This window comes from Enterobacter cloacae complex sp. EB5 (genome assembly GCF_031432835.1).
Classification (GTDB): Bacteria; Pseudomonadota; Gammaproteobacteria; order Enterobacterales; family Enterobacteriaceae; genus Enterobacter; species Enterobacter hormaechei_C.
In genome coordinates, this window is sequence record NZ_CP133860.1 from 4,580,481 (window position 1) to 4,637,277 (window position 56,797).

55 protein-coding genes and 4 pseudogenes (2 of these 59 only partly in view) are annotated in these 56,797 nt (G+C 55.3%); 32 read left to right on the forward strand and 27 right to left on the reverse strand.

All coding sequences use genetic code 11. From position 1 onward, the window contains the following. The 6 genes in view from paaF to paaA are tightly spaced (at most 12 nt apart) and all read right to left on the reverse strand, a layout consistent with a single transcriptional unit that may run on beyond the window. On the reverse strand, positions 1-428 hold the 5' portion of the coding sequence (gene paaF / locus RHN82_RS21945; protein WP_047050842.1) for a 2,3-dehydroadipyl-CoA hydratase PaaF. Its footprint begins 340 nt before the window's first position; only the first 428 of its 768 coding nucleotides appear in the window; it begins with the start codon at positions 426-428; the stop codon falls past the left edge of the window. After that, positions 425-1,495, reverse strand: coding sequence for a 1,2-phenylacetyl-CoA epoxidase subunit PaaE (paaE, locus tag RHN82_RS21950; protein ID WP_047050841.1), 1,071 nt, complete (start codon positions 1,493-1,495; stop codon positions 425-427). Before paaE ends, paaF begins: the two co-directional genes overlap by 4 nt. Before the next feature lie 7 nt (positions 1,496-1,502). After that, entirely contained in the window at positions 1,503-2,000 is a 498-nt protein-coding gene (paaD, locus tag RHN82_RS21955) for a 1,2-phenylacetyl-CoA epoxidase subunit PaaD (protein ID WP_047050839.1), read from the reverse strand. Positions 2,001-2,011: 11 nt separating this feature from the next. After that, a complete protein-coding gene (gene paaC / locus RHN82_RS21960) occupies positions 2,012-2,758 on the reverse strand; it encodes a 1,2-phenylacetyl-CoA epoxidase subunit PaaC (protein ID WP_047050838.1) in 747 nt (248 codons plus the stop codon). An 8-nt stretch (positions 2,759-2,766) separates the two neighbouring features. Continuing rightward, positions 2,767-3,054, reverse strand: coding sequence for a 1,2-phenylacetyl-CoA epoxidase subunit PaaB (gene paaB / locus RHN82_RS21965; protein WP_003857353.1), 288 nt, complete (start codon positions 3,052-3,054; stop codon positions 2,767-2,769). Positions 3,055-3,066: 12 nt separating this feature from the next. After that, positions 3,067-3,996 carry a 1,2-phenylacetyl-CoA epoxidase subunit PaaA gene (gene paaA / locus RHN82_RS21970; RefSeq protein WP_003857355.1) on the reverse strand — a complete coding sequence of 310 codons (930 nt, stop codon included), beginning with the start codon at positions 3,994-3,996 and terminating at the stop codon, positions 3,067-3,069. A gap of 285 nt (positions 3,997-4,281) precedes the next feature. Here paaA and paaZ point away from each other — a divergent pair, with 285 nt between their 5' ends. The 7 genes from paaZ to RHN82_RS22005 all read left to right on the forward strand — a co-directional run bounded on the left by paaZ (position 4,282) and on the right by RHN82_RS22005 (position 13,543). Beyond that, the gene (gene paaZ / locus RHN82_RS21975) at positions 4,282-6,333 is read left to right on the forward strand and encodes a phenylacetic acid degradation bifunctional protein PaaZ (RefSeq protein ID WP_047050836.1); all 2,052 of its coding nucleotides are present in this window, start codon (positions 4,282-4,284) and stop codon (positions 6,331-6,333) included. 213 nt (positions 6,334-6,546) lie between these two features. Next, positions 6,547-7,029, forward strand: a complete 483-nt coding sequence (locus RHN82_RS21980; protein WP_047050834.1) for an Hcp family type VI secretion system effector — start codon at positions 6,547-6,549, stop codon at positions 7,027-7,029. Positions 7,030-7,031: 2 nt separating this feature from the next. Continuing rightward, positions 7,032-7,436: a polymorphic toxin type 44 domain-containing protein gene (locus RHN82_RS21985; protein ID WP_071962304.1), complete on the forward strand. Its 405-nt coding sequence runs from the start codon at positions 7,032-7,034 to the stop codon at positions 7,434-7,436. Continuing rightward, on the forward strand, positions 7,414-7,809 hold the full coding sequence (locus RHN82_RS21990) for a hypothetical protein (protein ID WP_047050831.1): 396 nt from the start codon (positions 7,414-7,416) through the stop codon (positions 7,807-7,809). Before RHN82_RS21985 ends, RHN82_RS21990 begins: the two co-directional genes overlap by 23 nt. A 160-nt stretch (positions 7,810-7,969) precedes the next feature. After that, the gene (gene tynA / locus RHN82_RS21995) at positions 7,970-10,243 is read left to right on the forward strand and encodes a primary-amine oxidase (protein ID WP_032609121.1); all 2,274 of its coding nucleotides are present in this window, start codon (positions 7,970-7,972) and stop codon (positions 10,241-10,243) included. Between the two features lie 168 nt (positions 10,244-10,411). Continuing rightward, on the forward strand, positions 10,412-12,385 hold the full coding sequence (locus RHN82_RS22000) for an alkyl/aryl-sulfatase (protein WP_047050828.1): 1,974 nt from the start codon (positions 10,412-10,414) through the stop codon (positions 12,383-12,385). 51 nt (positions 12,386-12,436) lie between these two features. Then, positions 12,437-13,543 (forward strand): GGDEF domain-containing protein, encoded by a 1,107-nt coding sequence (locus tag RHN82_RS22005; protein ID WP_047050827.1) that lies wholly within the window; start codon positions 12,437-12,439, stop codon positions 13,541-13,543. Between the two features lie 24 nt (positions 13,544-13,567). Here RHN82_RS22005 and RHN82_RS22010 read toward each other — a convergent pair whose 3' ends face one another. After that, positions 13,568-15,067, reverse strand: a complete 1,500-nt coding sequence (locus tag RHN82_RS22010) for an aldehyde dehydrogenase family protein (RefSeq protein ID WP_047050825.1) — start codon at positions 15,065-15,067, stop codon at positions 13,568-13,570. Between the two features lie 241 nt (positions 15,068-15,308). Here RHN82_RS22010 and feaR point away from each other — a divergent pair, with 241 nt between their 5' ends. Continuing rightward, on the forward strand, positions 15,309-16,217 hold the full coding sequence (gene feaR, locus RHN82_RS22015; RefSeq protein WP_047050824.1) for a transcriptional regulator FeaR: 909 nt from the start codon (positions 15,309-15,311) through the stop codon (positions 16,215-16,217). Here the strand turns inward: feaR and RHN82_RS22020 are convergent, their stop codons facing one another. From RHN82_RS22020 to RHN82_RS22030, 3 genes and pseudogenes are all read right to left on the reverse strand, one after another. Then, positions 16,218-16,535, reverse strand: coding sequence for a YdbL family protein (locus RHN82_RS22020; RefSeq protein WP_047050823.1), 318 nt, complete (start codon positions 16,533-16,535; stop codon positions 16,218-16,220). A gap of 7 nt (positions 16,536-16,542) precedes the next feature. Beyond that, positions 16,543-16,734: a YnbE family lipoprotein gene (locus tag RHN82_RS22025; protein WP_003857369.1), complete on the reverse strand. Its 192-nt coding sequence runs from the start codon at positions 16,732-16,734 to the stop codon at positions 16,543-16,545. Next, positions 16,731-19,370, reverse strand: a pseudogene (locus tag RHN82_RS22030) (YdbH family protein). The gene RHN82_RS22025 and the pseudogene RHN82_RS22030 overlap by 4 nt, the downstream one beginning before the upstream one ends. Positions 19,371-19,580: 210 nt before the next feature. Here RHN82_RS22030 and RHN82_RS22035 point away from each other — a divergent pair. Together RHN82_RS22035 and RHN82_RS22040 are read left to right on the forward strand one after the other, a co-directional pair. Next, positions 19,581-20,570 carry a 2-hydroxyacid dehydrogenase gene (locus RHN82_RS22035; RefSeq protein ID WP_047050821.1) on the forward strand — a complete coding sequence of 330 codons (990 nt, stop codon included), beginning with the start codon at positions 19,581-19,583 and terminating at the stop codon, positions 20,568-20,570. A 270-nt stretch (positions 20,571-20,840) separates the two neighbouring features. After that, positions 20,841-21,677: an alpha/beta fold hydrolase gene (locus RHN82_RS22040; RefSeq protein WP_047050820.1), complete on the forward strand. Its 837-nt coding sequence runs from the start codon at positions 20,841-20,843 to the stop codon at positions 21,675-21,677. A gap of 96 nt (positions 21,678-21,773) precedes the next feature. On the opposite strand, the gene RHN82_RS22045 is transcribed toward RHN82_RS22040, so the two are convergent. After that, positions 21,774-21,947 carry a GnsA/GnsB family addiction module toxin gene (locus tag RHN82_RS22045; RefSeq protein ID WP_064718041.1) on the reverse strand — a complete coding sequence of 58 codons (174 nt, stop codon included), beginning with the start codon at positions 21,945-21,947 and terminating at the stop codon, positions 21,774-21,776. 295 nt (positions 21,948-22,242) lie between these two features. Beyond that, positions 22,243-22,521: a DUF1471 domain-containing protein gene (locus RHN82_RS22050; protein WP_003857380.1), complete on the reverse strand. Its 279-nt coding sequence runs from the start codon at positions 22,519-22,521 to the stop codon at positions 22,243-22,245. 228 nt (positions 22,522-22,749) lie between these two features. Between RHN82_RS22050 and RHN82_RS22055 the strand changes: the two genes are divergently transcribed. Next, positions 22,750-23,340 carry a DUF4142 domain-containing protein gene (locus RHN82_RS22055; protein WP_047050817.1) on the forward strand — a complete coding sequence of 197 codons (591 nt, stop codon included), beginning with the start codon at positions 22,750-22,752 and terminating at the stop codon, positions 23,338-23,340. Positions 23,341-23,413: 73 nt separating this feature from the next. Here RHN82_RS22055 and RHN82_RS22060 read toward each other — a convergent pair whose 3' ends face one another. Next, complete coding sequence (locus RHN82_RS22060; protein ID WP_047050816.1) at positions 23,414-25,510, reverse strand: pyrroloquinoline quinone-dependent dehydrogenase; 2,097 nt, start codon at positions 25,508-25,510, stop codon at positions 23,414-23,416. Between the two features lie 10 nt (positions 25,511-25,520). Next, positions 25,521-25,886, reverse strand: a complete 366-nt coding sequence (locus RHN82_RS22065; RefSeq protein ID WP_032653447.1) for a hypothetical protein — start codon at positions 25,884-25,886, stop codon at positions 25,521-25,523. 633 nt (positions 25,887-26,519) lie between these two features. Between RHN82_RS22065 and RHN82_RS22070 the strand changes: the two genes are divergently transcribed. From RHN82_RS22070 to RHN82_RS22080, 3 genes and pseudogenes are all read left to right on the forward strand, one after another. Further along, the gene (locus RHN82_RS22070) at positions 26,520-27,782 is read left to right on the forward strand and encodes an amino acid permease (protein WP_080344063.1); all 1,263 of its coding nucleotides are present in this window, start codon (positions 26,520-26,522) and stop codon (positions 27,780-27,782) included. A gap of 87 nt (positions 27,783-27,869) precedes the next feature. Then, positions 27,870-28,109: a DinI family protein gene (locus RHN82_RS22075; RefSeq protein ID WP_003857390.1), complete on the forward strand. Its 240-nt coding sequence runs from the start codon at positions 27,870-27,872 to the stop codon at positions 28,107-28,109. Between the two features lie 149 nt (positions 28,110-28,258). Next, a pseudogene (locus tag RHN82_RS22080) lies at positions 28,259-28,618 on the forward strand (SOS response-associated peptidase family protein); the annotation flags it as partial. A 28-nt stretch (positions 28,619-28,646) separates the two neighbouring features. On the opposite strand, the gene RHN82_RS22085 reads toward RHN82_RS22080, so the two are convergent. Next, a protein-coding gene (locus tag RHN82_RS22085; protein WP_085950818.1) for an IS3-like element ISSen4 family transposase occupies positions 28,647-29,767 on the reverse strand; the annotation gives its coding sequence in 2 pieces (ribosomal slippage) (positions 28,647-29,509 and positions 29,509-29,767; 1,122 coding nt in all). A gap of 67 nt (positions 29,768-29,834) precedes the next feature. Here RHN82_RS22085 and RHN82_RS22090 point away from each other — a divergent pair. Next, a pseudogene (locus RHN82_RS22090) lies at positions 29,835-30,167 on the forward strand (SOS response-associated peptidase family protein); the annotation flags it as partial. Between the two features lie 60 nt (positions 30,168-30,227). Here the strand turns inward: RHN82_RS22090 and RHN82_RS22095 are convergent. Together RHN82_RS22095 and dcp are read right to left on the reverse strand one after the other, a co-directional pair. After that, positions 30,228-30,719 (reverse strand): DUF523 domain-containing protein, encoded by a 492-nt coding sequence (locus tag RHN82_RS22095; RefSeq protein ID WP_047052654.1) that lies wholly within the window; start codon positions 30,717-30,719, stop codon positions 30,228-30,230. Positions 30,720-31,011: 292 nt separating this feature from the next. Further along, positions 31,012-33,045: a peptidyl-dipeptidase Dcp gene (gene dcp / locus RHN82_RS22100; protein WP_047052655.1), complete on the reverse strand. Its 2,034-nt coding sequence runs from the start codon at positions 33,043-33,045 to the stop codon at positions 31,012-31,014. A 143-nt stretch (positions 33,046-33,188) separates the two neighbouring features. On the opposite strand from dcp, the gene ydfG reads away from it, so the two are divergent. Continuing rightward, positions 33,189-33,935 carry a bifunctional NADP-dependent 3-hydroxy acid dehydrogenase/3-hydroxypropionate dehydrogenase YdfG gene (ydfG, locus tag RHN82_RS22105; RefSeq protein ID WP_310398571.1) on the forward strand — a complete coding sequence of 249 codons (747 nt, stop codon included), beginning with the start codon at positions 33,189-33,191 and terminating at the stop codon, positions 33,933-33,935. 90 nt (positions 33,936-34,025) lie between these two features. After that, positions 34,026-34,712, forward strand: coding sequence for a GntR family transcriptional regulator (locus tag RHN82_RS22110; RefSeq protein WP_047052657.1), 687 nt, complete (start codon positions 34,026-34,028; stop codon positions 34,710-34,712). Between the two features lie 35 nt (positions 34,713-34,747). On the opposite strand, the gene RHN82_RS22115 is transcribed toward RHN82_RS22110, so the two are convergent. Continuing rightward, entirely contained in the window at positions 34,748-35,179 is a 432-nt protein-coding gene (locus RHN82_RS22115) for a universal stress protein (RefSeq protein WP_047052658.1), read from the reverse strand. Positions 35,180-35,466: 287 nt separating this feature from the next. Between RHN82_RS22115 and ydfZ the strand changes: the two genes are divergently transcribed. Next, positions 35,467-35,670, forward strand: a complete 204-nt coding sequence (gene ydfZ, locus RHN82_RS22120; protein WP_003857405.1) for a putative selenium delivery protein YdfZ — start codon at positions 35,467-35,469, stop codon at positions 35,668-35,670. Between the two features lie 44 nt (positions 35,671-35,714). Here the strand turns inward: ydfZ and RHN82_RS22125 are convergent, their stop codons facing one another. From RHN82_RS22125 to RHN82_RS22145, 5 genes are all read right to left on the reverse strand, one after another. Beyond that, the gene (locus RHN82_RS22125; protein ID WP_047052659.1) at positions 35,715-37,178 is read right to left on the reverse strand and encodes a mannitol dehydrogenase family protein; all 1,464 of its coding nucleotides are present in this window, start codon (positions 37,176-37,178) and stop codon (positions 35,715-35,717) included. A 223-nt stretch (positions 37,179-37,401) separates the two neighbouring features. Continuing rightward, positions 37,402-38,781, reverse strand: a complete 1,380-nt coding sequence (locus RHN82_RS22130) for an MFS transporter (protein WP_047052660.1) — start codon at positions 38,779-38,781, stop codon at positions 37,402-37,404. 73 nt (positions 38,782-38,854) lie between these two features. Beyond that, positions 38,855-39,874, reverse strand: coding sequence for a Zn-dependent oxidoreductase (locus tag RHN82_RS22135; protein WP_047052661.1), 1,020 nt, complete (start codon positions 39,872-39,874; stop codon positions 38,855-38,857). Positions 39,875-39,888: 14 nt separating this feature from the next. Next, complete coding sequence (manD, locus tag RHN82_RS22140) at positions 39,889-41,103, reverse strand: D-mannonate dehydratase ManD (RefSeq protein WP_047052662.1); 1,215 nt, start codon at positions 41,101-41,103, stop codon at positions 39,889-39,891. A gap of 111 nt (positions 41,104-41,214) precedes the next feature. Continuing rightward, positions 41,215-41,541 (reverse strand): YnfA family protein, encoded by a 327-nt coding sequence (locus RHN82_RS22145; RefSeq protein WP_047052663.1) that lies wholly within the window; start codon positions 41,539-41,541, stop codon positions 41,215-41,217. A 150-nt stretch (positions 41,542-41,691) separates the two neighbouring features. On the opposite strand from RHN82_RS22145, the gene RHN82_RS22150 reads away from it, so the two are divergent. Together RHN82_RS22150 and speG are read left to right on the forward strand one after the other, a co-directional pair. After that, on the forward strand, positions 41,692-42,030 hold the full coding sequence (locus RHN82_RS22150; RefSeq protein ID WP_006808856.1) for a DUF1283 family protein: 339 nt from the start codon (positions 41,692-41,694) through the stop codon (positions 42,028-42,030). Next, positions 42,030-42,590: a spermidine N1-acetyltransferase gene (gene speG, locus RHN82_RS22155; RefSeq protein ID WP_003857416.1), complete on the forward strand. Its 561-nt coding sequence runs from the start codon at positions 42,030-42,032 to the stop codon at positions 42,588-42,590. Before RHN82_RS22150 ends, speG begins: the two co-directional genes overlap by 1 nt. 17 nt (positions 42,591-42,607) lie before the next feature. Here speG and RHN82_RS22160 read toward each other — a convergent pair whose 3' ends face one another. Further along, complete coding sequence (locus RHN82_RS22160; protein ID WP_047052664.1) at positions 42,608-43,318, reverse strand: YnfC family lipoprotein; 711 nt, start codon at positions 43,316-43,318, stop codon at positions 42,608-42,610. A 191-nt stretch (positions 43,319-43,509) separates the two neighbouring features. On the opposite strand from RHN82_RS22160, the gene RHN82_RS22165 reads away from it, so the two are divergent. From RHN82_RS22165 to RHN82_RS22195, 7 genes and pseudogenes are all read left to right on the forward strand, one after another. After that, complete coding sequence (locus RHN82_RS22165; RefSeq protein WP_023296534.1) at positions 43,510-44,364, forward strand: beta-1,4-mannosyl-glycoprotein beta-1,4-N-acetylglucosaminyltransferase; 855 nt, start codon at positions 43,510-43,512, stop codon at positions 44,362-44,364. Positions 44,365-44,466: 102 nt separating this feature from the next. After that, positions 44,467-44,772: a DUF1161 domain-containing protein gene (locus RHN82_RS22170; RefSeq protein ID WP_003857424.1), complete on the forward strand. Its 306-nt coding sequence runs from the start codon at positions 44,467-44,469 to the stop codon at positions 44,770-44,772. A 130-nt stretch (positions 44,773-44,902) separates the two neighbouring features. Next, a pseudogene (ynfE, locus tag RHN82_RS22175) lies at positions 44,903-47,342 on the forward strand (selenate/tellurate reductase subunit YnfE). A 10-nt stretch (positions 47,343-47,352) separates the two neighbouring features. Further along, positions 47,353-47,970: a DMSO/selenate family reductase complex B subunit gene (locus tag RHN82_RS22180; RefSeq protein WP_017384545.1), complete on the forward strand. Its 618-nt coding sequence runs from the start codon at positions 47,353-47,355 to the stop codon at positions 47,968-47,970. A gap of 1 nt (position 47,971) precedes the next feature. After that, positions 47,972-48,826, forward strand: a complete 855-nt coding sequence (locus RHN82_RS22185; protein ID WP_063160433.1) for a dimethyl sulfoxide reductase anchor subunit family protein — start codon at positions 47,972-47,974, stop codon at positions 48,824-48,826. A 44-nt stretch (positions 48,827-48,870) separates the two neighbouring features. Further along, positions 48,871-49,485 carry a Tat proofreading chaperone DmsD gene (dmsD, locus tag RHN82_RS22190; protein ID WP_048982784.1) on the forward strand — a complete coding sequence of 205 codons (615 nt, stop codon included), beginning with the start codon at positions 48,871-48,873 and terminating at the stop codon, positions 49,483-49,485. A 109-nt stretch (positions 49,486-49,594) separates the two neighbouring features. Continuing rightward, entirely contained in the window at positions 49,595-49,906 is a 312-nt protein-coding gene (locus tag RHN82_RS22195; protein ID WP_003857437.1) for a YebG family protein, read from the forward strand. A 114-nt stretch (positions 49,907-50,020) separates the two neighbouring features. Here the strand turns inward: RHN82_RS22195 and RHN82_RS22200 are convergent, their stop codons facing one another. The 3 genes from RHN82_RS22200 to RHN82_RS22210 form a co-directional block, all read right to left on the reverse strand. Continuing rightward, entirely contained in the window at positions 50,021-50,335 is a 315-nt protein-coding gene (locus tag RHN82_RS22200) for a hypothetical protein (protein ID WP_047051842.1), read from the reverse strand. 38 nt (positions 50,336-50,373) lie between these two features. After that, positions 50,374-51,051: a type A chloramphenicol O-acetyltransferase gene (gene catA / locus RHN82_RS22205; RefSeq protein ID WP_047051843.1), complete on the reverse strand. Its 678-nt coding sequence runs from the start codon at positions 51,049-51,051 to the stop codon at positions 50,374-50,376. 85 nt (positions 51,052-51,136) lie between these two features. After that, the gene (locus RHN82_RS22210; RefSeq protein WP_047051844.1) at positions 51,137-52,021 is read right to left on the reverse strand and encodes a LysR family transcriptional regulator; all 885 of its coding nucleotides are present in this window, start codon (positions 52,019-52,021) and stop codon (positions 51,137-51,139) included. Positions 52,022-52,135: 114 nt separating this feature from the next. Between RHN82_RS22210 and RHN82_RS22215 the strand changes: the two genes are divergently transcribed. The 5 genes from RHN82_RS22215 to osmX form a co-directional block, all read left to right on the forward strand. Beyond that, the gene (locus RHN82_RS22215) at positions 52,136-53,263 is read left to right on the forward strand and encodes an alpha/beta hydrolase (protein WP_071886830.1); all 1,128 of its coding nucleotides are present in this window, start codon (positions 52,136-52,138) and stop codon (positions 53,261-53,263) included. A 57-nt stretch (positions 53,264-53,320) separates the two neighbouring features. Further along, entirely contained in the window at positions 53,321-54,505 is a 1,185-nt protein-coding gene (locus RHN82_RS22220; RefSeq protein ID WP_047051846.1) for an MFS transporter, read from the forward strand. A 146-nt stretch (positions 54,506-54,651) separates the two neighbouring features. Continuing rightward, positions 54,652-55,401 carry a YoaK family protein gene (locus tag RHN82_RS22225; RefSeq protein WP_047051847.1) on the forward strand — a complete coding sequence of 250 codons (750 nt, stop codon included), beginning with the start codon at positions 54,652-54,654 and terminating at the stop codon, positions 55,399-55,401. Positions 55,402-55,651: 250 nt separating this feature from the next. Then, positions 55,652-56,362: an osmoprotectant ABC transporter permease OsmY gene (gene osmY, locus RHN82_RS22230; RefSeq protein WP_003857442.1), complete on the forward strand. Its 711-nt coding sequence runs from the start codon at positions 55,652-55,654 to the stop codon at positions 56,360-56,362. An 18-nt stretch (positions 56,363-56,380) separates the two neighbouring features. Continuing rightward, positions 56,381-56,797, forward strand: partial view of an osmoprotectant ABC transporter substrate-binding protein OsmX gene (osmX, locus tag RHN82_RS22235; RefSeq protein WP_017694085.1) — the 5' portion only. 483 nt of this gene lie beyond the right edge of the window; 417 of the gene's 900 nt are visible here — the first part of the coding sequence; its start codon is at positions 56,381-56,383; the stop codon falls past the right edge of the window.

The following is a 56,797-nucleotide window of genomic DNA, read 5'->3' on the forward strand; positions in this document are numbered from 1 at the left end:
CGCTGGGTGCCGCCTGCGCCCGGCATGATCCCGAGGGTGATTTCCGGCAGGCCAAAACGGGCGTTATCACCGGCAATCACGACATCGCAGAGCAGCGCCAGCTCACAGCCTGCCCCCAGCGCGAAGCCGTTCACGGCGGCAATCAGCGGTTTGGTGAAGGCGTTGATCCGCGCCCACAGCTGCGGGCGGATATCGTTCAGGGTGGCGGGCAGGTCTTTCTCCGCCATTTCGTTGAGATCGGCCCCGGCGGCAAAGCAGCGTTCGTTGCCGTAAATCACGCAGACGGCGATCTCAGCATCCGCGGCGGCGGCCTCAAGCTGCTCCGCGATTTGCAGGAGCAGCGCATTGTTGAGCGCGTTGCGCGCCGCTGGACGGTTAAGCGTCAGCTGCAACACGCGGCCATGACGGGTGACAATCAGTTCGCTCATGCCATCCCCTTCGCATCAAAATCGACGATAACGTCGGCGGTTAACGGCAGCGCCTGACAGCTCAGCACATAGCCTGCGGCCAGCTCGTCCGGCTCCAGGCTGTAGTTGGTCGCCATGTCCACCTTGCCGCGCAGCACTTTGCATTTGCAGGTGGCGCATACGCCGCCCTTGCAGGCGTAAGGCAGATCCGCCCCCTGACGCATGGCCGCGTCAAGAATGCTTTCGTCGTCCGCCGTCAGGGTGATTTCACGGTCGCGCCCGTCCTGGCGGACGGTGACCTTCTGCCCGTCAGCCTGCACGCTGGCTGTCCGTTTAACGGGGGTACCCGGCGTGTTAAAGCGCTCAAGATGGATCGCTTTTTCCGGCATACCCAGCGCTTTTAGTGCCGCCTCAGCCTCGTCCATCATCGCCGACGGGCCGCAGATGAAGGCTTCATCGTACTGGCGGAAGTTCACCAGCGTTTTTGCCAGCGCCTGGAGCTTTTCCCCGTCAATGCGGCCATGGAGCAGATCGCTGTCGAGCGTCTCCTGGCTGAAGATGGCGATCAGCTGCAAACGCTGCGGGTATTTATCTTTCAGGTCCGCCAGCGCCCGGCGGAACATCATGCTCTGGCTGCTGCGGTTGCCGTAAATCAGGGTGAAGTGGCTGTGGGCTTCAGTGGCCAGCGTAGCGGACATAATGGCCAGCATCGGGGTGATCCCGGACCCGGCGGCAATCGCCAGATAATGGCCTTCGCGTTCGGCCTGCGGCTGGTAGCCAAAATGCCCCTGCGGCACCATCACCTCCAGCGTCATGCCCGGTTTGATCTCGTCCCGGGCATAGCGGGAAAAACGTCCGCCCTCGATGGCTTTGACCGCCACGCTGATCTCACCGCACGCGGTGCTCCGGCAGATGGAGTAGCAGCGGCGCAGTTCCTCCCCGCCAGGACTGGCTTTCAGGGTCAGATGCTGACCGGGACGGAAGCGGTACGCCTCCTGTAACGCCTGCGGCACCGCGAAGGTAATGGTCACCGCGTCGCGGGTTTCGGGTTCCACTTTTGCCACTGTTAATGAATGAAACGTTGTCATGGCAGCCTCAAATACATTTGAAATAGTCGAAGGGCTCACGGCAGGTATTGCAGCGGTAGAGCGCTTTGCAGGCCGTGGAACCAAATTCACTGATAAGCGAGGTATCGGTGCTCGCACAGCGCGGGCAGCTCACCTCCGCGGGAACGTGGGCATGGCAGCTATGGCCGACAGGCGGGCTGATGCCATATTCACGCAGGCGCCTGCGGGCATCGTCGGTCATCCAGTCGGTGGTCCACGCGGGCTCCAGTTGCAGCACAATATGTACCGGGCTAAAGCCGTTTCCGGTCAGGGTTTCGCGGATCGCCCCCAGCAGATGCTCCGTTGCCGGACAGCCCGAATAGGTTGGCGTGAAGCCGATGACCCAGCCTTCCCCCTGCGCCTTCACGCTGCGCACCATGCCTAAGTCGGTGATGGTCAGCACCGGCACTTCCGGGTCGGGGATCTGGCTTAACAGCGCCCAAATCTGCGGGATTTGTGCAGGCGCGATGTCGGCGAGGCGTTGCATGGCGTCCTCCTTTACCACTGCTGGCCGGGGTAAACGCGCTGGAGATACTGCATCTCTGCCAGCATCGGTCCGAGGTGTTCGGTATGTAGCCCCTTCTTGCCGCCCGTGCGATACGCCACCTCTTCGGGCACGCGGAGGGTGGCTTCCGCCAGGCCAGCAAACACTTCGCGCTCCCACGGGTCCCGCAGGTCGCGCGGATCAACCGCCACGCCGTCATCAATTAGCGCCAGCTCGACGTCGTCGGCGTCGAACAGTTCAGCCGTAAAGCGCCACAGGCTATCCACCGCCTGCTGCATTTTTTGTGCGGAGGTTGCTGTTCCGTCCCCCAGCCGCACCAGCCAGCCGCGGCTAAAGCGCAGGTGATAGCGTGCCTCCTTAATGGCTTTTGCCGCGATGGTGGCAAGCTGACTGTCGCTGCTGTGGATCAGCCGCTCGTAGAGCGCCACGTTCCACGCATCCATCAGATACTGACGGGCAATGGTGTCAGCGAAGCTGCCGTTTGGTTGTTCCACCAGCAGCAGATTGCGGAACTGACGCTCATCGCGGCCATAGGCCAGGGTGTCTTCATCGCCCTTACCCTCCCGTTCAGCGGCGTAGCTCAGGAAATTGCGCGCCTGCCCGAGCAGATCAAGGCCGATATTGGCGAGCGCCAGGTCAATTTCCAGCTCCGGCGCGTGGCCGCACCAGGCGCCCAGACGCTGTGAGAGCACCAGACCGTTGTCGCCCAGACGCAGGGCATAAGCAGATACGTTGTTCATCCCCAACCTCACATATGCTCGATGCCATCAGGGATGGTGTAAAACGTCGGATGGCGGTAGACCTTGCTTTCCGCCGGATCGAAAAACTCCCCGCTCTCTTCCGGCTGGGAAGCGACGATTTCACTCGCCTTCACCACCCAGATGGAACAGCCTTCGCTGCGGCGGGTATAGGCATCGCGCGCGTTTTCCAGCGCCATGCGGTCGTCGGCAGCGTGAAGGCTGCCCACATGCCGGTGCGACAGCCCCTGCTTCGAACGGACAAAAACTTCGTATAACGGCCAGTAAACATTGCTCATGGTTGATTCCTCTTATGCGGCCTGGCGGGCGCGTTGTTTTTCCGCGTGGGCCAGAGCGGCTTCACGCACCCATGCGCCGTCGTCCCAGGCTTTACGTTTTGCGGCCAGACGTTCGTGGTTGCAGATCCCGCGCCCGTTGATCACCTCGTCAAATTCCTGCCAGTCGATTTCGCCGAAGCGATAGTGGCCGCTCTCTTCATCGAAACGCAGGTCGGGGTCCGGCACGGTCATACCGAGCATCTCCACCTGAGGCACCGTGTTGTCCACGAAGCGCTGGCGAAGCTCATCGTTGCCAAAGCGTTTGATCTTCCAGGCCAGACTGCGGGCGCTGTTTGGGGAGTTGTCGTCGTTGGGTCCGAACATCATCAGCGCGGGCCACCAGAAACGGTTGATGGCATCCTGCAACATCTGCCGCTGGGCTTCGCTGCCCTGCGCCAGCGCCATGCAGGCCTCAAAACCCTGACGCTGGTGGAAGCTCTCTTCTTTACAGATTTTCACCATCGCCCGGGCATACGGGCCGTAAGAGGTACGGCACAGCGCCACCTGATTCACAATGGCCGCCCCGTCCACCAGCCAGCCAATGACCCCGATATCGGCCCAGCTCAGGGTCGGATAGTTGAAGATGGAGGAGTATTTCATCTTGCCGTCGAGCATCTTTTGATAGATGTCCTCCCGGGCGCAGCCCAGCGTTTCCGCCGCGCTGTAGAGGTACAGGCCGTGTCCGGCTTCGTCCTGCACCTTCGCCAGCAGAATGGCTTTCCGGCGCAGCGTCGGCGCGCGGGTGATCCAGTTCCCTTCCGGCAGCATGCCGACAATCTCAGAGTGGGCGTGCTGTCCAATCTGGCGGATCAGCGTCTTGCGGTAGGCATCCGGCATCCAGTCCTGCGGCTCGATGGCCGTCTCCTGTGCGATGCGTTGCTCAAAGCGTTGTTCTTGCGTCACATAACCACCTTTGTGATTCGTTAAATCACCACAAACAGCAAAATGGTGAATCATTTGGTTTCTTAAAAGTTACACAAAGGTTAAATATAACCCCAAGAAGCGTTTGTTTATTTTGTGACGACGCTCGCAAGCCTTTTCATGAAAGGCCGATGACACAAGGCTTTCGGGTTGTCAGGCTAAGCAATACAGATCACAACGTTAACAATTCATTAAAACTCAGCTTGATTTTTATGATTCACGATCAAACTATTGATAGTGAAATTACGAAACATCTGGAGAGAAGAAATGCAGCAGTTAGCCAGCTTCTTGTCCGGCACCTGGCAATCGGGCCGGGGCCGCGAGCGCACCATCACCCACGCCATCAGCGGGGGAACGCTATATGAAGTGACCAGCGAAGGGCTGGATATGGCGGCCGCGCGCCGTTACGCCATTGAACACGGCGGAGAAGCGCTCCGCGCAATGAGCTTTATCGAGCGCGCCGCCATGCTGAAGGCGGTGGCCAAACATCTGCTGAGCCAGAAGGATCGGTTTTATGCCCTGTCAGCCCAGACCGGCGCGACGAAGGCCGACAGCTGGGTGGATATTGAAGGCGGTATCGGCACCCTCTTCACCTACGCAAGCCTCGGCAGCCGTGAGCTGCCGGACGATACCCTGTGGCCGGAGGATGAACTGATCCCGCTGTCGAAGGAAGGCGGCTTTGCGGCACGTCACGTGTTAACGTCGAAATCCGGCGTGGCGGTGCATATCAACGCGTTCAACTTCCCGTGCTGGGGGATGCTGGAAAAGCTCGCGCCCACCTGGCTTGCCGGGATGCCCGCCATCATCAAGCCCGCCACCGCCACCGCGCAGGTGACTCAGGCGATGGTGAAAGCGATCGTCGAGAGCGGACTGGTGCCGGACGGCGCCATCAGCCTGATCTGCGGTGGCGCGGGCGATCTGCTGAACCACCTCGACAGCCAGGACGTGGTGACGTTTACCGGGTCGGCCAGCACCGGGCAGAGCCTGCGCGTCCACCCAAATATCGTCGCGCATTCCATTCCGTTTACCATGGAAGCGGATTCCCTTAACTGCTGCGTGCTGGGTGAGGACGTGACGCCGGAACACCCGGAGTTTGCGCTGTTTATCCGCGAAGTGGTGCGCGAGATGACCGCCAAAGCCGGGCAAAAATGTACCGCCATCCGCCGCATCATCGTGCCGGAAGCGCAGGTTGACGCCGTCAGCCAGGCGCTGATTGCGCGGCTGGAGAAAGTGGTCGTCGGCGATCCGGCCCAGGACGGGGTGAAGATGGGGGCCCTCGTCAACGGTGAGCAACGTGCTGACGTGCAGGAAAAAGTCGATCATCTGCTTGCCGCGGGCTGCCAGATCCGTCTGGGTGGTAAAGCTGATTTGCAGGCGGCTGGCGCATTCTTCCCGCCCACCCTGCTGTTCTGCCCGCAGCCGGACGAAACCCCGGCCGTTCACGCCACCGAAGCCTTTGGCCCCGTCGCAACCCTGATGCCGTACCGTAACACCGAACACGCCATGCAGCTGGCGCGGGCGGGCGGCGGCAGCCTGGCGGGAACGCTGGTTACGGCAGATCCCCGCGTGGCGCGGCAGTTTATTGCCGGAGCAGCGCGCGCTCACGGACGTATTCAGATCCTCAACCAGGAATCCTCGAAAGAATCTACCGGCCACGGTTCACCGCTGCCGCAGCTGGTGCACGGTGGTCCGGGACGTGCGGGCGGCGGCGAAGAGCTGGGCGGCCTGCGCGCGGTGAAGCACTATCTTCAGCGCACGGCCATTCAGGGCAGCCCGTCCATGCTCGCCGCGATCGGTAAACAGTGGGTCCGTGGCGCGGAGGTGCAGGAAGATCGCGTTCATCCGTTCCGTAAATACTTCGAGGAGTTACAGCCGGGCGACAGCCTGCTGACCCCGCGTCGTACCCTGACGGAAGCGGATATCGTGAATTTTGCCTGCCTGAGCGGGGATCATTTCTACGCCCATATGGACAAAATTGGCGCGGCGGAGTCGATTTTTGGCGAGCGCGTGGTACACGGTTATTTCCTGATTTCCGCCGCGGCGGGGCTGTTTGTCGATGCCGGGGTTGGGCCGGTTATTGCCAACTACGGCATGGAAAACCTGCGCTTTATCGAGCCGGTCAAGCCGGGTGATACCATTCAGGTGCGCCTGACCTGTAAACGTAAAACGCTCAAGAAACAGCGCACTGCCGAGGAAAAACCCACCGGCGTGGTGGAATGGGCGGTGGAGATCTTCAACCAGCACCAGCAGGCCGTGGCGCTCTACTCCATCCTGACGCTGGTGGCGCGCCAGCAGGGTGACTTTGAATCAAAGCAATAGCATTAACCTTGCTGCCTCAAGTGTTTGAGCGCATCAAAATCAGCGGAAGGTAAAGCAGGGACTGGTTGGCTTTGATTAATCAAACCATCCAGTCTGCCTGGTTTGGATAAGTAACAACCGGAAACACTATGCAAATTGACCATGTAGTTAGCATGGTTATTATTTAGCACCGGGAATATTCCCGCGTTAAATTACATGGATGATTAACAGACTATGGCAATTCCTGTTTACCTTTTCTTAACTGACGATGGTGGCGCAAAAATTACAGGCTCGGTGGATGTTCGTTACCGCGAGGGAAGCATTGAAGTCACTGGCTTTACACACAATCTTCGCCTCCCAACCGATCCATTGACCGGGAAAATTACCAGTAAACGTAACCATGCCCCAGTCGTGTTTCAAAAAGAAATCGATTCCTCCTCCCCTTACCTGATGAAAGCCGTTGCGACTGGCCAAACCCTTAAAACGGCTGAGTTCAGGTGGTATCGCATTAATGACGCCGGGCAGGAAGTAGAATATTACAATATGCGTCTCGATAATATTCGCGTCGTTTCCGTCACGCCATTGATGCATGACATTAAAGACCCGATGAAAGAAAAAAATAATCATCTTGAAGTCGTGGAGCTACGCTATGATAAAATAACATGGACATATTGCGATGGTAATATACAGTTTGCAGACTGTTGGGCTGAGCGTTAAATATGCGCACTCCTTCCTATTCAACACCCTATAATATTGCATCCTTTGCACCACCTGGCGTGGACGTGGTTAGCCACATGGTAATAGCGCGATTTCATGGTGGCCCCTCATTAATGACCTACATATGGTTTTATCAAATGGTCAGAAACCATGGTCCCTGGGATTACAAACAAGGCCGTGCAGAGTATGCTAATTTTGGCAATTTTCATTACGGTGCCGTTGGTGCGGCAGCAGGCATTCCTGAGGGAATTCTGCTCCGGGGGGCAGGTACTGCACAGATTCTCGCCGGGACAAGCGATCCTGCCGAATTTGCGAAATTCCAGAACAATAATAATTACGGTGATGACCCAGTCGATCAGTTATGGATAAGGGCAGGAATAGAATATGCGCGACGTTCGGGTTTTTAACTGGCGAGCTGGAGTCATTATCTTTATTTTTCTTATATTCATTGCATACCCTTTCCGCGATCTGTTTACCGTGTATGAAAATTTGCAGGAAAAAATCAAGGTTAACGATCGTTTAACTCTTTACATCACCCAGGTTGAGACGGGCTCACTATCTAAAAACAGGTATCATATTTATCTCGTTGATGCGAAAAAAAGCTCGGAAGACTTCATGTCTAACATTAAAGATATCGATCCCGTCATGATCACCGATGATGATAAAGCTTCAGTGGCAATTAAAAATGGAGACATTTATCTTCGCGTTCGCGGTACGGTTTATTCGTTCACGACGGCAGGTTTTGATGTCCGCATTCATCTCGATAGCTCGCCTTACTGAAGCGCACTTTATCTGCCATGGGGGTGTGATGCACCCCCGCTCTTTTTTTAACCTGGCAAGACTGACAAACAACCTGGCAGATGCAGGCAAACGCTTTTCGTGCGCGCCTGTCAGGATAAGGCTGACACAACACAATAAACACAACAAGATGAGGTCTGCGATGGGAAGCAATTCTTCTTTTTCTGCCCGTAGAACGGCACTGGCCATGGCCGTTGCGCTCTGTTGCGCCTGGCAATCCCCTGTTTACGCTCACGGCAGCGAGGCGCATATGGTCCCGATGGACAAAACGCTTCAGGCGTTTGGCGCGGACGTGCAGTGGGATGATTACGCCCAGATGTTCACCATCGTCAAAGACGGTGCCTTTGTGAAGGTCAAACCCGGCGCAAACACCGCCATCGTTAACGGCAAACCGCTGACGCTCCAGGTGCCCGTGGTGATGAAGAACAATAAGGCCTATATCCCGGAGACCTTTATCAACGATGTCTTTCAGTCCGGTCTTGATCAGACATTCCAGGTTGAAAAAAGCCCCCACCCGTTAAACGCGCTGACGGCTGATGAAATCAACCAGGCCGTAGCCATTGTGAAAGCCTCTGCGGATTTTAAACCCAATACCCGCTTTACCCAGATTGCGCTGGCGGAGCCAGAAAAAGCCAAAGTCTGGGACTTCGTCCTTAACGGCACGGCGGTGGATGCGCCCCGCCAGGCCAATATCATCATGCTTGATGGTAAACACATCATCGAAAGCCGGGTGGATCTGAAGGAGAAAAAGATCCTCCGCTGGGAGCCGATCAAAGACGCGCACGGCATGGTGCTGCTGGATGACTTCAATACCGTGCAGCAGATCATCAATGAAAGCCCGGAGTTTGCCGCCGTGCTGAAAAAGCGCGGCATTACCGACCCGAAGAAAGTGATCACCACTCCGCTTACCGTCGGCTTTTTTGACGGCAAGGATGGGCTGAAACAGGAAGACCGCCTGCTGAAAGTGATCAGCTATCTCGACGTGGGCGACGGTAACTACTGGGCGCACCCGATCGAAAACCTGGTTGCGGTGGTGGATCTCGAGCAGAAGAAAATCCAGAAGATTGAGGAAGGCCCGGTCGTGCCGGTGCCGCTCACGCCGCGCCCGTATGATGGCCGCGACCGCGTTGAAACGGTGAAAAAACCGCTGGAGATTATCGAGCCGGAAGGCAAGAACTACACCATCACCGGGGACAGGGTGCACTGGCAGAACTGGGATTTTCATCTGAGCCTGGACTCACGCGTCGGCCCGATAATTTCCACCGTGACCTATAACGACAACGGCAAAAAGCGACAGGTGATGTATCAGGGGTCGCTCGGCGGCATGATTGTGCCGTACGGCGACCCGGATATCGGCTGGTACTTTAAGGCCTACCTGGACTCCGGCGACTACGGCATGGGGACCCTGACCTCCCCGCTGGTGCGCGGCAAGGATGTTCCGTCTAACGCCGTGATGCTCAACGAAACCATCCCGGATTACACAGGCGCGCCAATGGAGATCCCCCGGGCGATCGCCATTTTCGAGCGTTACGCCGGGCCGGAATATAAGCATCAGGAGTTAGGTAAACCCAACGTCAGCACCGAACGCCGCGAGCTGGTGGTGCGCTGGGTCAGCACCGTGGGTAACTACGATTACATCTTCGACTGGGTATTCCACGAAAACGGCACCATCGGCATTGATGCAGGGGCTACGGGCATTGAAGCGGTGAAAGGCGTGCAGACGAAAACCATGCATGATGCCACCGCGAAGGATGACACCCGATACGGAACGCTGATCGACCATAATATTGTCGGTACCACCCACCAGCACATCTACAACTTCCGTCTGGATATGGACGTGGACGGCATCAACAACAAGCTGGTGGCCATGGATCCGGACGTCAAACCGAACACCGCTGGCGGACCGCGCACCAGCACCATGCAGGTGAATCAGTATGATATTGATACCGAACAGCAGGCGGCGCAGAAGTTTGACCCGGGCACCATCCGCCTGCTGAGCAACACCAGCAAAGAGAACCGCATGGGCAACCCGGTCTCGTATCAGATCATCCCTTACGCGGGCGGTACGCACCCGGTCGCGTCCGGCGCGAAGTTTGCCCCGGACGAGTGGATTTATCACCGCCTGAGCTTTATGGATAAACAGCTGTGGGTGACGCGTTACCATCCCGACGAGATGTACCCGGAGGGAAAATACCCGAACCGTTCTACGCACGATACCGGCCTCGGGCAGTACAGCAAAGATAACGAGTCGCTGAACGATCAGGATAACGTCATCTGGATGACCACCGGCACCACCCATGTCGCCCGCGCCGAGGAGTGGCCGATAATGCCGACGGAATGGGTGCACACGCTACTCAAGCCGTGGAATTTCTTTGACGAGACGCCAACGCTCGGCAAGAAAAAAGAGCAGAAATAACCCACCGACCGGGCGTAATGCCCGGTTTTTCATCTGCTTACTTGCCGAATTATTCTCCCCGTTTATAGTTATTGTTACCTCGCTTAATCCTTTTGCATTTCTTGACACACTTTCACCAGGATTCGAAGTCTCCATAAACAACGTAACAGTTTACTGAGAGGTTTTAGGATGAGAATCAATGAGATCGTCAGGAGTCTCGCGCTGGCGGGATGTTTTATTTCGGCCAGTTCCGCCTGGGCCGCAGAAGCACCTAAGGATGCCACCGCAGCAACGCAGCAGGCCAACAACGCACTCTTCAACCAGCTTCCTTTCTCCGATAACACCGATTTTACCAACGCCCACAAAGGGTTTATTGCCCCTCTCCCTCAGGAAATTATCAAAGGGGAGCAAGGCAACACCGTCTGGGATCCGCAGCAGTACGCCTTTATCAAAGAAGGCGATAAGGCGCCCGACTCGGTAAACCCGAGCTTATGGCGTCAGTCCCAGCTGATTAACATCAGCGGTCTGTTTGAAGTGACCGAGGGCGTCTACCAGATCCGTAACCTTGACCTGTCAAACATGACCATTATTGAAGGTAAAGAAGGTATTACCGTGGTCGACCCGCTGGTGTCGGCGGAAACGGCCAAAGTCGGAATGGATCTTTACTATAAAAATCGCGGTAACAAGCCTGTGGTCGCCGTTATTTACACCCACAGCCACGTTGACCACTATGGCGGCGTGCGCGGCGTGGTGGACGAAGCAGATGTGAAGTCCGGCAAGGTGAAAATCTACGCGCCCGCCGGATTTATGGAGGCCGCCGTCGCGGAGAATATCATGGCGGGTAACGTCATGAGCCGCCGCGCCAGCTATATGTACGGCAACCTGCTGAAGCCGGATGCGAAGGGCCAAGTCGGTGCGGGTCTCGGCACTACCACCTCCGCCGGGACGGTGACCCTGATCGCCCCGACCAATATCATCGAGAAAGATGGTCAGAAAGAGGTGATCGACGGCCTGACCTATGATTTTATGCTCGCGCCGGGATCGGAAGCGCCCTCTGAGATGCTCTGGTATATCGAAGAGAAAAAGCTGATCGAGTCTGCGGAAGATGTCACCCATACCCTGCACAACACCTACTCCCTGCGCGGGGCGAAAATTCGTGAGCCGTTGCCGTGGTCGAAATACATCAACCAGGCGATTGTACGCTGGGGTGACAAAGCCGAAATCATAATGGCGCAGCACCACTGGCCGACATGGGGCAACGACAACGTGGTTAACCTGCTGAAAAGCCAGCGCGACCTGTACCGTTACATCAACGACCAGACCCTGCGCATGGCGAACGAAGGGCTGACCCGTGACGAGATTGCAGCCAACTTCAAGCTGCCGAACTCTCTGGCCAATACCTGGGCAAACCGTGGCTATTACGGTTCTGTCAGCCATGACGTTAAAGCGACCTACGTGCTCTATTTAGGCTGGTTTGACGGCAACCCGGCGACCCTGGACGAACTGCCGCCTGAAGAAGCCGCAAAGAAATTTGTGGACTATATGGGCGGTGCGGATGCCATCCTGAGCAAAGCGAAAACCGACTTTGACCAGGGGAACTACCGCTGGGTGGCTCAGGTGGTCAGCAAAGTGGTCTTTGCCGATCCAAATAATCAGGCCGCGCGAAACCTGGAAGCGGACGCGCTGGAGCAGCTGGGTTATCAGGCTGAATCAGGCCCGTGGCGTAACTTCTACCTGACCGGCGCGCAGGAACTGCGTAACGGCGTGGTGAAAGGCCCGACCCCGAACACCGCCAGCCCGGATACCGTGCGCGCGATGACGCCAGAAATGTTCTTTGACTATCTGGCGGTGCACATTAACGGTGAAAAAGCGGCGGATGCAAAATCGGTGTTTAACATCGACCTCGGCAGCGACGGCGGTAAATACAAGCTGGAACTGGAAAATGGCGTGCTGAACCACACGGCGAACGCCGAAGCGAAAGACGCTGACGCGACCGTGACCCTCAACCGCGATACGCTGAATAAAATCATCCTGAAAGAAGTGACGCTTAAACAGGCGCAGGATAACGGCGATATCAAAGTGACCGGCGATGCCGCAAAACTTGATGCCATGCTCGGTTACATGGATAAATTTGAATTCTGGTTTAACATTGTGACCCCGTAAAGGCAGCACTCGCGGGCGGACGTTCCGCCCGCTCAAGGAAAATTCTCTTCAATGGAAAAAAGACATCCAGCCACACCCGAACCCGCGACATGGCCTACCCGTAAATCAATGGTTGTTCACGGGCTGGCCGTGAACCTGCCGTGGCTCGCCTTTGTGAATGCCAGCTTTGCCCTTATGGTCCTGCTGCGCAATTCGCTGTTCGGCCATATCGATGCCCTCCTGCACATCAGCCCCCCTCTGCGGCAGATGATTGACGCCACCATGCTGGGCGTGGTGATCCTTTCCGTGGCGCTGGTGATCATGGCCTGGCGCCACATCCGCGGCGTCAGCGCCGTTTTGTTCATGTGCAGCCTGCTGTGGTCGATAAGTTGTTACTGGTTTATCAACGTTTTACATCTTCCGCATCCCTGGCCTATATTCGTTACCCTGCTGATGGCCGGTATGACCGCGCTCTATTTTCACCCGGTGGCACTGCTCTCCTTCACCGTTCCGCTATGGATAAGCCTGCCCGTTGCCAGCATGCTGCTGAATCAGGAAATTAATTATCGCTTTGCCGGGCTGTGGGTGGTGTTCACGTTCATTCTCGTGTGCGGGCGCTATATCCTGTTGAGCTGGTTTGAAGAGGCGTGGCGTCGCAATCAGCAGAATCAGCGTTTAATTTCGCGGCTGGATGCGCTGGCCCATCAGGATCCGCTGACGAAAACGGCCAACCGCCGGGCGATGGAGCTGGTGCTGGAAAACGCCGTGGAGCAAGGCAAACGCTTCGCGGTGCTGATGCTGGATGTCGATTACTTCAAACTGTATAACGACACCTATGGTCACCAGGCGGGAGATGCCTGTCTTGCACGGGTGGCAGAGGTGCTGAACACCTCGGTGCGCACGCCAGAGGATGTGGTTTCGCGCTACGGTGGCGAGGAGTTTGTGGTGATCCTCTTTGACTGTGAAGAAAGCGTTGCTGAGAAAGTCGCCGCGCGGATCCAGACTGGCCTGCGCACCGCCGCCATTCCACACAGCGCGTCGAAGGTGAGTGAATGTGTGACGGCGAGTATAGGCATTGCAGGCTATTCCGCAGGGCTGGCTGGCCCGGAAATCATCGCCCGCGCCGATGCGGCGCTGTACAGGGCGAAAGAGGCCGGGCGGGATCGGTGGTCGCGTTAAATAATGCCGGGTGGCGGCTTTTTTTTAATACCGCACACACACCGACTTGGTTTCACACCAGCCATCCAGCCAGTCGGGGCCGAAATCGCGCCCGGTGCCAGACTGCTTCATGCCGCCGAACGGCAGGTTGGCGTCTATCAGCGTGTGGCTGTTCACCCACACGGTACCGGCCTGTAACCTGTCGGTATACGCCAGCGCTTTACTGATGTTCTGCGTCCAGACGCTGGCCGTTAAGCCATATTCAGTGTCGTTCGCCAGCTGAAGCGCCTCTTCCCCGTCGGCCACACGGACCAGGTTCACCACCGGCCCGAAGACCTCTTCACGCGTCAGTCGCAGATGATTATCCGGGTTGACCACCAGCGTTGGCGAAACGTAATAGCCTTTGCCGTCTGGCCCCCGGTTCCCGGCGATCAGCTCCGCATTGTGCGCCTTCGCCTCATCCAGGAACGCCTGAACCTTATCGCAGTGGGCGCGCGACACCAGCGGGTTGATAAACGCCTCCGGCGACATGCCCGGCCCGACGCTCAGGGATTTCACGGCCTGTTCAAACCCGCTGACCAGCGTGTCGAACAGCGGAGCCTCAATATAAATACGCGAGCTGGCCGCGCAGACCTGCCCCTGATTCAGGAAGCTGCCGGTCATCAGCCCTTCAATCACCCACGCCGGATCGGCATCTTTCAGCACGATGGCCGGGTTTTTGCCGCCCAGCTCCAGCGTCACGCCCGTTAGCGTGTCCGCCGCCGCGCGGGCAATCTGCTTGCCCGTCGCCGTCGAACCGGTAAAGCTCACTTTGGCAATGCGCGGGTGCGAGGTCAGCGCCGCGCCACAGACGGCGCCACTGCCGGTCACCACGTTGAAAACGCCCTCCGGGATCCCCGCCTCGCTCGCCAGTTCCGCCGCCCGTAACAGGGTGAGCGGCGTGGTTTCCGACGGTTTGATCACGATGGAGCAACCTGCCGCCAGCGCGGGCATCACTTTCCACATGCCAATCATCAGCGGGAAGTTCCACGGCACAATCCCCGCCACGACGCCCACCGGCTCTTTACGCGTCCACGCCTGATAACGCGCGCCCTGCGGCAGTGGAATCGAGAGATCGAGGGTTTTACCGGCAATTTTGGTGGTCAGCCCTGCCGTGTAGCGCATCCAGTTCAGGGTGCAGCCCACCTCGAAGGCGCGGGAAATGTTAATCGATTTCCCCTGCTCCAGGGTTTCGAGCTGTGCCAGCTCTTCGCCATGCTGTTCCACCAGATCCGCAAACCGCAGCAGGATGCGTTCACGCTCTGCCGGCAGCCGTCCGGCCCAGCTTCGGGCGACAAAGGCGCGCCAGCCAGACATCACCGCACGATCGACATCATCGACGCTGGCATCGGCGGTGGTGGCGATAACCTCTCCGGTCGCCGGGTTGTAGACGTTCAGACGCTTTTCGCTATCGGATGCCGCCTGACGCCCTTCGATCCACAGGCCGTGCTGGCGATCTAAAAACTGCTGCACGCCTGGCAGGATGGCGACGTGTGATTCGGACATAGGATACTCCTTCGTTATGCTTCGCAGGGTGTGTATGCAGTCTAAGAGGGGATTCGCATTCCTGCTTTTGTCTGTGTGACATTCGCTTTGCCAGCTGTGACAGGCTCCGCAAATCGTGATAATTCCCGCTTATATCGCTGTAACCGTTGAGTGTTCTTTCCTATAGTCAGCCTCGTAGCCCTGACAAAATGCAACATAAATGCAACAATGCGAAAACAGTGACGGTGCAGCGAGAACATCAATGGCGTGTGCAAGCGAACAGGACAATTTTCAGCAGTGGCTGGCGCAAATTAACCAGGTTTGTGGGCGCTTTGCGGCACGTCCGTTAGAGGGGGCGTTTCTCGGCGAGCTGGAAACCAGCTACACCCAAAGTCTGAAGCTGAGCACGGTGACCGCCGCAGGCGTTAACCTGTTTCGCACCCGTCAGGAGATCAAAAACGGCAACGACGCCTGGTTCTACACCGTGTTTCAGCTGGAAGGCAGCGCCGGAATCGAACAGGACGACCAGCGCGCGATGCTGAAAGCCGGGGATATCACGCTGATTGACGCCTCCCGCCCGTGCTCCATTTACTGGCAGGAGCGTTCCCGCCAGATTTCGCTCCTGCTCCCGCGACAAATCATTGAGCAACACGCGCGCTTTCAGGAAGTGAGGTGCGCGCTGCCCCTCTCCCGCAGTCTGCCTACCGTACAGCTGAGCTACCGACTGCTACAGGAGAGCATGGGCAATGCCGATCTCAGCGCCAGTGAAAGCGAAGCGGCGCTTGAGGCGATGGTGTGTCTGCTGCGTCCGGCCTTCCAGCAGCGTGACGAGGAGCTGCCGCGCAAGGAGCGTCAGTTCCGCCACGTTTTGTCCCTAATTGATGATCATATTCAGTCGGAGGCGTTAAGACCGGAGTGGATAGCCTCAGAGAGTGGCATGTCCGTGCGTAGCTTGTACCGCATGTTTGCCGGGAAAGGGCTGGTGGTGGCGCAGTATATTAAGAACCGTCGCCTCGATTTATGCGCTCAGGCGCTGCGTTCCATCAGCGATGACGAAAAGCTGGCGGGGATTGGCTACAGCTGGGGTTTCACCGACCATAGCCATTTTTCCACCGCCTTTAAGCAGCGTTTCGGGGTTTCGCCGGGCGAATACCGCAGGCGTTATCGCTAGCTATTTTTTCAGCCACTTGTCGTTAATCCCCTTCACGTACTCACCCGGCTGCGCGCGGGCCACCAGCTTTTGCCCCGCCATTTTCGCCACCTCGTCGACGGGCAAATTATTACTGTCAGCCAGCTGCTGGTAACTTTCCGTGCGTGCGGCGTTGATACGGTTCACCAGCGCCAGGGTTTCAGCATCGTGCTGAACGGGCGCAAGATAGCCGCTCAGGGTTTCCCCTACGCGCCCCTGGGCACGCGCATCGTTGAGCGTAAGCGTGGCGGCGTGAACGTTCATCCCCAGCGCCAGTAACATCAGAGCTAATCGTTTCATGGCATCCTCAGAACAGATCGCTGCGGGATTTCAGCAGGGCTTCAACGTCTTTATCCACCTTGATATGGATTTCATGCTCGATTTTCACGTTCATGTTGATGGTGATCGGCTCTTTGGGCGCCGCCACTTCAATGCGCGGCGTGCAGCCTGACAGCAGCGCGACGACGGCCACGGTGAGTACACCAGCCCTCTTTTTCATTGTTGTTCCTCACTTTCCTTGCCTGTCGAACTGCGGAGAAGGGGTATCGCCGCATGTTGCTCAAACCATGTTTGCAGATTGTCCCCAAAGCGCAGGCTGCGCCAGAGGGTAAAAATGTTCTCTTCATGGGTGTAATTCAGGTTAACGAAACTGCTTTTGCCCTCGACGCGGCTGGTGCCTTTAATGGCCGCCTGCATGGTTAACACACCCAGATTATCCACATTGAGTTTTGTCCACGACTGTGAAATTTCCATATAGCGGAGCCAGTTGATCGCCGCCCCGGCAACCATATTGTCTTTCACAATGGCATCCGCCGTGTCCTGGTCGATGCGCAGCGTCATCGGCCCCGGGTTGGTCAGCCAGCCATCTTTAATGATCCATTTTTCATTGTCCAGCCAGAACGGCAGCGCGCCGCTCACCGGGCCGGACATGGCAAACTGCTTCGGATTCACCGCGCTTATCAGTTCGCTGGAGGAAATATTATCCACGCGCAGTAAAGCCGGATCGTGCTGCGGCATTCTCAACTGCTGCATGGTGATTTTCCCGCCGAGCGCTTCCACCTTCACGTTGGTGAGCAGGAGCGGGTTCGCTTCGGTCCAGGGATAATCGCCCTGGAGATCCGCGGTGATATTTCGGGCTGTGACCAGGTTTTTCACCTCGTCGATTCGTAACGTTACCGGCCCGCGCGTGCCCAGCGACCAGGTGCCCTGGCTTAAGCGGAACGGCAGAACAAAATCCACGCCGTTGATTTCGTTATCCGGCATCCACGCGCTGCCCGCTTTCAGCACCCCGTGCCCCCCGGCCTCAAACCCCTGATCGGGAGCCGCGGAGAAAGCCACCTGCGCGTACATTTCGCCGCCGCGCAGGGTCATTTTCCAGTCTGGCGGGATCAGCGGCTGAAACACCGTAAGAGACTGTTTTGGCCACCAGGCCTGACCGCGAAGGCGTTCGCCGTCCCAGCGTCCATTCACCTGGACCGGGCCGATGTCGTCCGCATGCAGGTTCCCTTTAAACTGGAACACCGTCGGGTCTGTCCCGTCAACGCTGAAGGTCAAAACGGACGGCGGCAGCACGCTTCCGCCTGAAAAGCTTGTTTGCCCGGCGTTAAGCGCGAGCGCGCCGCTAAAGGTGGGGTTATCCGGGTCCCGCGACCAGCGCACCGGGTGATCCAGCACCAGGCGCGGCTTGCTGACCAGCATCGTACCGTACTGCAATTTGTCGAAACCCGTGGAAAGATCAGTCAGTTCGATAACGTTGTCGCGCCACTCCCCGGTTCCCCGGACATCCCAGCGCGCGTTCATCGGCGTGAAATTCCCTTTACCCCAGTAGCGCCACTGCCACACACCGTTGTCCGGTAAAAAGTCGTTAGCCTGGCCGTCCAGATGCAGCTCAAAGTCGCCCATCTCGTTTTCATGCGCCCGCAGAATGGCTTGCAGGCGGCCGTCCACGCCCTTCTGCGTAAGCTTCACGCCCGCCAGCGGCCAGCGGATCTCATCGATATCCAGCGAGTCGATGATGCGCCCGCGCGAGCGCAATAAAGCGCCGGGTTCAAACGTAAGCTGCGGATCGTAAAGGCTGCCGGTCAGCATCGCCGGGAGCCTGGCATACAGGATCAGATCGTTTTGCTTGGCTTCCCCGCTCAGGTGCAGCGGCATAGCGCTGTTATCCATACTGAGCGAGCCGGGACCGATATTCAGCACCGCGTTGCCCTTACCCGCATCTCCCTCGGTCAGCACGTTGAGCCGCCCCGTGAAGGTGGCTTTCTCCAGCCCCTGCTGCCAGTTATCCACTTTCAGCCCGACGCGACCGCTCATCGGCATACCGGAGGCTGACCAGTTCCAGCGTCCGTCGCTGATGGTCAGCTGCTGAGCGGTGATCTGCCACGGTAAATCGAGCAGCGGATCGGGGTTGTCCCGCACCATGACCACCAGATGGCCCTGATTGTCCTCCCAGTCCAGATCGGCATCGACCAGCGAGGATAACTGTGGCACGTTAAAGGTCGCGACCGTATGCCCTTTCACCGGCACGCCGTCCGGCACCAGCGGCAGGGTAAATTCACCGACCAGCTTCACGGGCTGCGGCTGATCCGGCAGTTGCACATCGAACTGGCTGATAGAGAGGGTCTGGCCGCGCAACTGCCCCTTAATGCTCACCTGCTCGCCTTTATAGGTGATGTCCTAGCGGGCTGGCGTCAGTGAGGCATGCAGCTCACCCTCCCACTGCTGCCAGGGAGAAAGGGTAAAACGGTGGATGGTCAGCCAGGTGTTGGGCAGGATGGCCTGCCACTGCGCCAGCGTTTTCGGCGCCACCGTAGATGGCGCCGATTGCGGTAATTTACTCAGGCAGACAGAGTTAAGTGTAAGTGCGCCAATATCCAGATCCCAGCGGCTGGGGTGTGACAGGGTCACGTTTTCCACGCGGGCAATTTCACACTCTTCTACCAGATAGCGGAGATCGGGGATGATCAGGGCGTGACGCGTGAGCCGTGGGCTTTTTTCAAACGCGATGCGCGTTCCGACGGGGAGCCAGATCCCGGCGAGCGTGGGTACCCACTGGGCGAGCGTCATCAGCAGCGTCAGCGGCACAAGAAATAGCAGCAGTAATAGCGCGATTGCGGCTTTGTATTTACCCTTCATGGGCAGTTAATATCCTGATTTTGCGAAAAAAATAAGCCGTTCTTGCCGCTCATTGTCGCATGTTTAGCCAGTCAGTTGAAGGTAATGCCATTTTTAAGAGTAGATGCTCTACAATAATTCATAGAACTTATTGATTTCAATGAATTTTGAAAAATTGTAAGATAATTTTAAACATGCTAACGTGGTTCCAAAATCACTGGAGAAAGTCTTATGAAACTCGCGGTATATAGCACAAAGCAGTACGACAAAAAGTATCTGCAACATGTTAACGAGACGTACGGTTTCGATCTTGAATTTTTCGACTTTCTGCTGACTGAAAAGACGGCTAAAACCGCCCACGGCTGCGAAGGCGTGTGTATCTTCGTTAACGACGACGGTAGCCGACCGGTGCTGGAAGAGTTGAAAAAACAGGGCGTGAAATACGTTGCCCTGCGCTGCGCGGGCTTTAACAACGTCGATCTCGATGCCGCCAAAGAGCTGGGTCTGAAGGTCGTTCGCGTCCCGGCCTATTCTCCGGAAGCCGTGGCAGAACATGCCGTCGGGATGATGATGTCGCTCAACCGTCGTATTCACCGTGCCTATCAGCGTACCCGTGATGCCAACTTCTCTCTGGAAGGGCTGACCGGCTTTACCATGTACGGTAAAACCGCAGGCGTGATCGGTACCGGCAAAATTGGCGTGGCCGCCCTTCGCATCCTGAAAGGATTTGGCATGCGCCTGCTGGCGTTTGATCCGTACCCAAGCGCCGCTGCGCTGGAGCTGGGCGTGGAGTATGTCGATCTGAAAACGCTCTTCTCGCAGTCTGACGTAATCTCCCTGCACTGCCCGCTGACCCCGGAAAACTATCATCTGCTGAACCAGTCGGCGTTCGACCAGATGAAAGACGGCGTGATGATCATCAATACCAGCCGCGGCGGGCTGATCGACTCTCAGGCGGCTATCGAAGCATTGAAAACGCAAAAAATTGGCGCGTTGGGTATGGATGTGTATGAGAACGAACGCGATCTGTTCTTTGAGGATAAATCTAACGACGTGATCCAGGACGACGTGTTCCGTCGCCTGTCGGCCTGTCACAACGTGTTGTTCACCGGTCACCAGGCGTTCCTGACTGCCGAAGCGCTGATCAGCATTTCAGAAACCACGCTGGGGAATTTGCGTCAACTCGAAAAGGGCGAAGCGTGCCCGAACGCGATCGTTTAAGACCTTCAGGCCGGGTGGCGGTGACCTCTGCCCGGCCAATAATAAGCCCATCGGAAAAATAACAGTGCCCGGCGTGTATAAGGGCTATTTCGTTTAAAATTTATAATGACCCTATAAAATAAACCTATAACTGTTTTCAGGAACCCTTCTACACTTTAAGCGGATACATCGGTAATAAGATTAATATAAGTCAATTTTATTACGTTCTTAAATGCTGGGCTATTTACTTAGCCTTCACACATTTTTGCCATTAGCAGAGGAGTCTGAAATATGGCATTCGTAACAACGAAAGATGGTGTCAGTATTTATTACAAAGACTGGGGTCCGAAAGAGGCGCAGCCTATTGTTTTCCATCACGGCTGGCCGCTGAGCGCCGATGACTGGGATAATCAGATGCTCTTTTTCCTTGCTGAAGGCTTCCGCGTCATCGCCATCGACCGTCGTGGTCATGGTCGTTCCGATCAGGTGAGTGAAGGTCACGATATGGATCATTATGCCTCCGACGCATCGGCCGTGGTTGAAAGCCTCGATCTGCGTAATGCCGTGCACGTCGGCCACTCCACCGGCGGAGGCCAGGTCGCCAGATACGTGGCGAAGTACGGTCAGCCTCAGGGGCGAGTGGCCAAAGCGGTACTGGTTAGCGCCGTTCCACCGCTGATGGTCAAAACCGACGCTAACCCCGGCGGAACGCCCATTGAGGTGTTCGACGGCTTCCGCCAGGCGCTGGCAGCTAACCGCGCCCAGTTTTACCTCGACGTAGCCAGCGGTCCGTTCTATGGATTTAACCGGGATGGAGCAGACGTTTCGCAGGGCACGATCCAGAACTGGTGGCGTCAGGGTATGATTGGTAGCGCCAAAGCCCACTATGAAGGCATTAAGGCGTTTTCAGAGACCGACCAGACGGACGATCTCAAAGCCATCACGGTTCCTGTCCTTGTGTTGCAGGGCGATGACGATCAGGTCGTACCGTATAAAAATGCCGCCCTTCTACAGGACAAGCTGCTCGCAAACAGCGAACTTAAAATTTATCCAGGCTTCCCGCACGGGATGCATACTACTCATGCCGATACCATAAATGCCGATATCCTGGCATTTATTCGCTCATAAAGACGTTGATTATCCATAAAAAACCGGGCGCTATGCCCGGTTCTCTTTCACGGTTATAGAAAAAACCACATGAGCGACCATTTCAGGAAAAGACGATTACAGGAGTTTGATTTTTACCTCATACCCCTCAAGGCCTGTCATGGCCTCACGCGCAGTAAACTCAATTTCAGACACTTCCTGCCCTGTTTTTTTTCGTAGCTCTGCAATTTTTTTGGCTATAAGCGCTGAAATTTCTTCTTCTGCCTTTTGCGTCATTGCGTCAACTTTCATGTTTACCTCTTGCGACCGTTTACTGTTTCCATTTTCTAACTGGCTTTTACCATAAGCTTATGTAAAGCGTAGACTATCTGCGTTACGTCTGCTGTCTTCGCCTCCAGGTGAGTCTTGCATTTAAAATAAGCATTTAGATTGCATTATTTCTTCAAGGTGTTATTGTCCCAACGCCTTAGAGCACATAAACAAAAGATAAGATTTGACTCACACTCGCCCCGCATCAGGGGCATTTTTTTGGCGGTATATAAGCAAAAAACCCGCCAGAAGCGGGTTTTTGAGTTATTCGAGAAAATTATTTAAAGACTTCTGCGACGGCCTGGAAGTTAGGGCCATGCTCACGGGCAGCGATAATGACGTAGTATTTCCCGCCCTTCTCGTCTGCCAGTTTGGAGAGTTTCTGATGAAGATCTGAAGGTGAAGAAATTTGTCCACCTGAAGCCCCTACAGATACATTACCAAGGTATTCAAGTTTGAAGTGGTGCGCTTCATCCTTGGAAATCATATCTGCCGCAGATGCGCCGAAGCTTGCTACTGTTAAAGCCAATACACTCCCTAATAGTGCTTTTTTCATATCATTCCTCCTGTTGATGAATCTATATATTTAACATTAGCACCAAATATGTAAATGATCCGTATCAATATTGTAGAAGGATTGAGCATCACTTCCAGCCATCACTGACCTGAACAGCGGGTGCAGCAGGTTCATCTACTATACTGACCCATGTAGTGAGCATTTATCTGCCCGGTTGCGCCTGAAGCAACCGAAACTTACCTGTACCATGACCATCAGGAGAACAATATGCACACGAGTAAAACCCTGAAAAGGCTGCTAGCCGTATCAGCAGTTGCAGCAATGTTCAGCACCGTTGGCGTACAAGCCCAGACAACTAGCGCCGCGCAAACTCAAACTGCGGGCCAGGCTCAACCGGACGCCAGACTCAGCTCCGGCGACGAGAAAGCGTTAAAAGACATGGCGCAGGCCAATATCAACGAAGTTGCGGCCGCCAGGCTCGCCCTCGACAAGGCCCAAAGCAATGAAGTGAAAACATTCGCCCAGAAAATGGTCGACGATCACGGCGCTGCGCTGACCAAAGTCCAGGCCGTTGCCCAGAAAAAGGGCGTGGAGCTGCCGACCGAGCCTGACGCCGCGCATAAAGCCCTGAACTCAAGGCTGGAAAACCAGCGCGGTGACGCTTTTGACAAGATGTATATGGAATATGCTGGCGTGAAGGACCACGAGAAGGTGCTGTCGAAGCTTAAAAGCGATGCCAGTAAAATCGACGATCCGGATGTGAAGGCTCTGGCGAACGAACATACGCCGGTGGTTGAGCAGCACCTGAAGTCCGCCGAGCAGATGTCAACGCGTGCTGGCGCATCAGCCGATAAATAACGTGTCGGTAAAACGACTACTGCAAAATAAGGTGGGGCCCGCAGGCCCCACTTCATTTTCCCTTCCAGGTGAATTATTCCGGCAAGGCGTAAACAACCACCTGATCGCCCACCTGATCCTTCAGGATCGTATTCCCGCCTGCCACGAAGGCCACATACTGCCGACCTTTATATTCATAGACGGACGGGTTCGCTACCGCCGGAGCTTCTGCCTGATCGGACCACAGCTCTTCACCGCTCTCGACCGAGTAGGCACGCACTTTGGCATCCATTGAGGCACCGATGAAGATCACGCCGCCCGCCGTCACTGCCGGACCGCCAATGGTAGGCGAACCCCAGCTTTCCGGCATGAAGAAGCCATACTGCTGAGAAGCACCAATCGGACGACGCCATTTCACATCGCCCGTGTGCATGTCCAGCGCCACGATTTCACCAAACGGCGGCTTCCAGCACGGCATGCCCAGCCAGTTGCTCGCCACCAGCAGACGCATACCGTACGGGGCGCCTTCCTGTGGGGCAAAGCCGCTTTCGTTGCCGGAGTCTTTGTCTGCGTTATCGTAATCCTCACGGCTGTAGAGCTTCACGTACTGAACGATATGCGAGGTGTTGACGATGGCGATCTGTTTTTGCGGATCGAACGCCACCCCGCCCCACTGTACGCCGCCAGCGCTATCGGGATAGGTGAGCGTGCCTTCGCCTTTGGTGGTTGGCGGGGTATACATTCCCTCATAGGTCAGGTTATCCCACAGGCGGGAGCACTGGCCGCCACCGACGATATCCGCCAGCTTCCAGATTTCTGGTTTTTTCGACTGGTCGAGCAGCGGCGCGGGTTTGGTCGGGAACGGTTGCGTAGGCGAGAGAACTTCGCCCTGGACCGAACCATCACCCTGCGGAACCGGACGTTCTTCGATTGGCCATACGTCCTCCCCCGTCAGGCGGTTAACCACAAACAGGAAACCCTGCTTGGTGGCCTGAATCAGCGCCGGGATCTGCTTGCCGTCTACGGTGATGTCCATCAGCGTCGGGGCGGAGTTAATATCGTAATCCCAGACGTCGTGGTGTACCCATTGACGGGACCAGACCACTTTACCAGTGTTGATGTCCAGCGCGGTGGTCGAGGTGCCAAGCGGAATAGCGTCTACGCGGTTGCCGCCCCAGTAGTTGGGAGACGGCGAGGAGACCGGGAGATAGACCAGACCGTTGGCCTCATCGGCGGACATGTGCGTCCAGACGTTGGCGGTACCGGTACGCTTGCGGATCTCTGCCGGGATCGCCTCAAAGGTCCACTCAAGCTTACCGGTCTGGGCGTTGACTGAAAATACGGTGCCCGGAGGGGCTTCGGCATAGGCCCAGTCTTTCCCGGCCCAGCCCACCAGAAGGTGGTTGCCGACAACGGTTGGCGGTTGCAGGACAGAGAGCGGATACTTCGCGTTAACGGTGTTCCACTGGTTCAGATCCAGCACGCCGTTGTCCGCAAAGCCGCTGCACGGTTTGCCTGAATCGGCATCCAGCGCAAAGAGCTTACCGTCAACGGTGCCCATATAAACCATCTTCTGGCATGCCTCTCCGCTCACCGGATTTTTGGCCTGCCAGTAGGAAACGCCGCGGTTTTTCAGCACCGGCTGGGTCAGCGCCTTGCGCGACGATTTGGTGTCATAGTGCCACTTCTCTTTACCCGTCCCCGGATCCAGCGCAATCAGGCGATCGAATGGCGTGCCAATGTAGAGCGTATCGTTGGCGAAAATGGGCGTTGCGGACCAGACGGTAGCTGGCGTATCGCCTTTACCATCCGAGACATCGCCGGTATGGAACTCCCAGACTTTCGTTAATTTCCCGACGTTATACGCCGTAATTTGGGTCAGCGGACTGTATTTCTGCGCGTTAAGCTGGCCGTGGAAGCTGTCCCAGGTGGCGGTGCCGGGCACCAGCGGCGTCGCCGGCTGGCTGGCCGAGGCGACTTTCTTTTCGTCACCGCTGCCGGTTGAGGCATCGTCGGTGGTTTTTGTGGTTCCGGGCGCCTGCTGATCGGCCGCATCAACATTCAGTGATTTCTGGGTCCCCTGAGAGGCTTCAGCGGCCTTATCCTGCGCCTGTAGCGCGAGCGGAGCGACCAGCAGCGCCAGCGCCGTCATGCTGACTTTTATGAAGGGATAATGCTTATCGTTGTGCACGGGCGGCTCCTCAGCTTCTGACGGGATGGTTGTAACGGGCGGAATGGCTGCTCAGCATAATCAGACCCACCAGGCCGACCACCATGGCTGCCGTTATGATGTACTGGTGCAGCAGCGCGGCGGCGAAAGCAATACCCGCCAACACCACCAGGGTGACAATAATCAGAAAAACGCGCGCCCCGCGACGCGATGCCGCGCGTAGCATAAAGGTCAGGATCGCCAGCACTACGCTGGCAATGACCACGCCCAGTGCGCCAATGGTGCCAGTGACGCCGGTAAGCGGCGTCCACCAGGCGTATAGCGCCACCGCGAAGGCTATTATCGCGCTCAGCAGCAGCAAAATGCTGCCGATGCGCGAGGATTGAGAATGCAACATACCAGGAGTCCCCCTCTGAAAAATGCAAAATTGACCATCATTAAGGCGTTTTCGTGGATATATGCCCCTGCTGCCCGTCGCTATTAAGGCAACGCGACGTGTGGAGCGGCGGCATATTTCACTAAACGTAACTGAGTATAGAAGAGGATTTTTTTATGGGGCGTTTAATAGCAGGCATAGACACCTTGTGCCCCTTCGCCACCATAAAGAGAGCGTTATGTTACAAGACGGTTCGAAAGCTACGAGCGGGTTACGCGATTGTCTACATTCTGTTTTTTAATTTCAGGCATAACGGGATAATTTTCTGCCCAATAAAATAATTAAATAAGCCCCCCTTCAATATGACGGCGCCTTATGGTACTTAATAAAACAGGGTGTTTATTCTTTAATTAACAGACGTGCAGGCAGGGAAAGTCAGTCGTTATTTGTTCATTAATTTAACAAATCCCTTTCTTAATTAACCGCCTGTTAAAGCATCGTCAAAGAATAACGATAGTTATTGCAGGCATACACATAAGGTTTACGGTATGCGAAATCAGACCCCTCCCACCCGTGACGTAATGGCGCAGCAACGACTACAGGCAGATAAAAACTAAATAAGTCGTCGCTCCTCTAACAACGCGGTAAAATATGATGAATAAAGCCACTACTCTCTCAGCTAATATTACAACACGCTCTAACTGGCACTGGCAGGATAATATCTGGACGCTGGGCCTCTATGGTACAGCCGTCGGGGCGGGAACACTGTTCCTGCCCGTGGAAATCGGCACCCGCGGTCCGGTTATTTTCCTGGTCATGCTCCTGCTGGGGCTGCCGTTATCGCTTATCCCCCATTTACTCCTCTGTCGCGTGTATATGCGTGAGGAGAAGACTGAAAACGGCACGTTGCCGATCTTCGGCTCCTTCTTCAGCGGACGGGGTGAAAAGCTGATCACCCTGTTCTATTGTGTGACCTTCTTCCCGGTAACACTGGTTTACGGGGTGGCGCTGATTAATGCACTGGATAATTTACTGGTGGAGCATCTGCATATTACCGCGCTCAGCCGTGGGCCATTGTCGTTTATCGTGGTTGCTGCGCTGTATGTGGTGCTGAGCAATGGTCGGGACAGGGTCGTGGCCATTATGAGCGCGCTGGCGCTGCCGTTCGCGGCATCTGTGCTGCTGATCGCCGTTTCACTTATCCCGGGCTGGCATCTCTCAAACCTGACCGATACGGCCGCTGAAATGACCGCCACGCCGCTTCCGGTCACGCTGAAAAATATCTGGCTGACGCTGCCGCTTATTACCTTCTCGTTTTGCTGCGCGCCTATGGTCTCTCCGCTTAGCTCTTACTACAGGGAGAGGAAAGCGGAGGGCGAGAAAAAGGCACTGTTCGTGATCCGCATCGCCTATTTAGCCATCTTCGCCAGTATCCTCTTTTTCGTGCTGAGCTGCGTGCTGGGGATCCCGCATGACAACTTTGTGCGGGCGAAGGCAGAAAACCTGAATGTGCTGTCGGTGATGAAGGGAAACGGTGATCTCAGCCTGATTTATCACATTGCCCCGCTCATCGCTATCATCGGTATGACCAAATCTTTCCTCGGCGTAGGCCTGTCGGTCGCACAAACGTTTGGTCAGCTGGCTGCCAGCGTATCCGGCAAAAAGGCCAACGCCAGCAAGCGGCTTGCCTCTCTGGCGCTGTTCCTGCTGACCTATGGCATTGTTTATGCCAATCCGGATGTGCTCAGCCTGATTGAAATGTTCTGCGGGCCACTGATTGCGGTGATCCTGTTCCTTATCCCAGCGTACCTCATTTACACCCGCCCCTCGCTGGCGGAGCTTCGCGGCGTGATGGTGTTTCTGGTTGTTCTGGGGGGGTTGGCAACGCTGTCTGCATTGCTCTGGACGATGCTTTAGCCTGAACGCCGTTTGACTGTACCCATATACAGTAGTATTTTACGTTCAGGCTGAATCACATGCGTAATATCCATAAGGTAAACAATCATGTTTGTGGAACTGGTTTATGACAAGCGAAACGTACAGGGGCTGGAGGGAGCCAGGGAAATCATCCTGGCCGAGCTGACAAAACGCGTGCACCGGATTTTTCCTGATGCCAGCGTGACGGTTAAACCAATGCAAGCGAACGGCCTGAACAGCGACGCCAGCAAAAGCGACCGTGAAAAGCTCAACCGCATGCTTGAGGAGATGTTCGAAGAATCGGACATGTGGTTGATACAAGAGTAACCGGGCGCAAAGCCCGGTTCTGTTTTCATCTCACGATACCCCTGTGCATTCAGCACGCGATTTTCCAGCATCGGTTCACTCTCAGGTGCGTGCCCGCGCTACTTTTTCTCCCTGCCCTATACTTTCAGTCTGACTGACTGGAGGTTTCTATGTGTGGACGTTTTGCACAAGCCCAAACCCGTGAAGAATATCTGGCTTACCTGGCCGACGAAAGCGATCGCGACATCGCATATGACCCTGAACCCATTGGCCGCTACAACGTTGCGCCCGGTACCAAAGTGCTGCTGTTAAGCGAACGCGACGAACAACTGCACCTCGATCCGGTATTCTGGGGCTACGCGCCTGGATGGTGGGACAAAGCACCACTGATTAACGCGCGTGTAGAAACTGCGGCCACCAGCAGAATGTTTAAACCTCTGTGGCAGCATGGCCGGGCGATCTGCTTTGCCGATGGATGGTTCGAATGGAAAAAAGAAGGCGACAAGAAACAGCCGTATTTCATTCATCGTGACCTGCCCCCACGATTAGATACAACACTCAGTTAGTAACGTCGGAATCTTCATTCTCAGAATGACCCTTTCTCCAGCCCGCTGCAAATTCAGACGGTGTCTGATAATTCAGCGTGGAGTGCGGGCGGCATTCGTTATAATCCTGCCGCCAGTCATTAATAATTTTCCTGGCATGAACGATATCGCTGAACCAGTGCTCATTCAAACATTCATCGCGAAATCGTCCGTTAAAGCTCTCAATAAATCCGTTCTGCGTTGGCTTGCCCGGCTGGATTAAGCGCAACTCAACACCATGCTCAAAGGCCCATTGATCCAGTGCACGGCAAGTGAACTCCGGCCCCTGGTCAGTTCTTATCGTCGCCGGATAGCCTCGAAACAGTGCAATGCTGTCCAGAATACGCGTGACCTGAACGCCTGAAATCCCAAAGGCAACAGTGACCGTCAGGCATTCCTTTGTGAAATCATCGACGCAGGTAAGACACTTGATCCTGCGACCGGTGGAAAGTGCGTCCATGACGAAATCCATCGACCAGGTCAGATTGGGCGCCGCCGGACGGAGCAGCGGCAGACGTTCTGTTGCCAGCCCTTTACGACGTCTTCTGCGTTTTACGCCCAGGCCACTGAGGTGATAAAGCCGGTACACGCGCTTATGATTAACATGAAGCCCTTCACGGCGCAGCAACTGCCAAATACGACGGTAGCCAAAACGCCTGCGCTCCAGTGCCAGCTCAGTGATGCGCCCTGATAAATGCGCATCAGCAGCCGGACGGTGAGCCTCATAGCGGCAGGTCGACAGGGATAAACCTGTAAGCCTGCAGGCACGACGTTGCGACAGACCGGTCGCATCACACATCAACATCACGGCTTCCCGCTTCTGGTCTGTCGTCAGTACTTTCGCCCAAGAGCCACCTGAAGCGCCTCTTTATCCAGCATGGCTTCGGCAAGCAGCTTCTTGAGTCTGGTGTTCTCTTCCTCAAGCGACTTCAGGCGCTTAACTTCAGGCACCTCCATACCGCCATACTTCTTACGCCAGGTGTAAAACGTGGCATCGGAAATGGCATGCTTGCGGCAGAGTTCACGGGCGGGTACCCCAGCTTCGGCTTCGCGGAGAATACTGATGATCTGTTCGTCGGAAAAACGCTTCTTCATGGGGATGTCCTCATGTGGCTTATGAAGACATTACTAACATCGGGGTGTACTAATCAACGGGGAGCAGGTCAATCGGGCCGACGGGCAGCCGATATTCATGGCGGCGATCGGCAGTACGCCGTTTGAGCGCGGCGATGAAGCCGAGGGATTTCTCATAGTGACCTCTGCTGCGGATAAAGGCCTCGTTGATATACACGATCGGCGGCCGCTGGTTCTGTCGCCAGAAGCTGCAAGGGAATGGATGCGCCAGGACGTAGGCGGGAAGGAAGCGGAAGAGATCATTGCCGACGGTGCAGTACCCGCCGACGAGTTTATTTGGCATGCTGTAACTCGCGCCGTGGGGAACGTGAAGAATCAGGGGGCGGAATTAATCGAGGTGGCTCATAAAATGGAAAAATGAGCTTGCATACCCATTATGACCAGGAAGCGATGCCGCTCGGCGTTAATCGTGGAGAATCGCTCATTCCCTTTCTTCAATCCAGTTCACAAGCTCCGCAAACTGAGTTTCTGAAAATACCGCAATACCATGCCCGGAGAGCAATGACGCTGCCACTCCCATACCCGATTTACGCTGATTACTGAAAGAACCGTTGTAGATAAACTGAGTTCCGCACGTTGGACTACCATCAGTTAACAATGCAGCAGTACATCCTGCTTCTTGTGCTGCTCGCAGAGCCAGCCAGGCTGCAAGTTGATAATGCCCGGTAACATCTTTTCCTGTGTTTTCAATTATTCTGGCTTGTCCACGCATTACGTCTTTACCCTCAGCTGACATAATCTCAGCGGGTGGTCTCGGAACAGGTAGCCCCGCAGCCAACTCAGGGCAGTGGATCACCAGGCGCTGCTCCTGTTGCCAGCGAGCAAGTTGATGAGTCATCTGCGCTTTCTCTTTCCCGTTATAACGGACTTTAAGGCCCATCAGGCAGGCACTGACCAGTATTTTATTTATCATTGTTTAAAAGTATTTTTCACACAGATACAGATGACGCTTTAGTTCCTTTTCAAGGTCCTCAAAATCATAATGTGCATTAAAATGACACATGCCACTACTAGCTAGATCATTCATTTCTCGCTCTCTGATAAGTTCCAATAGGGAAATTTCATAATGAGGATGATAGCGTTAATCAAGGCCTGCTCGGTTTTTATTTGTTCAACATTACGAATACCTGCCTTATTTATGGAGGAATTTAGGGGAAGCAAAAACCGGGCCTCGCGCCCGGCTTTGTTCACACACTAAAAAAGCCTTACGCACTCAATCCGCGATTCTCCAGCATCGGTTCAATCCTCGGATCGTGCCCGCGCCAGTTCCGGTAGAGTTCTGCTAAATCAGTGCTGTTACCGCGGGACAAAATCGCCTCGCGGAATTTTTGTCCGTTTTCGCGCGTCAAACCGCCCTGCTCGACAAACCACTGATAGCCATCGTCCGCCAGCATCTGCGTCCAGAGATAGGCGTAATACCCCGCCGCGTAGCCTCCGCCGAAGATGTGGGCGAAATAGCTGCTGCGATAGCGCGGCGGTACGGCGGGTAGATCCAGCCCCTCTTTTTTCAACGCGGCGGCTTCAAAGGCTTCCACGTCTTCAACGGGCTCCTGAATGCCGTGCCAGTTCATATCCAGCAGCGCGGCACTCAATAGCTCCGTCATGTCATAACCCTTATTAAACTGGGTCGCGTTGAGCATTTTTTCCCGCAGCGCATCCGGCATCGGTTCGCCGGTTTGATAGTGACGGGCAAAGTGCGCAAACACCTGCGGATGGCTGGCCCAGTGTTCATTGATCTGCGAGGGAAATTCAACGAAATCACGCGGCGTGTTGGTGCCTGATAGCGTGGCATAGCGCTGGCTGGCAAACAGGCCGTGCAGCGTATGGCCAAACTCGTGGAACAGGGTAATCACATCATCCCAGGAGATCAGCGCGGTCTGCCCGTTCGCTGGTTTTTGATAGTTGCAGACGTTATAAATCACCGGACGCGCGGCAAACTCATAAGACTGCTCAACAAAATTCCCCATCCACGCGCCGCCCGCTTTGGAATCACGCGCGAAAAAATCGCCGTAGAACAGCGCCATGCCTTCACCCGTGTGGTCGAAAATCTCCCACACGCGCACATCCGGGTGGTAAACCGGAATATCGAAACGCTCGACAAAGCGGATACCGAACAGCTGCGTAGCGGTCCAGAATACGCCATCTTCCAGCACGGTATTGAGCGCGAAATAGGGTTTGATTTGCGACTCATCCAGCGCGTATTTCGCTGAGCGCACACGTTCGGCATAAAACGCCCAGTCCCAGGCATGCACCGTAAAACCACCCTGCTCGTCGTCGATGACCTTCTGAATATCCGCCTGCTCCAACGCAGCCCTGCCGCGCGCCGCAGGCACTATTCCGCGCATGAATTCGAGCGCCGCTTCCGGCGTTTTCGCCATCTGATCGGCAATGCTCCAGCTCGCATAGTTGTCAAAACCGAGCAGCTGCGCCTGTCTTGCCCGTAACGCGGTAAGCCGGCGGATCAGCTCGCGCGTATCGTTTTCGTCGCCTTTCTGGGTGCGTTCCCAGCCCGCGCTGAACAACTTTTTACGGGTCTCGCGCAACGTCAGCGCCGCCAGCGCGGGCTGTTGCGTGGTATTCAAAAGCGGGATCAGCCAGCGATCCGTCAGCCCTTTTTCTGCGGCAGCGTGAGCCGCGGCAGCCATCTCCTCCGCACTGAGCCCGTCAAGCTGGTGAACATCGTCCACCACCAGCCCTCCCGCCTTGTTCGCCGCCAGCAGGCGCTGGTTGAACTGGCTGGTCAGGGTGGCGGCTTCGGTATTCAGGGCTTTCAGCTCGGCTTTTTCATCGGCGTTCAGACGCGCGCCAGCAAGAACAAAGTGCTGATACGTCTCCTCCGTCAGTCGGCGGGATTCGGCATCCAGCGCCTCGCGATCCTGCCAGACGGCTTCCACGCGGGCGAAAAGCGTATCGTTTAGCCAGATATCGTTCGCCAGCCCGGCCAGTTCGGTGGAGAACTGCTCGTCCAGCGCCTGAAGATCATCGTTGGTGTGTGCGGACGTCATGGCGAAGAACACGCTGCTCACACGCGATAGCATGGCCCCGCTCTTTTCCAGCGCCAGCACGGTGTTATCGAAGTCCGGCGCGGCGCGCTGCGCGATAATCGCGTCAATGTCTGCACGCTTCAGGCGCATTGCTTCATCAAACGCCGGACGATAATGGCTGTCGTTGATCGCATCAAAACGTGGCGCCTGATAAGGCAACAGGCTAATTTCAAAAAAAGGATTGTTGACCGACATCGTTTACTCCTGAGCACGGTATTTCTCCCCAGAGTAGGCCAGCCTGCGCTGGCCTGCAATGGCGTCATACAAATGTTGCCTTAACGACGTGCCGGAGAGCGTGCTATGTTAGTACAACACAAAAAGCGTTGAGGAACAGTGAGATGATTATTTTAGTTACCGGGGCGACAGCGGGTTTTGGTGAAAGCATCACGCGTCGCTTCGTCGCCAACGGACACAAAGTGATTGCAACAGGGCGTCGTCAGGAGCGTTTGCAGGAGCTAAAAGACGAGCTGGGTGACAGCATTTTGAGCGCACAGCTGGACGTCCGCAACCGCGCCGCCATTGAAGAGATGATTGCCAACCTGCCTGCCGAATGGCGTGAAATTGACGTGCTGGTCAATAACGCTGGCCTGGCGCTGGGCATGGAGCCTGCCCACAAAGCCAGCGTGGAAGACTGGGAAAACATGATCGACACCAACAACAAAGGGCTGGTGTACATGACCCGCGCCGTGCTGCCGGGCATGGTTGAACGTAACCGTGGCCATATCATTAACATCGGTTCCACCGCCGGAAGCTGGCCTTACGCGGGCGGCAACGTCTATGGTGCGACCAAAGCCTTTGTCCGCCAGTTCAGCCTGAACCTGCGCACCGACCTGCACGGCACCGCGATCCGCGTGACCGATGTTGAGCCGGGTCTGGTAGGCGGAACTGAATTCCCCAACGTGCGTTTCAAAGGCGATGACGCGAAAGCGGATAAAACCTATGAAAACGCGAATGCGCTGACGCCGGAAGATATCACCGAAACCGTCTGGTGGGTCGCGAATCTGCCGAAGCATGTCAACATCAATACGGTGGAGATGATGCCCGTCAGCCAGACCTATGCCGGACTCAGCGTGCATCGCGGTTAATATACCCCACCCGGCCTGCGGGCCGGGTATGTGATGGCAGGGAAAAGAATGGTAGTATGTTCAGGTTAACTCTCTGAGAAATCACAACCCATGGCCGCTGAATCGCAACTTAATCCTACCCAGCCCGTTAATCAGCAAATATATCGCATCTTACGCCGTGATATTGTTCGCTGCCTGATCCCACCGGGAACGCCACTCTCAGAAAAAGAGGTTTCGGTACGTTTTGACGTTTCCCGTCAGCCCGTACGTGAGGCGTTTATTAAGCTTGCAGAAAACGGCCTTATTCAGATCCGCCCTCAGCGCGGCAGCTATGTTAATAAAATTTCGCTTTCGCAGGTACGGAACGGCTGTTTTGTTCGCCAGGCCATTGAGTGCGCCGTGGTGCGTCGCGCCGCGTCGCTTATCAACGATAACCAGTGTTACCTGCTGGAGCAAAACCTGCATCAGCAACGAATCGCCATCGACCGCAAACAGTTAAACGACTTTTTCCAGCTGGACGACGAGTTCCACCAGAAACTGGCGCAGATCGCCGAGTGTCAGCTCGCGTGGGATACCGTCGAAAACATCAAAGCGACCATCGACCGCGTGCGCTACATGAGCCTCGACCATGTTTCTCCGCCAGAGATGTTGCTGCGCCAGCATCATGATATTTTCAACGCGCTGGAAAAACGCGACGTGGAAGCCGTAGATAAAGCGATGACGCTTCACCTTCAGGAAATTAGCGAGTCAGTTCAGTTAATTCGTCAGGAAAACCGCGAGTGGTTCAGCGAAGAATAAAACCTCACCGCCCCCTTTCGGTTGCGGCGAAGTAATTAGCGGACCACTAATACCGGAATAGTGGCGTAGCGCAGGATAGTTTCAGCATTCGAACCCAGCAGATGGGTTGTAATGCTCGGGTTTTTTGATCCGATAACAATGACGTCGTATTTCCCCTCTTTGCTGAGCTTGATGATTTCATCGCGTACGTTGCCGAAGCGAACTTCACAGTCAATATTTTCCGGGGACATCTCAAAGAGCCGTTTCAGCGCCTTCATCTTCTTATCAGACTCGGCGGTCATATACTCTTCGAACTTCTTAATATCGGCATTGAACCCCCGCAGTAACGAACGGCTGCTGTTAGGGAGAATGTTGACCAGGGTGATCGTCGCGCCTTCCGCCTTCGCGAGGTTGACCGCATGGCGTACCGCTTTATCGCTCAAATCCATTTCAAACACGTCAACAGGCATCAAAATTTTCTTATACATAAGCCTGACTCCTTTTCCTGTGAAGGGTTATTTTCTGCCTCCAGAATGACATTGTGGATATAAACAAAGCCTAAACACTTGCACCTGGAAACTATCAATTAAGGAAAATAACTGTCCGCTTTGTAAAGTGGTGTCCTGAACCGTCAACGCCTGCATGAAATAAGAAAAAAGTGTGAGCTTGATCAAAAGCAAATAATTTCGTTAAAGAGAGGCGTATTAATAGTGCCCCGTGAACGGCAGCCGTTGAATTAGCGCCGTAACGGATAAGTACGAGAGGAGAAAATACCATGATGACATACGACCGTAACCGAAATGCAATCACCACTGGCAGCCGCGTCATGATTAGCGGCACAGGTCAGTTCGGCGTGATTAAAGCGATCCACAGCGACGGCCTTAATGCCGAGCAGGTGCGTCGTGGTAAAACGGTTGAAGTGGAAGGATGCGAAGGTAAGTTCGAACCGATTGAGCTGATTCGTCTGGGGATGCACTAAGCTGCGCCCCGACATGCCGCCGCGGACGGCGGCATGTCATCGCGTTAAAGCCGGGCGGCGTACTCAGCAACCGTGGCCTTCGCGCCTTTTTGCAGCAACGTCTGATAAGCCTGCATGACCGCAGCCACAAAGACCGCGTCCTTCGGCAGCTCGTTACCGAAAATAGCCTCAATGCCCAACAGCGCGCTAACGCGGCTTTCTCCTTCAGCGCTACTGTTTACCGCCGCCTGAATCACCGCCAGCTGCGGATCGCTCACCTCAATCGCGTTACCCTGCTCATCCACACCGCCGACATAACGCATCCAGCCCGCCACACCGAGGGCCAGCAGCGGGAAAGGTTTCTGGTGGACAAGGTGCCAGCGCACGGAATCGAGCATCCGCTGCGGCAGTTTCTGGCTACCGTCCATGGCGATTTGCCAGGTGCGGTGACGCAGGGCCGGATTGCTGTAACGCGCGATCAGCAGGTCAGCATAGTGAGCTAAATCCACCCCCTTCACTTTCAGCGTCGGCGCCTGCTCTTTCAGCATCAGCGCATGCGCGGCTGCGCGATAATGTTCATCTTCCATGCAGTCGTTAATGTGCTGATAACCGGCCAGGTAGCCGAGATAGGCCAGGAACGAGTGGCTGCCGTTAAGCATACGCAGCTTCATCTCTTCAAACGGAATGACATCAGAAACCAGTTCCGCACCGGCCTTTTCCCACTGGGGACGTCCTGCGACAAAATTATCTTCCACCACCCACTGACGGAACGGCTCGCAGGCGACACCTGCCGGATCGCGTACGCCGGTCAGTTGTTCGATTTTATCCAGCGTTTCAGCCGTGACGGCGGGCACAATACGGTCCACCATGGTTGACGGAAAGGTGACGTTCGCTTCAATCCAGTCTGCCAGTTCGCCGTCAACAGCGCGCGCGTAAGCGCAGGTGACATTGCGCATCACGTGGCCGTTCTCCGGCATGTTATCGCATGACATTACGCTGAATGCTGGCAGCCCCGCCACCTTACGCCGCGCCAGCGCTTCAACCACCACGCCCGGCGCCGATTTCGGCTGATGCGGGTTTTTCAGGTCGGCAACAATTAACGGATGATCGAACATCAGTTGTCCTGTTGCCGGCGAATGGCAATACCCTTTCTCGGTGATGGTCAGGGAAACAATGGCGACCTGCGGCTCGCACAGCGCCGCCAGCACGGTTTCCAGCCCGTCGACCTGCGCATGCAGCGCGTTTTTGACGACGCCGACCACGCGCGCCGTCCACGCATCGGCAGACATCTCTGCCACGGTATAAAGGTTATCCTGTGCCTTCAGATCGGCGATCTGCTGTTCGCCGCCAATCAGGTTAACTTCGCAGTAACCCCAGTCGCTGCCCTGTTCTGCGGCGAGAATATCGGTGTACACCGCCTGGTGCGCGCGGTGGAACGCGCCAAATCCTAAATGAACAATGCGTGCCTTGAGGCTGTCGCGATCGTACTGAGGACGCGTTGCCTTCGCCTGTAATAACTGGTTTTCCATGATTGAGACTCGTTAATTAATGAACGCTGTGATCCGCTGCCGCTTCCTGATCAAAGCGGCAGCGCCTGCTGACTACACCAACTAGAATGGCAGTCGGAGTCAAAAAACGCTGCCATTAACCATACTGATACGTCGTTTTCAGATCTTGATTTACATTAACTTTTCGCCATGTGGTGTGACATCAGTGAAAAGTTGTGTGACAGGTAGCGCAAGATGTAAACCATCAGCGGCGTGAAGAGAGCGCGCCGTAGGCTACCGCTTCTTTATGAGGCGCTTCGGCTGCATCTTCGGCTTCACTCAGATCGCGGTCGCGCACTTCCGGCATCAGCAACGCGGAGACCAGCCCAATCAGCGAGTACGCCACCAGCATCGCCACAATCGGCCACCAGGACCCGGTCATGTTGCAGAAGATCCCCGCCAGCACCGGACCAAAGCCCACCGCCACCAGACCGCCCGCCTCTTTGGAGATCGCCATGCGGGTAAAGCGGTTGCGCGAACCAAACATCTCCGCCATGGTGATGTTTTCCAGCGCAAACAACCCGAGCACCGCAAAGTTATGAATAACGATGATAGAGAGCATAATCACGCCCGGCGCGTAACTCTTGTCAACGATAATCGACAGCATCGGGTAAGCCAGAATAATGGCTGAAATGTTAAGAATGATATACGGCAGACGGCGCCCCACTTTATCAGACAGCCAGCCCAGCAGCGGGATGGAGGCGAAGCCGAGAATCGAGCTGATCATCAGCGCATCGGTTGGGATCGCCTTATCGAATAACAGCGTCTGCACCAGATACCCGGCAAGGAAGGTCTGGATCAGACCAGAGTTACCGGCCTGACCAAAGCGCAGCCCCGTCGCCAGCCAGAACGATTTGCTCTTAAACATCGCGCCGACCGAGGTATCTTGCGCAGCAACCGGCGCAACGGCTTCGGCGTCGTTAACCTTCTCAAACACCGGGCTCTCTTTAAGGTTCATACGCAGCCAGATGGCGAAGATCATCACCACCACGCTGGCGAGGAACGGCACGCGCCAGCCCCAGGCAATAAGTTCTTCACGGTCGAGGGCAAAGAACATCACGGCCCAGATCGCCGTGGCGCTCAGCGTCCCGCAGTTGGTGCCCATGGCCACCAGCGAGGAGATGATGCCGCGTTTACCCTTCGGCGCGTACTCTGCCAGCATGGTACCCGCGCCGGAGATTTCTGCCCCCGCGCCCAGCCCCTGAATAATACGCAGCGTCACCAGCAGCACCGGTGCGAAAATCCCGATCTGCGCATAGGTCGGCAACACGCCGATTAAGGTGGTGCAGATCCCCATCATGGTGATGGTGATAAACAGCACTTTTTTACGGCCAATTCTGTCGCCCATTCTGCCGAAGATAAATGCCCCGACGATACGCGCGATGTAGCCTGCGCCGTAGGTGCCCATCGCCAGGATCAGCGCCATGGCCGCGGACTGCTCAGGGAAGAAAATTTCATGGAACACCAGCGCGGCGCCAAGGGAGTAGAGCTGGAAATCCATAAACTCCAGGGCGGTGCCCAGCCAGCCAGATACGGCGGCTTTCACCAGATCTGACGTACTTCTTTGAGGTTGTGCTTGAGTCATAATGGCTATCTCTGAAAAGTAAGATGCGTACCACTTAGAGCCTGTCTTCGCAGGCTCTTAACCGCGTGAATTATTATTGGTCGAACGTGAGCAAGACTTTGCAGCACTGCCGCTGGTCTTTTTCAAACAGTTCGATGGCGTCTGTAACGTGGTGATAGTCAAAAGTATGGGTGACCAGTTTTTCAGGGTCGATCAGCCCTTTTTCCAGCCAGTCAATGACCACCGGGAATTTGTTGGCATTCAGGCGCGACGAGAAGATCGACAGCTCTTTGCCGGTGATCCCCTGCTGCACGATCTGGCTCGGGTCGCTGGAGAAGCCCATCAGCACGATGCGCGCCGCCGGAGACGCCAGCGTAATCGCTTCCTGCAAAATGGACGGATGACAGGCAGCATCGATGATTAACGTCGGCTTGATGCCTTTTTCATCCAGCGCGGTCTGTAACGACTGCTCGCCGTTGTTGAAGACCCAGTCTGCGCCGCTGCGTTGCGCCATCTCCAGCCGCTCATCAATGCGATCCACCACGATGACCTGCTTCACCTTGTAAACGCCCTTCAGCGCCTGCACGGTAACCAGCCCCATCGGGCCTGCGCCGTAGATCAGCGCCACATCCTGTTCGGTGGGTTTCGCCTGCCCCGTCACGTTGGCGGCAATGGTGAATGGCTCAACCATCACCGCGTGTTTGTCAGGAATTGCGTCCGGAATGTGCCAGGCATTTTTCGCCGGCACGACGGCGTATTCGCTGAAGCCACCGTCGCGATGAACGCCCAGCACCACCAGCGAGGTACAAACGTTCGGTTTTCCAACGGAACACGGGTAGCAGTGCCCGCAGCTGATCACCGGATCAACCGAAACGCGCTGGCCCAGTCGGGTGCTCTCCACGCCTTCGCCAACCGCGTCTATTTCGCCAAAGAACTCGTGACCGATTACCCGCGGGTATTTCGCAAACGGGTTATGCCCGCGATAGATATGGCTGTCTGAACCGCAGATACCGGCGAGCTTAATTTTGACGCGGACGTCGCCTGCGCCCGGCAACGGGAGAGGACGTTCCTCAATCACCAGCGTATTCGGCTGTTGGATCACTACGCTTTTCATCATTCGCTCCTCGTTTACCAGTTCCAGAGGGTGCCGTCTTCCAGACGGGCCACCGGCAGATAAGCCGGATCGTACGGGTATTTCGCCGCCAGCTTCTCATCAAACTCAATGCCCAGCCCTGGCTTGTCGCCCGGGTGCATATAGCCGTTATCGAAGCGCCAGCTGTGCGGGAACACTTCCAGCATCTGCTCTGAATAACCCATATACTCCTGCACGCCGAAGTTCGGTACCCACAGGTCAAAATGCAGCGCCGCGGCGTGGCAAATTGGCGACAGATCCGACGGGCCGTGTGAGCCGGTACGCACCTGGTAGAGTGAGGCAAAGTCCGCAATGCGACGCATACCGGTGATGCCGCCCGCATGGGTTATGGTGGCGCGGATATAGTCAATGAGCTGTTCTTCAATCAGCTGCTTGCAGTCCCAGATGCTGTTGAACACTTCCCCCACCGCAATTGGCGTGACGGTGTGCTGGCGGATCAGGCGGAAACACGCCTGGTTTTCAGCGGGAGTCGGATCTTCCATCCAGAACAGACGGTACTCTTCAATACTTTTGCCGAACCGCGCCGCTTCGATGGGCGTCAGACGGTGGTGCATGTCGTGAAGGAGATGTTCATTGAAACCGAACTGACTGCGTACTGCGTCGAACAGTTTCGGCGTGAAGTCGAGGTATTTCTCGGTGGACCACAGCTGCTCTTCCGGCCAGGCGCCCTTGGTCGCAGGCTCATACGCCAGCCCTTTCCCTTTAGCCATGCCGTAGGTGGTTTTCATTCCCGGCACGCCGCACTGCACGCGAATCGCCTTGAAGCCCATCTCTTTATGACGGGCATAATCTTCCAGCACGTCGTCAATGGTGTGCCCGGTGGTGTGACAATACACCATCACCCCTTCCCGGGAGGCCCCGCCCAGAAGCTGATAGAGCGGCATGTTCGCGGCTTTCGCCTTAATGTCCCACAGCGCCATATCCACGGCAGAAATCGCTGACATGGTGACCGGACCACGACGCCAGTAAGCGCCTTTATAGAAGAACTGCCAGATATCTTCGATGCGGTGCGCATCGCGGCCAATCAGCTGAGGGCACAGGTGATCTTTCAGGTAGGAGGCAACGGAAAGTTCACGTCCGTTAAGCGTGGCATCACCCAGGCCGACAATGCCCTCATCGGTGGTGATTTTAAGGGTGACAAAGTTACGCCCCGGGCAGGTGACAAATACTTCAGCCCCGACAATCTTCATAATCCATTTCCTTACATCGCTCGTTGTGATGCCGGAAATTTACGCAACTACACTACTACCATACAAGTATAATGATCGTAAAATCAGCGGGCGATCACACTATAAGGACGCTTACGCGCGTCCCCAACCGGCCACGATGATCAACATGCCGCACAGGGCAACCAGCGCACCTGCCCAGTCATACAGGCTTAGCCTGACGCCATCGACAACGCGCAGCCACAGCAGCGCGGTACAGACGTACACCCCGCCGTAGGCCGCATATACCCTCCCGCTGGCAGCCGGATGCAGGGTGAGCAGCCAGACAAAAAGGGCCAGGGACACACCCGCCGGGATCAGCAGCAGCGCGGAAGCGCCCCGCTTTAGCCAGAGCCACGGCAAAAAGCATCCGATGATTTCGCACAGCGCGGTCGCGAAAAAAAGCAGCGTCGTTTTGAACATTTTTCTCGTTTCGTGAGGATTGATTTAGACATCATACGCGATAATGTTCATATCGTTCCCATACCTGCCGCGCGGGTATGACACCCTTTCGGATTGGTGTAGAATCCAGCGGGGTAATCCGATTGTCTGCACCCGTTTAAAGGAAACGCTATGACTACATTAAGCAAACGCCTTTGTCTGACAGCCGTACTGGCGCTGTCATCGTTCGCCTTCGCCGCAACGGCATCAGCCGAGACCAGCAAACTCATCATTGAGTCTGGTGACAGCGCGCAAAGCCGTCAGAACGCCGCCATGGACAAAGAACAATGGAATGACACCCGCAGCCTGCGTCAGAAAGTGAATAAGCGCGTGGAAAAAGAGTGGGATAAAGAAGACGTCGCGTTTGATGCCCGCGACAAATGCCAGCAAAGTGCCAACGTCAACGCTTACTGGGAGCCTAACACCCTGCGCTGTCTGGATCGTCGTACTGGCCGCACGGTAGCACCGTAATGTCAACGCCGTGTGACGTTAAGCTCCGTCCGCTGGAGCGCGAAGATTTACGCTTTGTTCACCAGCTCGACAACAATGCCAGCGTGATGCGCTACTGGTTTGAAGAGCCTTATGAGGCGTTTGTCGAGCTGTCCGATCTCTACGACAAGCATATCCACGATCAGAGTGAACGCCGGTTTGTGGTGGAGTGCGAGGGTGAGAAAGCCGGGCTGGTTGAACTGGTTGAGATCAACCACGTTCACCGTCGGGCGGAATTTCAGATCATTATTTCACCGGAGCACCAGGGGAAAGGTCTTGCGTCGCGGGCGGCAAAGCTGGCGATGGATTACGGGTTTAACGTCCTGAATCTCTACAAGCTTTACCTTATCGTCGACAAAGAGAACGAAAAAGCGATTCATATCTACCGTAAGCTGGGCTTTATGGTGGAAGGTGAACTGATCCATGAGTTCTTTATTAACGGCGAATACCGTAACACCATCCGCATGTGCATTTTCCAGCATCAGCATCTGGCCGGGCATAAGTCCTCCTCCGCCAGCCTGCTTAAACCCACCGCGCAGTAACCTGCGCGGTTGTATTCTCAATAATATTCAATGCTGTTTTTGATGGTGTAAATGCGCTCAACGGCAGGTTTGACGCTGTCATCGGTGATCACCAGCTCACAGCTCACCGGGTTATTGTGGCGATCGTAATCACAGCTCTGCTTTACATTGCCCATCGGTTTATCGTTCAACAGGCTTACCGCCGTATAATCCATGCGCTTGCGCAGATCTTTCGACGGCACCGACTTGACCGATAAACGCTGGTCGCCGGAAACCGTAGTTTTACCCAGCGGGTAGCCGTCGGCGTCATACTGGTACTTCACTTCCATCTCTTTGCTGTGCGCGGCAACCACAAACCCGTTATCGTCGGTGTCCCACGTCAGGCCGGCAGACGGCAGTTCCGCCAGCTGGCATTTTCCCTGCAACTTTACCTTCTGCTGCTGGGTTTCCGCATCGACGTAGTAGTTAGCATCCAGCACCAGCGCAACGCCCGTATTCGCTTCGAGATCGTGCAGTTCAAGCGTATCGAAACACCCTTCCGTCGACATCGTGCCGGTTACACGTTTAGAGACTTCACCCTTATCGTTGAATAGCGTCTGGGTAAAATCCTTCACCGGCCCGCGCAGAGGATCAAAGTCAAACTCGTTCGAAAAGCTCGCCATCTCCGGCGTAAATGACAGCGGCGCGGTGTTGTTGTCGCATCCCACCAGTACCGTTGCCAGTAGCGTTATCGCTGCGTATTTATTCACATCATTTACCGTTCAAAGAGAGATACAATCATATTAGCAAATACAGCAACTTACGTAACAGCACTTCATTTGACTCTTCGCGCTGTAGAAATCCGTCGTTTGCATTGACGAGACCTGTCAAAGTGGCTACTTTGGGCGCGGAAGATTCCACACTATTATAAAATTAGATTTTAAATTTTCGGGTTAACATCATGATTTACGACTGTTTTTTATACTATGACGAAGATATGTTGCTCGACATCAGATTACATACTCTCGCTGATGTCGTTGACCGTTTTGTCATTGTAGAAGCAACACACTCTTTTACGGGCATACCGAGAGAATTGCATTTCGATATTACAAAGTTTGCCAAATTCAAAGACAAAATCATTTACGTGCCTTTTGACGCGCAGCCTATTTTAAACCGTGCGGATAATAACCAGGTTGATGCCTGGGCAAATGAAGCAGCGCTTCGCAACTCCATTATGAACGGGTTAAAAGACGCGGCAGACGACGATCTGATTCTGGTGTCAGACGTTGACGAAATCTTCTCACCCGACACGGTCAGGGCCATTAATCCGCGCGCGCTCTGCACGACTATTCATCAAAACGTGTTCAACTATCAGTTTAATCTCCAGGTTCACAACACGGATGGTACGCCGAGAAAATGTACCTTGCCCCGCGCAACGTCCTATTACAACCTTAAGCATTTCTTCCACGGTGAGCCTGAATCTTTCCGAAACTGGAAGCGTGCGCGCAAAGATAAAAACTGGTCATGGTTTAAATGGAACTGGCTAAAAATCAATAATAAGGTTGTGAAAGATGGCGGCTGGCATTTCTCCTGGGTAATGACCCCAGAAAGAATTTCCGAAAAAATGTCTACCATTTCTCATACCGAATACGATCTGCCGGAATTCAATAACCCGGAACATATTATGAAGGTTATCACTAACGCCGAAGATATCTGGGGACGAGACCGAAAACTGGTCAGGCAAGAAGTATCAAAACGCACCCTGCCTTCTTATCTGGTAGACAATCAGCACCATTATTCGCAATTTATTTTATGACGCAGGCAGGGCTCCAGGACAATTCAGAAAGACAGACCCAAAAACAAAAGCTTACCCTAACCCTGCTATGCTTATAGTCCACACAGTGAAAAGGAGCTACAGATGAAACGGTTACCCTGGATTACCGCCCTGCTGTTAATGAGTGCTTCTCCCGCTCTTCTTGCGGCCCCGGATTCCTGCGAGCGCGTGAAAAGCGACATTCAGCAGAAGATTATCAACAACGGCGTGCCGGAGTCTGGCTTTACCCTGAACATCGTCCCGAACGATCAGGCCGATCAGCCGGATGCGCAGGTCGTTGGGCATTGTGCCAACGATACTTTCAAAATTTTGTACACCCGCACCAGTAGCGGCAACTACCCGGTGAGCGGCGCAGGTACGCAGGAGAATGCGCCCGCTGAGCCGCAATGATTTTCCCATTCAATTCCCCTGATTTGACGAGGATTAATATTTAATACCTCTAAATAAGTAACACTCCCCCCATCATTAGCCCGGTTGTAGTCACGGGTGAAAATAATTATTAACAATGATGGGGTGAGTCATGTCCGAAGTTGAACATCACGGCGGAATAAGCCGTCGAACTCTGGTTAAATCTACTGCCATAGGATCTCTGGCGCTTGCCGCCGGTGGGATCGCATTACCTTTTGGTCTGAAAAGCGCCGCCGCCGCTGTGCAGACCGCTATTCAGCCAGCGGAAGATAAAGTCGTCTGGGGCGCCTGCTCGGTAAACTGCGGTAGCCGCTGCGCCCTGCGTCTGCACGTTCGCGATGACGAAGTCTACTGGGTTGAAACGGATAATACCGGCGAGGATATTTACGGCAACCATCAGGTTCGCGCCTGTCTGCGAGGCCGTTCAATACGCCGTCGCATTAATCATCCAGACCGTCTGAACTATCCGATGAAACGCGTGGGCAAACGCGGAGAAGGCAAGTTTGAGCGTATCACCTGGGAAGAAGCGCTGGACACCATCGCCGCGAGCCTGAAAAACGTGGTCGAAAAATACGGCAACGAAGCGGTCTACATTAACTACTCCTCCGGAATTGTAGGCGGCAACATCACCCGCTCCTCCCCTTACGCCTCGCTGGTCGCGCGCCTGATGAACTGCTATGGCGGCTTCCTCAGCCACTACGGCACCTACAGCACCGCGCAGATCGCCTGCGCAATGCCCTACACCTACGGCAGCAACGACGGCAACAGCACATCGGATATCGAAAACACTAAACTGGTGGTGATGTTCGGCAATAATCCGGCGGAAACGCGCATGAGCGGCGGCGGGATCACTTACTACCTCGAGCAGGCGCGCGAACGGTCAAACGCGCGGATGATCGTTATCGATCCGCGCTATACCGACACTGCCGCAGGGCGCGAAGACGAGTGGATCCCGATTCGTCCGGGCACCGATGCCGCGCTGGTGGCAGGTATTGCGTGGGTGCTGATTAATGAAAATCTGGTCGATCATCCTTTCCTCGATAAATACTGCGTGGGTTATGACGAAAAAACCCTGCCGGAAGGCGCACCGGCTAATGGTCATTACAAAGCCTATATTCTCGGCCAGGGTGATGACAAAACCGCGGAATACCCCGGCGTGGGCGTCTCGCATAACGGGCATTCCTGCCGATCGCATCATTAAGCTGGCCCGTGAAATCGGTTCGGCGAAACCGGCCTACATTTGCCAGGGCTGGGGCCCGCAGCGTCAGGCTAACGGGGAGCAAACGTCCCGGGCCATCGCCATGCTGCCGATCCTGACCGGCAACGTCGGCATTAACGGCGGTAACAGCGGCGCGCGCGAATCGACCTACACCATCACCATCGAACGCATGCCGCTGCCGGAAAATCCGGTGAAAACGCAAATCTCCTGCTTCAGCTGGACGGATGCCATCGTGCGTGGACCGGAGATGACCGCCCTGCGCGACGGCGTACGCGGCAAAGATAAGCTCGATGTGCCGATCAAGTTCATCTGGAACTACGCGGGTAATACCATCATCAACCAGCATTCCGATATCAACAAAACTCACGACATTTTGCAGGATGAGAGTAAGTGCGAAACGATCGTTGTCATCGACAACTTTATGACCTCGTCCGCGAAGTATGCCGATATTGTTCTGCCGGATCTGATGACCGTCGAGCAGGAAGATATCATCCCCAACGATTACGCCGGCAACATGGGATACCTGATTTTCCTCCAGCCGGTTACCGCCCCGAAGTTCGAGCGCAAGCCCATCTACTGGATCATGAGCGAAGTGGCGAAACGCCTCGGGCCGGATATTCATCAGAAATTCACCGAAGGCCGTACGCAGGAGCAGTGGCTGCGCTACCTGTACGCCAAAATGGTCGCCAAAGATCCGCTGCTGCCGTCCTACGACGCGCTGAAAAAAATGGGTATTTATAAGCGCAAAGATCCTAACGGACATTTCGTGGCCTATAAAAAATTCCGTGACGATCCGGATGCCAATCCGCTGAAAACCCCGTCGGGCAAAATCGAGATCTACTCCAGCAAGCTGGCGGATATTGCGGCAACCTGGGAACTGCAAAAAGACGAAACCATCACCCCGCTGCCGGTCTATACCTCAACCTTCGAAGGCTGGGACGCGCCCGAGCGCAGCAAGTTCCCGCTGCAACTGTTCGGTTTCCACTTTAAAGCCCGTACCCACTCCAGCTACGGCAACGTGGATGTGCTCCAGGCCGCCTGTCGCCAGGAGGTGTGGCTTAACCCTGTGGATGCGGAGCAACGTGGTATCAAAAACGGGGATATGGTGCGCGTCTTCAACGACCGCGGCGAAGTGCGTATTGCCGCGAAAGTCACCCCACGCATCATGCCCGGCGTAAGCGCGATGGGCCAGGGCGCCTGGCATGACGCCAACATGAGCGGCGATCGTGTCGATCACGGCTCCTGCATCAATACCCTGACCACGCACCGCCCGTCACCGCTGGCGAAAGGCAACCCGCAGCACACGAACCTGGTGCAGATCGAGAAGGCATAAGGATTAACCAATGACAACCCAGTATGGATTTTTTATTGATTCCAGCCGCTGCACCGGGTGCAAAACCTGCGAGCTGGCCTGCAAGGATTACAAAGACCTGACCCCGGACGTCAGCTTCCGGCGTATTTATGAATACGCGGGCGGCGACTGGCAGGAGGATAACGGCGTCTGGCATCAGAATGTCTTCGCCTATTACCTGTCGATTGCCTGCAACCACTGCGAAGATCCGGCCTGCACCAAGGTCTGCCCGAGCGGGGCAATGCACAAGCGCGACGACGGTTTTGTGGTGGTGGACGAGGATGTTTGCATCGGCTGTCGTTACTGCCACATGGCCTGCCCGTACGGCGCCCCGCAGTACAATGCCGCCAAAGGCCACATGACCAAGTGCGACGGCTGCCACAGCCGCGTGGCGGACGGCAAAAAGCCCATCTGCGTCGAGTCCTGCCCGCTGCGCGCGCTGGACTTTGGCCCGATTGAGGAGCTGCGCAAAAAACACGGTCAGCTTGCTGCCGTTGCGCCGCTGCCGTCTGCGCACTTCACGAAGCCGAGTATTGTGATTAAACCTAACGCCAACAGCCGTCCGACGGGTGACACCACCGGCTACCTGGCAAACCCGAAGGAGGTGTGAGATGGGAAGTGGATGGCATGAATGGCCGCTGGTGATCTTCACCGTTTTCGGGCAGTGCGTGGCCGGCGCGTTAATCGTGATGGGCTTCGTCTGGCTTAAGGAAAATGATGACAAGGCCAGAATGCGCATCGTGCGCAGCCTGTTTTTTCTCTGGCTGGTAATGGGAATTGGGTTTATGGCCTCGGTACTGCATCTTGGCTCCCCGCTGCGTGCCTTCAACGCGCTTAACCGCGTGGGCGCGTCAGCGCTGAGTAATGAGATCGCGGCGGGTTCGATCTTCTTTGCCGTGGGCGGTTTCTGGTGGCTGGTGTCGGTTATCGGTAAAATGCCCCCAGCTTTGGGCAAAATCTGGCTGGTTGTCAGCCAGCTCCTGGGCATCGTTTTCGTCTGGGCGATGACCCGGGTCTATCAGATTGAGACTGTCCCGACCTGGTATACGGGTTACACCACGCTGAGCTTCTTCCTGACGATGGTGCTTGCTGGTCCTCTGCTGGCCGCGCTGCTGCTGCGCGTGGCAAACGTGACAATCAAAGGTACTCTTGCCGCGTCTGTCAGCGTACTGGCACTTATCGTCTGCGTGGCGGTCGTCGTGTTGCAAAGCAATACGCTGGGGACGATACAGAGTTCCATCCAGCAGGCTAACGCCCTGCTTCCGGATTATGGTTCGCTTCAGGTATGGCGCATCGCGCTGCTGGCGGCGGGTTTAGGCTGCTGGATCTGCCCGCTGATTCGTCGTCAGGAGCCAAAAACGCTCGGCCTGTTTGCAGGTGTCGTGCTGGTGGCGCTGGGTGAACTGATTGGCCGTGGGCTATTTTATGGTCTGCATATGACCGCAGGGTTAGCAATTGCAGGTTAACACAGGTGCGCGGGGCTACCCGCGCGCAAGTAAGGAAAGTTGTAATGAATGACGTCTCACACCGCGAATCGTTCGCGTTCAGCGCCCGGGTACTGGGCGCGCTGTTTTATTTCGCCCCAGACAGCGAGCAGACCGCGCCGCTGGTGAATGCCCTGACCGCAGGTGACTGGGTTCAGGACTGGCCGCTGGCGGAGGAAAACCTGCTGCCCGTCGCCAGTATGTTTAAGACTCCATCGGATGAAGCGTTGAAAGACGCCTGGCAGCGTCTGTTTATTGGCCCGTATGCCCTGCCCGCCCCCCCGTGGGGCTCGGTCTGGCTTGATCGCGAGTCCGTGCTGTTTGGCGATTCGACCCTCGCGTTGCGTCAGTGGATGCGTGAAAACCATATCGCCTTTGAGATGCAGCAGAATGAGCCTGAAGATCATTTCGGAACGTTGCTGATGCTGGCGGCATGGCTTGCCGAGAACGGTCGCGAAACAGAACGCGACCAGCTTCTTGCCTGGCATCTGCTGCCATGGAGCACCCGTTTCCTGAGCGTATTCGTTGAAAACGCGGCCCATCCGTTCTACACCGCACTGGGTAAACTTGCCCAGCTGACGCTGGCAGAATGGCAGTCCACTTTGCTGATCCCGATTGCCGAAAAAACGCTGTACCGATAACAGCGCCTGGCTTGTCCACCCGTTGTGCAGGCCAGGTTCGCACATTTTTGCTGCAACACAACTTCACAACTGTTATACTGTATATAATTACAGCATACGGGGGTGCACAATGGCTGTTGAAACAAAATTTGTTGTCGTAAGAAAAGGTGAAGAGAAAATGACATTTGCCAGTAAGAAAGAGGCTGACGCTCACGACAAACTGCTCGATATGGCAGAAGCGTTCACCGACTGGCTGTTGCAAAGCGGAATGCAGATGGATGAAACGCAGGCGGAGAATCTTGGTCTGTATCTCGCCGAGCAGAAAGAGTCCGTGCAGCATATCCTGCGTACCAGCAAGCTTCCCGAGCGCAATGCTGCAACGGATAAAACAGCATCAGATGCGGATAGCAGCAAAAAAATCCGGGCCGTCAAAGCCGCCTGATCGTCAGAACATCTCATCACCTGTCCTGCTGCCGCGGGCCGGAAACGGCTCGCGGCTTTATTATGGTCGGCTGAACCTTATATTCATCAACCGTAACCGTGAAAATACGTCCTGTTATCTTGATTTGTCCGCCTCAACGTTTACGCTGATATTCAGCCTTTTTGCTTCCATGGTTATTATTGTTTTGGCCTGGTCCTTATCGCCCCCGTGCACTTTATCTATCAGATCCTGTACAAGGGTCATCATCAGGAAATTTTTATTCGCAGGATAGAAATTTGTCGTAGTGATCCCGTTATCCTTCAGGCGCTGATGCACCACCGTCTCTGTATCTGCGATTATTTCAGCTACTTTCTCATGCATGATCTCGATCTGCTCGAAAACAATGCGGTTAATCATTTCAATCTGTTCTGGCGTAAAATTCGGTTCCATTATTTCCCCTTGTCAGGCGTATGTTAAAAACACGTGAATCACACGTTGGGCGCCTCTGGATGGTGCGGTAAATTATCACACAACTCTTGTAACTCGTTGATCAGCCTTGCCACATGGAAGCCATCACAAACAGAATGGTGGACCTGAACAGCGAAAGGCAACAAGACTCTTCCATCCTGGTTATAGTATTTTCCAAACGTGAACATGGGCGCAAAAAAATTCCGCATGTTAGCGACGTTGACGTTGAAACTGCTAAAGCTGACCCACGGGATATCCGAGATGAAAAATATATTTTCCCGGGACTCTTCCTTAGGCCAGTAAGCAAGGATATTGCCATAGCGGGCGACATCTTCTGCATAAACGCGCTGAAAATGGTGAATATTTCCATCGTAATGACTCCATAACGATGAAAATGTCTCCGTTTCTTTATGGAAAAGGGTATAGCTTGGATGAACCTCATTCCATATGACAAGCTCATCATCCTTCATGGCCATACGGAATTCCGGATGCCGGTTTACGACGTGAGAAATAAGGGAAATAATCGCAGGATAAAATTTCCAGCCAACCTCTTTGATATGCTTTAGCAGCACGGTAATGTCCAGCTGAACCGTTTGGTTAAATGTAGATTGAGCAAAGCCCTGAAATACTTCAAAGTGTTCCTTCCTTGCCCAACGTGATAAGTCAACTACCGTATATTCTGGCGTTATTTTTGTCATTTCATAGCCTTAGTTGAGCTGCGCTATATAAAATAGTAGCGTATCACAAACATAGGGGCTGTATAGACCGTAGCGTAGAGGCACCCTAAATTTTCAGCGTATCAATCACCGCTCTCAGCGCCGGGGACACGTTGCGGTGTGGATAATAGAGGTACAGTCCGTCCATCCGCAGGCTGTAGCGCTGTAAGACGCGTATAAGCGTGCCATGCTCCAGATCGTCAGCCACCAGCTCAACCGGGACATAGGCCAGCCCGAGTCCCAGCCTGGCCGCTTCAGCCTCCATGTAGCTGTCGGAAAAGGCCCATTGCCCCTCCGGGCGGTGAGTAACTCGCTTCCCGTCCTGAACAAGCTCCCATTGATAGTGGTTACCGTCGGCAAAGTGGTAGGCAATGCAGGGATGAGCATCCAGATCGGCGGGCGTCTGCGGGAAACCATAGCGCCGAAAATGCGCCGGGGCGGCAACCACTGCCATCTCCATATCGGGCGTGATGCGCACGGCAATCATTCCTTGTCCCACCTCCGGCCCCAGCCGGACGCCCGCGTCGAATCGCTCGGTAATGATATCCACGAACCGGCTCTCATTCATCAATTCCAGACGGATATCCGGATAACGCTGTTTGAAGATAGCGAGCTTTGGCAGCAGGCATTTTTCGATGGCGTGCTGGCTGGCATTAATGCGCACCGTGCCGGACGGCGTCTGGCGATAATGCGCCAGTCTTGTCAGCCCGGTATCGAGCGCATCAAAGGCTGAACCAGCGGTCTGGTAAAGTTGCTCCCCGGCATGGGTCAGCGACAGTTTGCGCGTGGTACGCACCAGAAGCTGAACGCCCAGCCGCTCTTCCAGCTCGCGAACCGATCGGCTGATGCCGGATTGTGCCAGCGCGAGCCGTTGCGCGGCTGCCGTGAAGCTTCCCTCCCGCACCACCTGGATAAACAGATACAGCTCATTGTAGTTTTCCCGCTTCGCCATCATGTCTCATTAATTGATAACAATATGATATTAATCCTAGCAGCTTTTGGCCTCTAATCAGCACTATTTCTGCTAACTATAATGACCGCATGACAACAACACACGGTACCTCTTATGCAAACATTCACCCAAAAACTGTCCGTTGCGCTGCTGCTATGCGCATCATTAAGTGGAGTGACAACAATGAGTTATGCAGAAACACGAAATCCTGCCGCCCCCGTTTCAATGGTGACAACCTGGGATAAGACCTTCGCCAGGAGCGATAAAGTCGACCACCGCAAGGTGACGTTCGAGAACCGATACGGGATCACCCTGGTCGGCGATCTGTACATTCCCAGGAACAGCGGCGACCAGAAGCTGGCGGCGATTGCCGTCAGTGGACCGTTCGGTGCGGTAAAAGAACAATCCAGTGGTCTTTACGCCCAGACTCTGGCTGAACAGGGGTTCGTGACCCTGGCCTTCGACCCATCCTACACGGGTGAAAGCGGCGGCCAGCCGCGTAACGTTGCCTCCCCTGATATCAACACCGAAGACTTTAGCGCCGCAGTGGATTTCCTCGGATTACAAAAAGAAGTCGACCGTAACCGTATCGGCATTCTCGGGATCTGCGGCTGGGGCGGTATGGCGCTGAATGCGGCATCCATGGATACCCGCGTGAAGGCGGTCGCCACCAGCGTAATGTACGATATGAGCCGTGCGATGGGTCACGGCGTGGGCGACGGGAAAGATCGTTATTCAGCGGCCGATCGCCGGGCCGTGTTGCAGTATCTGAACGCGCAACGCTGGAAAGATGCTGAAAGCGGCACCTTCGCCCATGGCGGCCACGATATTTATGTCGATGAAAACGGTAAGGTAACGGCGGCCGGGCGTATTCTGCCGGAAGCATTGCCCGCCGATCCGCATCCGGTACTGAAAGAGTTCTATGATTACTACCGTATGCCGCGCGGCTTCCATGCCCGTTCCGTAAACTCCACCGGCGCATGGACCGCGACCATGCCGTTGTCCTTTATGAATATGCCGTTGCTGAGCTATGCCGGGGAGATCACCATCCCAACGCTGATTGTGACCGGTGAAAACGCGCACTCACGTTATTTTGCGGAAGATGCGTTTAAAGCTGTCGGCAGCAAACAGAAGGAACTGGTGATTGTTCCCGGTGCGAATCATGTTGATCTCTACGATAACGTCGCAGGGAAAATCCCGTTCGCGCAGTTCGGGCAGTTCTTCAAAACCAGTCTGAATTAATTCTCTTCGCCCCCGGCAATCAGGGGGCTTATCTTCTCTTCGCCGTGAACTACACCTATGTCCACACTGAATCAAACCTCATCCCGTGATGCTGAGCATGCACACTGGGGCGGTATTTTTGCCATGACCCTGTGCGTTTTTGTCCTCATTGCCTCGGAATTTATGCCCGTCAGTCTGCTCACGCCCCTCGCCAGAGATTTAGGGGTGACAGAGGGGATGGCTGGCCAGGGGATCGCCATCTCTGGTGCGCTGGCTGTCCTGACCAGCCTTTTTCTTTCCCGGCTTGCCGGGAATATGAATCGCAAACATCTTCTTTTAGGCATGACCGTCCTGATGGCGCTGTCAGGGATCATTATCGCCTTCGCCCCGAATGCTCTGATGTATATGGCAGGCCGGGCGCTGATCGGCATCGCTATCGGCGGTTTCTGGTCGATGTCTGCTGCCACCGCCATTCGGCTGGTGCCTCAGCATCAGGTCTCTCGTGCGTTGGCGATTTTCAACGGCGGCAACGCGCTGGCGACAGTGGTCGCCGCCCCGCTGGACAGTTATCTCGGCTCGACCATTGGCTGGCGCGGCGCGTTTCTGTGCCTGGTTCCCGTGGCGATTGTGGCGTTCATCTGGCAATATTTTAGCCTGCCCAACATGGGCGGGAACCAGGGTCCGTCGCCACGTAAAAGCGTATTTCGCCTGTTCCACCGGCCTGCTGTTTCGATGGGTCTGATGGCGTGCGGCCTGTTCTTCATGGGACAGTTTGCGTTATTTACCTATGTACGCCCCTTCCTCGAAACCGTCACCCACGTCAGTCCTTCCGCCTTATCGCTAATCCTGCTCACTATCGGTATCGCAGGTTTCATCGGCACGCTGATCGTCGCGCTGGCCCTGAATGCCGCGTTTTACCTCACCTTAATGGCCATACCGCTGCTTATGGCGCTGATTGCAGGGGTATTAATGCTCACCGGGGACAGCCTGTGGATCGTGGCCCTGCTGTTAGGTTTCTGGGGAATGCTGGCAACTGCGGCCCCCACGGGCTGGTGGACGTGGATCGCCCGTACGTTACCGGAAGATGCCGAGGATGGCGGCGGGCTAATGGTCGCGGTGATCCAACTCTCCATTGCGCTTGGCTCAACGGCGGGTGGCGTGGTATTTGATGCCTTTGGCTGGCAGAGCACCTTCGCTTTAAGCGGCATATTACTCCTGAGTGCCGTAATACTGACTTTTACGACGTCGCGCCACCGGAAATAAGGCATTCTATTAACAAGGTTATTTTATTTAATTACAAAACCTCGCACTCCTCCCGTTGAAATAATAATTAAGCAATATCCTGGTCAGCCAGCGACATCGCTTTGTTAGCTTGAGCGTTCAGGCAAAGCTCAAACCGGAGGTATTCTTTGCTGATTAAATTAAAGAAAGAACGAACGCATCAGGAGGATCGTCGTCTTGCCCTCTGGCTGGCGACCTCTGCGGGACTGCTGAATGCCATTGCGCTGGGCGCGTTCGGTTTTTTTCCCTCGCATATGACGGGTAATACCTCGCAGTTATCCAGCGAAGTTTCCTCCACCGATCTCAGCGATATTCTTTTCTTTGGCGCCATTATTCTGTCGTTTGTCTCAGGCGCCATCGCTGCGCGGATTATTGTTATCTGGGGGATTATCCATAACGTCAGGCTGGTATTCAGCCAGGTTCTGTTTGTTGAAGGGCTATTACTGGCCGGGGTATCCCTGTACGAAATGTATTTTCACTCCTTCGCCACGAATCAGGAGATTATTATTTTCCTGTGCGGGTTGATGGGCATTCATAATTCCACCTCCACCCAGCTATCCGGCGGTCGGGTGAGATCCACGCACATCACCGGCACGCTGACCGATGCGGGCATTTCGCTGGCCTCCGTTATGGTCGCCATGCTGCGCCGGGATTACTCCAAAGATACGGCCGCGCAAAAGAGTCAGCTCAAGACCCATTTAACTACCCTTTTCTCCTTTATCAGCGGCGGGATCGCGGGGCTGATCCTGTTCAGAGCGTTTGGATTCCACGCCATGCTGGCGCTGGGCCTGATGCTGGTACTCGTTGCCGCCTTCTCTATCGTCCGCATCTCGTGGCGGGTACGAAAGGTGCGCGCCTCACTGAGTCGTCAGGTTTAATCAGCACGCTTTACGTGACGTTGTCACCTAAGGCGTGCTTCTTTAAGACTATTCTGCCTGCCCACTGACAGCCCTTATGCCATAAGGCTTCACTCCGGTTGTCACTAATTTCATAGGGTTACTGTTTTACCCCCTTCGCTGGAACCCTTCCGTTTCGCTTGCTATAGGTGAAGTACCCCTGCCGAAACATGGCATAACAACAGGCAACCGGTGGTTGCTATAACGCATGCGCACAGGGAGACACACCGCAATGCACCCATTACTTAAACGTTCGCTGCTTTTTGTCGGCGCGATTATCGTGGTTCTCGCTCTCCTCACCTGGGGAATTGGACTGGAGACGATTAAGGCGCGCCAGGTTGACCTGATCTACCTCGGGCAACAGCACCTGATTCTGGTCTTTTCATCAATGTTCTTTGCCCTGCTGGTGGGCATTCCAAGCGGTATTCTGCTGAGCCGTCCGGCCGCGCGTGGTATCGCCGAATATGTGATGCAAATCTTTAACGTGGGCAACACCCTGCCGCCGCTGGCCGTTCTGGCACTGGCGATGGTGGTGATTGGCATCGGTGATAAACCGGCCATTATCGCCCTCTTTCTGGCCTCTCTGCTGCCGATTGTGCGTAACACCTATGCCGGGCTGTGCTCTGTTCCCGCGTCGTTGCTGGAAGCGGCAAACGGTATCGGCATGACCAAATGGCAGCGCCTGCGTCAGGTTGAGATCCCTAACGCGTGGCCGGTGATGCTTTCTGGTATTCGCATTGCCACTGCGATTAACGTCGGTACCGCACCGCTGGCATTCCTGATTGGCGCCAGCAGCTACGGCGAGCTGATTTTCCCTGGGATCTATCTGAATGATTTCCCGACGCTGATCCTGGGCGCGGCGGCCACCGCTCTGTTCGCCCTGATTCTGGATACGCTGCTGGCGGCACTGGGCCGATTACTGAGCCCGCATCTCGCGCGATAATTATAACAAGGAGCTTCTATGAGACTGTTTTCCGGGCTGACGGCGCTGTGCGCCGCCGCGCTCTTCACCAGCCAGGCGCTCGCCGCGCCGCTGATCCTGGCAACCAAGAGCTTTACCGAGCAGCACATTCTCTCGGCCATGACCGTGCAGTATCTGCAAAAGAAAGGGTTTCAGGTACAGCCTCAGACCAATATTGCAACGGTGATTTCCCGCAACGCGATGATCAACAAGCAGATTGATATGACCTGGGAGTATACCGGCACGTCGCTGATCATCTTCAACCACATCAACAAACGCATGTCGCCGCAGGAGTCATACGAGACGGTGAAACGCCTCGATGCGAAGCACGGTCTGGTGTGGCTTAAACCTGCCGATATGAACAATACCTATGCCTTTGCCATGCAGCGCAAGCGCGCCGAGGCAGAACATATCAAT

Coding starts and splice junctions, on each gene's coding strand:
- paaE (WP_047050841.1), bottom strand. CDS start 1,495: ATGACAACGTTTCATTCATTAACAGTGGCAAAAGTGGAACCCGAAACC.
- paaD (WP_047050839.1), bottom strand. CDS start 2,000: ATGCAACGCCTCGCCGACATCGCGCCTGCACAAATCCCGCAGATTTGG.
- paaC (WP_047050838.1), bottom strand. CDS start 2,758: ATGAACAACGTATCTGCTTATGCCCTGCGTCTGGGCGACAACGGTCTG.
- paaB (WP_003857353.1), bottom strand. CDS start 3,054: ATGAGCAATGTTTACTGGCCGTTATACGAAGTTTTTGTCCGTTCGAAG.
- paaZ (WP_047050836.1), top strand. CDS start 4,282: ATGCAGCAGTTAGCCAGCTTCTTGTCCGGCACCTGGCAATCGGGCCGG.
- RHN82_RS21980 (WP_047050834.1), top strand. CDS start 6,547: ATGGCAATTCCTGTTTACCTTTTCTTAACTGACGATGGTGGCGCAAAA.
- RHN82_RS21985 (WP_071962304.1), top strand. CDS start 7,032: ATGCGCACTCCTTCCTATTCAACACCCTATAATATTGCATCCTTTGCA.
- RHN82_RS21990 (WP_047050831.1), top strand. CDS start 7,414: ATGCGCGACGTTCGGGTTTTTAACTGGCGAGCTGGAGTCATTATCTTT.
- tynA (WP_032609121.1), top strand. CDS start 7,970: ATGGGAAGCAATTCTTCTTTTTCTGCCCGTAGAACGGCACTGGCCATG.
- RHN82_RS22000 (WP_047050828.1), top strand. CDS start 10,412: ATGAGAATCAATGAGATCGTCAGGAGTCTCGCGCTGGCGGGATGTTTT.
- RHN82_RS22005 (WP_047050827.1), top strand. CDS start 12,437: ATGGAAAAAAGACATCCAGCCACACCCGAACCCGCGACATGGCCTACC.
- RHN82_RS22010 (WP_047050825.1), bottom strand. CDS start 15,067: ATGTCCGAATCACACGTCGCCATCCTGCCAGGCGTGCAGCAGTTTTTA.
- feaR (WP_047050824.1), top strand. CDS start 15,309: ATGGCGTGTGCAAGCGAACAGGACAATTTTCAGCAGTGGCTGGCGCAA.
- RHN82_RS22020 (WP_047050823.1), bottom strand. CDS start 16,535: ATGAAACGATTAGCTCTGATGTTACTGGCGCTGGGGATGAACGTTCAC.
- RHN82_RS22025 (WP_003857369.1), bottom strand. CDS start 16,734: ATGAAAAAGAGGGCTGGTGTACTCACCGTGGCCGTCGTCGCGCTGCTG.
- RHN82_RS22035 (WP_047050821.1), top strand. CDS start 19,581: ATGAAACTCGCGGTATATAGCACAAAGCAGTACGACAAAAAGTATCTG.
- RHN82_RS22040 (WP_047050820.1), top strand. CDS start 20,841: ATGGCATTCGTAACAACGAAAGATGGTGTCAGTATTTATTACAAAGAC.
- RHN82_RS22045 (WP_064718041.1), bottom strand. CDS start 21,947: ATGAAAGTTGACGCAATGACGCAAAAGGCAGAAGAAGAAATTTCAGCG.
- RHN82_RS22050 (WP_003857380.1), bottom strand. CDS start 22,521: ATGAAAAAAGCACTATTAGGGAGTGTATTGGCTTTAACAGTAGCAAGC.
- RHN82_RS22055 (WP_047050817.1), top strand. CDS start 22,750: ATGCACACGAGTAAAACCCTGAAAAGGCTGCTAGCCGTATCAGCAGTT.
- RHN82_RS22065 (WP_032653447.1), bottom strand. CDS start 25,886: ATGTTGCATTCTCAATCCTCGCGCATCGGCAGCATTTTGCTGCTGCTG.
- RHN82_RS22070 (WP_080344063.1), top strand. CDS start 26,520: ATGAATAAAGCCACTACTCTCTCAGCTAATATTACAACACGCTCTAAC.
- RHN82_RS22075 (WP_003857390.1), top strand. CDS start 27,870: ATGTTTGTGGAACTGGTTTATGACAAGCGAAACGTACAGGGGCTGGAG.
- RHN82_RS22095 (WP_047052654.1), bottom strand. CDS start 30,719: ATGATAAATAAAATACTGGTCAGTGCCTGCCTGATGGGCCTTAAAGTC.
- dcp (WP_047052655.1), bottom strand. CDS start 33,045: ATGTCGGTCAACAATCCTTTTTTTGAAATTAGCCTGTTGCCTTATCAG.
- ydfG (WP_310398571.1), top strand. CDS start 33,189: ATGATTATTTTAGTTACCGGGGCGACAGCGGGTTTTGGTGAAAGCATC.
- RHN82_RS22110 (WP_047052657.1), top strand. CDS start 34,026: ATGGCCGCTGAATCGCAACTTAATCCTACCCAGCCCGTTAATCAGCAA.
- RHN82_RS22115 (WP_047052658.1), bottom strand. CDS start 35,179: ATGTATAAGAAAATTTTGATGCCTGTTGACGTGTTTGAAATGGATTTG.
- ydfZ (WP_003857405.1), top strand. CDS start 35,467: ATGATGACATACGACCGTAACCGAAATGCAATCACCACTGGCAGCCGC.
- RHN82_RS22125 (WP_047052659.1), bottom strand. CDS start 37,178: ATGGAAAACCAGTTATTACAGGCGAAGGCAACGCGTCCTCAGTACGAT.
- RHN82_RS22130 (WP_047052660.1), bottom strand. CDS start 38,781: ATGACTCAAGCACAACCTCAAAGAAGTACGTCAGATCTGGTGAAAGCC.
- RHN82_RS22135 (WP_047052661.1), bottom strand. CDS start 39,874: ATGAAAAGCGTAGTGATCCAACAGCCGAATACGCTGGTGATTGAGGAA.
- manD (WP_047052662.1), bottom strand. CDS start 41,103: ATGAAGATTGTCGGGGCTGAAGTATTTGTCACCTGCCCGGGGCGTAAC.
- RHN82_RS22145 (WP_047052663.1), bottom strand. CDS start 41,541: ATGTTCAAAACGACGCTGCTTTTTTTCGCGACCGCGCTGTGCGAAATC.
- RHN82_RS22150 (WP_006808856.1), top strand. CDS start 41,692: ATGACTACATTAAGCAAACGCCTTTGTCTGACAGCCGTACTGGCGCTG.
- speG (WP_003857416.1), top strand. CDS start 42,030: ATGTCAACGCCGTGTGACGTTAAGCTCCGTCCGCTGGAGCGCGAAGAT.
- RHN82_RS22165 (WP_023296534.1), top strand. CDS start 43,510: ATGATTTACGACTGTTTTTTATACTATGACGAAGATATGTTGCTCGAC.
- RHN82_RS22170 (WP_003857424.1), top strand. CDS start 44,467: ATGAAACGGTTACCCTGGATTACCGCCCTGCTGTTAATGAGTGCTTCT.
- RHN82_RS22180 (WP_017384545.1), top strand. CDS start 47,353: ATGACAACCCAGTATGGATTTTTTATTGATTCCAGCCGCTGCACCGGG.
- RHN82_RS22185 (WP_063160433.1), top strand. CDS start 47,972: ATGGGAAGTGGATGGCATGAATGGCCGCTGGTGATCTTCACCGTTTTC.
- dmsD (WP_048982784.1), top strand. CDS start 48,871: ATGAATGACGTCTCACACCGCGAATCGTTCGCGTTCAGCGCCCGGGTA.
- RHN82_RS22195 (WP_003857437.1), top strand. CDS start 49,595: ATGGCTGTTGAAACAAAATTTGTTGTCGTAAGAAAAGGTGAAGAGAAA.
- RHN82_RS22200 (WP_047051842.1), bottom strand. CDS start 50,335: ATGGAACCGAATTTTACGCCAGAACAGATTGAAATGATTAACCGCATT.
- catA (WP_047051843.1), bottom strand. CDS start 51,051: ATGACAAAAATAACGCCAGAATATACGGTAGTTGACTTATCACGTTGG.
- RHN82_RS22210 (WP_047051844.1), bottom strand. CDS start 52,021: ATGGCGAAGCGGGAAAACTACAATGAGCTGTATCTGTTTATCCAGGTG.
- RHN82_RS22215 (WP_071886830.1), top strand. CDS start 52,136: ATGCAAACATTCACCCAAAAACTGTCCGTTGCGCTGCTGCTATGCGCA.
- RHN82_RS22220 (WP_047051846.1), top strand. CDS start 53,321: ATGTCCACACTGAATCAAACCTCATCCCGTGATGCTGAGCATGCACAC.
- osmY (WP_003857442.1), top strand. CDS start 55,652: ATGCACCCATTACTTAAACGTTCGCTGCTTTTTGTCGGCGCGATTATC.